The sequence below is a fragment of the Ignatzschineria sp. LJL83 genome (assembly GCF_054871845.1).
This window is the reverse complement of record NZ_JBTXLY010000009.1, coordinates 1-57,671: the sequence shown is the minus strand read 5'-3', so window position 1 is coordinate 57,671 and position 57,671 is coordinate 1. Positions and strand designations below refer to the sequence as shown.

The window sequence follows — 57,671 nt, the reverse complement described above, 5'->3', positions numbered from 1 at the left end:
AATGGGCATATGCCCTCTATCTTTCGTTTCCACATCAATCACGCTATTGCCTTTTTCATTCACAACAATAGATACAATACGTCCTTGTCCTGAATAACTTCCTTTATTATCTTCTAATCCCGCTGCGCATCCTGCAATGATTAAGAGTGAAGCAGCGATTAAACCTAACTTTTTCATGTTATTCCTCTACTTAAGATGTTCCCGAGATTCTAAAACAACCTCTCTTATCAATCTATTTCATATCAACAAGAGAGATTTCAATTTAGGATTATTATTTCATCATACAAAATATATTCAAAACAGACTGATACCAAACTATATAGCAAGATTACTCTTTTGAAGCTTCTTGCGCTGGTGCTTCCTGATTTTGATTTCTATTTTGGTTACGATTATGATTTGGACGACGATTACGACGAACCCCACGACGTTGTTGTGGACGGCGTTGCTGATCGCCTTCTTGTGCCGGCGTATTATCTCCTTGCGCAGGCTGTGTAGCTGGATCTACCGCAACTGAACTTTCTTGATTTTGCGGTGATTGCGTTCCATCAGTTTGACGGCGACGAGGGAAACGGCGATTACCACGTTGCTGATTGCCACCTTCTTGTGAACGGCGTTGATTATTTCTCGGCGTTCTAGGACCACGTTGATCACGATAAGTCGATTTTGGCGCTTCCACTTCTGGCGTAATTAACAGCTCTTCCGTGATAGATTCCACAGGAATCTCTTCCTTGATGTAATCCTGAATATCCATGAGCGAATACACGTACTCTTCACAGGCAAATGTAATTGCAGTACCTTCAGCACCGGCACGAGCGGTACGACCGATACGATGAACGTAATCTTCCACATCTTGCGGTAAATCATAGTTAAAGACATGTGTCACATCAGGAATATGCAATCCACGCGCCGCAACATCCGTTGCCACCATGATGGAAAGCTCACCATTTTTAAACTCTTCTAAGAGTTTTTCACGGCGATTTTGCGGAATATCTCCGGAAAGAACTGCCGCTTTATAGCCATTGGCATTTAACGTATTGAAAATCTCATCCGCTACACGTTTGGTATTGACGAAAATAATCGAACGTTCTGCTTCTTCTTTCTTCAAAAGACCAAAGAGTAATTTCAATTTTTCATCAGAAGAAACGTGATATAGACGTTGCGTGATTCTTGATCCTGTCACTTGCTCTGCTTCAACTTTGATGAGTTCCGCATCATTCATATGCTCATATGCAAGCTCTAAAATACGTTGTGAGAACGTTGCTGAAAAGAGCATGTTTTGACGCTTTTCAACTTTCGGCATTTGTCTGAGTAAGAAACGAATATCACTGATAAACCCTAAATCGAACATTCTATCTGCTTCATCTAACACGAATACTTCAACATTACGAAGATTTAACTTCTTCTGCTTAAAGTAGTCTAAGATTCGGCCAACGGTTCCAATCACGACATCAGGATTTGCTTCTAACGCTTCGTTTTGTGCACCATACGCCGCACCGCCGTAAAGAAGTGCATATTTCAAACCCGTATAACGACCGAGCATTTTTGCATCTTCATGAATTTGCACTGCAAGCTCACGAGTGGGCGCCATAATAATTGCAAAGGGTCCTTTCTTATCTTCCGCAACAGGCACCGTCATTAAATGATTCAATGTCGCCAATAAGAAGGTGGCAGTTTTTCCTGTTCCTGTTTGAGCTTGTCCTGTAACATCTTGCCCTTTCAGGAGATCTGGCAAAGCTTTTTCTTGTATTTCTGTACAGAAAACGTAGCCATTGTCCGCTAAACTCTCTTTTAGTGAATCATGTAAATCTAAATCTTCAAACTTCATCGAAGTTAAATGTGGTTTTCCCATAGATGATGACCTAAACCCTCAATTATTGTGCGCTGTAATAAATTTTTTTAATAACAACGTTTGAAAAAATTATGCAGATCAAACCTTGTCATTTACCCTGTTTTCAGTTGTAATATCTCGGGTATTATCATATTTTATATAGAAAAAACCAAATCTAATTTTGATATCTTGATCAAATTCTTGAAGGAGAGAGTGCAATGAGTAATTTAATCAACGCAACCGATACTACTTTTGAAGTAGAAGTTTTAAATGCAGAACTTCCTGTGTTAGTGGATTTCTGGGCAGATTGGTGTGCACCTTGCCGTATGATCACCCCTATTGTTGAAGCTGCTTCTGAAGATTACGCAGGCAAATTAAAAGTTGTAAAATTAGACGTACAAAACAACCAAGATACTGCTGTAAAATTCCAAATTCGTGGTATTCCAGCACTTATGATCTTCAAAAATGGAGAGATCGTTGCTCAGCACGTAGGCGCACTTAATAAAGCTCAATTAACACAATTTATTGATAACAATCTTTAATTTGTATCGCTTCAAAATCCTCTTAAAGAACGGATCTCTTTAAGATTTGATCTATCAAAAGAAGATTTATGAACAAGCATAAAAAACCGATCGTTCAGTAGCGATCGGTTTTTTGTTGCGTATCATTAATCCATCAATGCAGTGATTAAAACAATTAATATGGTTAGTAGAAAAACTCCTTTAATCATCTTTTTAAATTCAATATCTTGATACTCTTTATCCCCTATCCAAGAGGCTACAAGTACAACTACACCTAACGATAAAATAATCAGTAGATAATAGATGCTGCGATATGAAAATACGGATGATGAAACTTTTCCATCTCCATACCCCATTTTCAATAGAAAATAGGAGATCGTTACGGCAAAAAGATAATTTGGCACATAGTTCGCAATTCGCAAATATCGCACTTCCTTAAAAGGAACACTCGAAAATTGATCCAGCCCTTTCTGTAAAACAAGACAACTCAAAAAAATGACCACGGCATACATCGGAAAAACAAGGACATATCCTACAATATATAGATCCAGTGGAATTCTCTGAAATGAATATACCCAATCTAAATCTCCTTTAAATAAAGACCACAGTGATATAAATAGCAGTGTAATCAATGAAAAACACAGATAGTTTCTCAAAGTAAAAACCGACAATCTAAATCTGTAAAGAATTAAACTTAATATCGTTGCAAATGACAGGTATTGAATGATATCTAATAAAAATATGATCAGAAAGTCTACCACTCCACCTCTTCCATTTAACTCATCTATTGCTATTTCAAGTCGAAGATCCACGAACATCATTACCAATACCGCCGGTAAAATCACTAAGATCGGGAATAAAAACAGTGAAAACTGCTGACTATAATCTTGTGAGGGATTCACTCTTTGATTATTTCGTCTTTTACTAGATTTCTTCCTACCTCTTTTTTTAACCATAATCATTGCCTCTTGAAAATCCTGTTTGAAAAGCATGTATGCTCATTCATCCCAAAGCTATATCAAAAAGTCATTACATTCGATGAACGGACATATGCTTTGTGATTTATATGAATACATTTGAATATATTTTGCGAGCGTATTAGTAAATATTAATACCTATTGACACTTTAATTACCGCATGATGAAACCACTATCTAACACATTGAAACAAAACAAATCAATCTTTAAAAATAATTTTCAATAAAAAAATAATTATAAAATAGGACAAATATCAATAAAACCCCAAAACCATAAATTCATATCATAAATATTTGTAAATAATGGTATTTTAATATAAATTTATAATTACATTTTAAAGATGAATATGATATTTAAAATGTATACCTTTGCTTAGCACTAGATATCTTGATGACCCTGGGAGATTCTTAAAATGACAACCTCTAATACATCTGTCAAAAGCGCCCCTTCAAAAGGCGCTATGACAATCATGACTTTAGCCGTAATGAATATTACCGCTGTAGTAAGTCTTCGTTTTTTACCCTCTGAAGCAGTATATGGCCTCAGTTCTATCTTTTATTTTGCCTTTGCGGCGATTGTTTTTTTAATACCTATGTCTTTGGTCGCGGCAGAACTTGCAACGACTTACCCGCAACAAGGCGGGGTTTTCCGCTGGGTGAGTGAGGCTTTTGGTCCTAGAATCGGGTTCTTAGCGATGGCAATGGTTTGGATTGAAGTGATTCCTTACTTCCCGACCGTTCTCACATTTGGCGCCGTTTCCGTGGCCTTTATGGACCCCAATATGACCATGGCCGAAAGTATTGCTAATAACAAATTCTATATTATGAGTTTTGTCTTAATCGTTTATTGGGGATCGGTCTTCATTGCATTAAGAGGCGTAGGAATTTTTGCAAGGGTATCAAAATGGTGCGGTATTATTGGCACCATCATTCCGGCAATTATTATTACGATTCTCGGATTTGCGTATCTATTCTTTAGCGATACAAAGCCTATTATTGATCTCTCTTGGTCCGCTGTAATTCCTGACTTCTCCCATTTTAGTAATATCGTATTAGCCGCAAGCGTGTTTTTAGCTTACGCAGGTATGGAAATGAATGCGGTACATATCAATGAGATGAAAAATCCGACAAAACAATATCCTATTGCCATTACCATTGCTTCCATTGGAACCGTTGCGATCTTCGTGCTCAGTACTTTAGGAATTGCCTTTATTATTCCCGAACAAGATATTAGCCTGACTCAAAGCTTATTATTAGCTTATGACCTTCTCTTTAAATGGATTCATGCAGAATGGCTAGGTTCTGTGGTTGCCTTTATGCTTGCACTGGGTGTTCTCGGTGGGGTTGTCACATGGATTGCTGGACCAAATACAGGGGTTCTTGCAATTGCGAAAGCGGGATACCTTCCAAGATGGTTCCAAAAAACCAATAAATATGGCATGGGATCACACTTGATGCTGACACAAGCAGTCATCGTTACTATCTTATCCATCACATTTGTTGTGATGCCATCTGTTCAATCTACCTTCCAGATCCTGTCACAACTCACAGTATTGCTCTACCTCATCATGTATTTATTGATGTTTGCAGGCTCGATATATCTCAGAAAATCGCAACCAAATATCACGCGTCCTTATAAAGTGAAAGGCCTACATTTTTGGGCATCGCTTGGCTTACTGGGGTCATTAACCGCTTTTATATTCAGCCTCATTCCTCCTGCACAAATTACGGTGGGAAGTCCTACCACGTATGTTCTCTATCTTGTAGTACTGGTTGCGATCTTTGTGACAATTCCTTTGATTATCTACGCTTGTAGAAAACCTGAGTGGAAAGATCCGGAATCAAACTTCGAACCTTTCACATGGGAAGTTAAAGCAGCTGAAGCGGCTAAAGCAGCATCGTCAAGTACAGCTTCTCCAGCACCCGCAAAATCATAAGATTGATAAGATTATAGTTATTCATAACTCATTCATAAATCGTTATGACAACCTAGGGAAAACCATGTGTTTTCCCTAAATTATCACAAGATTATCGAGGAATCATCCATGGTAAATACTCAAAATTTTCAAGAGATTGTGCAACAAGCATTTAATGCTGCTAAAAATAATCCAGCCGGAAACAATGCCGACTACATTCCTTTTTTAAAAAATATCCCGAGTGATTTAGGCGCTGTAGCGATTGTGACCGCTTCTGGAGAGGTATTTTCAGCGGGAGATGACGATTATCGTTTTGCCATTGAATCGATCTCAAAATTCTGTACCTTAGCGCTTGCATTAGAAGAACAAGGTCCGGAAGTCGTTAAAGATAAAATCGGTGCAAGCCCTACAGGATTACCTTTTAATTCTGTTACGGCCCTAGAACTTCATGGTGGAAAACCTCTCTCTCCATTAGTGAATGCTGGTGCCATGTCTACGGTAAGCTTACTGAATGCCAAAACTCCCGATGATAAATGGCAATCTATTTTAACAATGCAGCAACAATTGGGATCTAGCAAAATCGCTATCTCTCCTGAGTTAAATCAATCAGAGCAAGATACGAATTTCCATAATCGTGCAATCGCGTGGTTACTCTATTCTGCGGGTTACTTATATTCAGATCCCATGGAAGCTTGTGATGTATATACGCGCCAATGCTCTACACTATTAACCGTGGTAGAGCTTGCGACAATGGGCGCTACCATTGCCAATAAAGGTACCAATCCGATTACGAAACAAGCAGTTTTAAAGCCCGATAATGTGTCGTACATTTTAGCGGAAATGATGATGGAAGGAATGTATGACAGCTCAGGCGAGTGGGCATATACCGTGGGTCTTCCTTCAAAAAGTGGTGTCGGCGGTGGTGTTTTATCCATCGTTCCCGGTGTGATGGGAATCGCTGCATTCTCGCCAAAGTTAGATCCTGTAGGAAACAGCGTTCGTGGGCAGCAGATGATTCAATATATTGCCGATCAATTAAACTTAAGTCTGTTCAAAAAATAATTATTTCTAGAAAAAAACCTTCAACAAAAAAGCGCTATCCACAAATTGAATAGCGCTTTTTATTTAACCTTTTATCTATTGTAATATTCCGTATTGAGTCTTTTAATCGTTTTGTGGTTTTTGGGGAAATACCGCTTCGCCAAGATTGAGCATTAAACGATTTGCCCAGCCAAAAATAGACACGGAATGAATTAAGTCTAAAATCTCAATATCATTTAAACCTGCATCTTTGAGCGCTTGGATATATTTTGGATCCAAATCTCCTGGCGTTTCTGTGAGCGCAATCGCTAATGCAATCACTGCCTTGTCTTTTTCCGTTTCATGTGCCGTTAAAGGATCTTCAAAAATAGGCGCTACAAGCGCTTTTCGCTTTGAAGCCATGGTAAAACGCTGTGCATGCACGGAGGCGCAATATACACATCCATTGACCTGAGAAACCGTTAAAGCCCCTAATTCCCGCTCTGCCCGATCTAAGCCGCCCGGCGCATACATAATGGCGTTATAGGTGCTCGAACGATGCTGTAAAATCTCTGGCTGATGCGCCAACAAAAGATAATAGTCCATGGTTTTCGCTTGGGGATGACTCTCTTCCAAAACGGTAATTTGCTCATCCGTTGCGTCTTCGATATTAAGCACATCTAACCATGCTTTCCAGCCCAATACTTCATTGGTAAAGCCATTGACTCTAATATATTGACTCATGCTGATTTCTCCAATGTTTGCATCGCTCTTAAACCGGAAACTAAACGTATTTGATACGATAAAAAGGCGATTAACTGCGCCAGCGCAATACAATCTGCCACTGAAACACCGGAGGCTTCTAATGCTAATAAAGCATTTTTATCACTCGCAAGCGGATTTAAGATCAGCGTTCTGGTAAACGCCAAAATTGCTTGCACGGTGGGATCTTCAATTAGCGTTAAATCATCAATTAATACGCCATTAATCTCTTCTTCTAATGCATCTCTTGTGACGCTAATATCTCGTAGCGCCGCTTCATAATGAGCCGTCAATTCTTTCGCCTGAGAAAGTTTACTCGCATAGAGCGCGACTAAAAACCTTACATTTAACGGTAGAGAAAGTTCCTCACTAAAGAGCGCATCATAGCTCTCTTGCGTTCCCACTAGCACTTCATCTCGAAAATGACGTGCCGCATATATCGTACTATTGTCATCTATATCTAATAACGTATCGATCAAGTCCACATCTTGTTCTGATCTACTCATATTTTGTCCTCATTATGATTGTAAAATCAGTTTGAAAAGTGCTTATTCCGGTAATCATGCCGGCAATATTGATCCTTTCAAACCGATTTTTTCCTATTTCTCTTTTCCTACTTTTCTTTTCAGATGTATTTTTCTGATGGATCTTTTCGGCGATCCATTCTTAGATTCATTTTCCTTGAACCACGGCAGTTTTAAGAAAATCCTTAATCTCACGCCAGCTTCGCTCATTCGAAAGTGCATTCGCATCCGGTTTTCCACCATTAGTACTCACTTTTCCAGAAACGGGATGTGTATAGATAATCTGCGTTGTAGGAATAAAGGGAAACACAATGCCGTGTCCGCCATCTATGGTATCTACCCAGCGCACATCGTAAGGAAACTGAATCTCTTCTAGGAAATCCACCACCATTTTGCTATAACGACTCGATGGCCAAGCGCCATCATCTGTTGCGGATAACAAAATAATCGGCGCCTGAATATTTTCCACCGGAATTCTCGCTCTCTTCACGGCATCTGAATCTTCTAATGCCGTTAAAATCGCTTTTTCATGGCGGTGTGGCGAAGGTCCTTCATCAAAAGGTTTCCATGTTGCTGTTCGGTTATTCTCCCAAATATGAGGAAGGGGTTTTCCACCCAATAACCACGCTGGCCCTTCTCTTCCCACCTTGGGATCAGCGGCATTTTGCCCCGAATGCACAACCGCTCCCGGCACATAAGCCACAACTGCCGACACATCTTCCGGAAATAAGCTTGCAAGCAATAACACTAATTCTCCGCCTCGAGATTGCCCATTGATCGCTACGAAGTTATTAAGCGGTTGATACGTTTCCCGAAGCCAATCAAGCCCTTTTTTGAAATATTCTAGCGGCGTATTGGAAATATAATCCGATAATCCCGGCGCTTTAAAATAAGCTAACGCAAACGCAATGTAGCCGTGAGAAGCATAAAGTGCCGCTCTCGGTTCATTCATACCACCACCTGAACCATTCAAAATCATGACCGCAGGATGTGGCCCTTCAGTTGCCGGCAGATAGATCGTGCCCACTAACCCATTTTCACGAACGTCAATGCGCTTTACACCTTCTACGGCAATCTCTTGAATCAAGGTTCCTTCTAAAATCGGTTCCAAAGCGTGAGCTTTTGAAGATCCTGATTCTGAAGACAGAGATTCTGAAGATACCGATTCTGAAAACAAAGACTCTGAAGATTCGTCATCATCCAAACGTTTCACCGTAATCTTCGTTACAAGGGTTTGCAGTAAATCTTCTAGAAATACTTCTCGGCTGACGCTTGATTCCGGTTTTTGTGACCAAATTAAACCCATCGCATCAATGCCGGAATAATCGCCAGAAATCGGTGTCTTGGTTCCTACATCGATATTACCATTGCTATCTGCTTCAAATACCGCAGCACTTCGCCACGTAACGTTATTCGCGCGCACGGTTGATGTTTCAATCAAAACCTTCTGCGCCGGCAATAATCCCGTAATTCTGATCTCTCGAGCCACATCTATCAGCCCAACTTCCGGCGAAATATGTAACTTCGCCGAACGTTGTTCTTCTGATGCTTGAGATGATTGCGATAATTGCGATGGTTTTTGCAATTTCTGCACCATTCATTATTCCTCGCGTTTGTTGATCATCATTGGCACTGTGCGATCAGAGCTCAGAGGTTTTACTTCTAAGCCTTTTTTCGCAGCCCAAATATTTTTGTAGTGGAAAAGTGGAATTACGCCGACTTCATCCATCACAATCGTTGCCGCTTCTCGCATTAATGCTTCACGTTTTTCCGCATCAAATTCCGTAGTGACTGCTTCTAAACTCTGATCTAACGCTGCATTACTATAACGACCCCAGTTTGATGCACCTAAACCCGCTTCCGGATCCACCGTTGCTAAGATATTGACCATGGCATAAGAGGCTTCCCCTGTGCCATTGCCCCAAGCAATCACTGACATCGCATAATCATTTTGACGCGTAGAACCTGAATATACCGCCCAAGGCACCACTTCCACATTCGTTTTCACGCCAATTCTTGTCCAGAATTGTGCTACCGCCTGCACTGTTTCCGGCGCTAAAGGATAACGATCTGTCGGCACATGCACGGTTAATTGGAAACCCTCAGGATATCCCGCTTCTGCCAATAATTCTTTCGCTTTTGCGGCATCAAATTCAATATCGGCAATTTCAGGATTATGACCAATTGATCCTTCCGGCATCCACTGATTCGCAACCGTTACAGAATCTTGCAAAATACGATTTGCAATCGCTTCACGATTAATCGCAATCGAAAGCGCTTCTCTCACTTTTGGATTTAAGAGCGGATTCTCTTCTAACACATTGCCGTTATTATCTTTAATAAATTGGTTTGGATTCGGGTTAAAGCTTGGTTGCAACAAGAAAACACGTAAACCATCATATGCAAAAACATCGACTTTTGGATCTTGTTTTAAGCGCTCTAAATCTGATACCGATACTTTATCAATCACATCCACACCGCCTGAAAGCAGTGATGCTGTACGAGATGCCGCATTTGGTGTATAGAGATATTCCACGTTGTCCCACGTCGGCGTTTCTCCCCAATAATTCTCATTTTTTTCCGCAACAATTTTCTCGCCCGGCGTATAGCTCACAAGCTTATAAGGACCTGTTCCCACCAATGCTTTACCGGTATTGAAATCTCCACTTGTGGCATTTTCTGAAGCATTTTTATTCACTAAATGCACAGATGCTAAGTTCAATGGTAAATCAGGATTGGGCGCGTGCGTTGTAATCACTAATGTTTGCGGATCTTTCACGCTCACATCTGCAATTGTACGAACATATCCTGTAAAGGGTGCAACAGCGCCGGGAACGCTCTTAATGCGATCTAAAGAGTACACCACATCATCAATCGTAAACGCTTCGCCATTGCTCCATTTCACATCCGGTCTCAACGTAAATTCCCACGTCATAGGATCGACATTTTTCCACTCAGTTGCTAATGCCGGCAATAGTTGATTATTGTAGTTTGCCACCAACATTTCAAAGAAGAAAAGCCCCGCTGAGCGGTCTCCGGCAAAGTTATTTAATTGTGGATCTAAAGAGGACAAGTTATCTGAAAAGGCGATTTTCAAGTTGTTATCTTGCGCAAATGCCGCTCCAGAGAGTAATCCTGTTAAAAGTGATGCGATTAATAGTTTTTTCATAATGTAATTTCCTTCCAATCCTCGTTTAAGTAGGGTTAATTAATTCGTTCGATATTGTTTTTTGTTACTTGTTTTTATGGCTTTTTTTTCGTTTCTTTCATTCTAAAAAGAGCTGATTTATGGCGGGAGGGAATGTTTGCATGCTTTTCACAATCTTGCGCCCGCACTGTAAATCCTTATTTTGTGTTTATAATTTTGCTTTCGTCTTTATTCATTTTCTTGCGTCTTATTTCGTTTTCTTTTGTCCTAAACAGAGCTGATTTGTGGCGGGGGAGAATGCTTGCATGCTTTTCGCTATCCTGCGCCCGCGCGGTAAATCCTTATTTTTTGTCTTCTTTCCTTCTAAAAAGAGCTGACTTGTGGCGGGAGAGAATGTTTGCATGCGTGTCACAATCCTGCGCCCACATTGAAAAATTCTGCTTTTGTTCTGTATTCTTTTACATCCTTTGCTGTCTGTATTCTGTGACGTCTTTTGCTGATTAAATGCTGATACTGTCATTTAAATGACACGCACTTTGATGTTGCGGGCTGACTTCTTTGAGTTCTGGTGCTTCTTGCCGGCATATTTCTGTTGCTTTTGGGCATCTTGGATGGAAATAGCAACCTGTTGGCAAATTGATTGGGCTTGGAATCTCGCCTTTGATTGCCACAAATTGTTTCTTCCGATCACTGATTTTCGGAATTTCTGCCAATAACGCTTGCGTATAGGGATGATTGGGATGTGCGAAAATCTCTTCCGTTGTGGCGATTTCTACAATTTTCCCTAAATACATAATGGCAACACGATCTGAAAAGTGCTCCACAACGCCAAGATCATGACTGATGAAGAGATACGTTAAGTCGAGTTCATCTCGTAAATCCATAAAAAGATTCACAATTTGCGCCTGAATCGACACATCTAATGCCGCAACCGCTTCATCACATACAAGCATATCCGGCTGAACCGCAAGTGCTCTCGCAATTCCGATTCTTTGACGCTGGCCTCCACTAAATTGATGCGGAAAACGGTGGCGATAACTCGCACTTAACCCCGCCCTTTCAAGTTGCTCACTCACATAATGATCGATCTCTTTTTTAGACACTAAACCATGCATTTTCGCCGCTTCACCAATACTGCTACTCACGCGCAATCTTGGATTTAAGCTCGCAAATGGATCTTGGAAAATCATCTGAATCCGCAATTGGCTCTTGCGCCAAGCATCTTTATTCATCGACTGAACATTCACGCCATCAATCAACATTTCGCCGCTACTTTGTGGCAAAATGCCGGCTACTACTCGCCCTAAAGTGGATTTTCCACAACCTGATTCGCCCACAAGTCCAACGACTTCCCCTTTAAAGATGGAAAGATCCACGTGGTTCACAGCAGAAACAATCTTTGTAGGTTTCTTCAAACCATATTGAATCATCCGATTGCCGAGCCAATTAGATTTCTTTGCGCCAAAGTTTTTAGAGATATGTTGAAGCTCCACTAATGGCGCAGATGTTGCAGATGTTGCAAATTCCGTAAATGTCTTTAACTCCACTTGATGGATATCATTTTGTTGTCTATTCAATAAGTCGCTCATATTCTCGCCTCCGCATTTCCCGCTTCGCTTGGGAAGAAACAACGAACTTCATGAGAGTTATTTCCGGCATTTTTTCTGATGTCCGAAATATCCGCAATATTCGTAACAGCTTCCGAAATGACTGCTAATGCCGGCGCTTGTCCGCAAGCCGGCTGTACTCTTTCACAACGAGTGCTAAAGGCGCAACCTTCCGGTAAATCCATGAGATTTGGCGTAATGCCGTCGATCTGTTTTAAACGCTCTCCTCGCTGATTTCGGCTCGGTAAACTTTCGATTAATCCTTTGGTATAGGGATGTTTCGGTGCGCTTAAGACATCATCAATCGAACCTGTTTCTACAATTTTTCCGGCATACATTACGGCAATGCGATCTGCCAAGCCGGCAACGACGGAAAGATCATGCGTAATCCAAATAAGTGCCGTTCCAAAATCATGGGCAAGCTTTTGCACTTCCGATAAAATTTGCGCCTGAATCGTTACATCTAGCGCTGTTGTCGGTTCATCGGCAATAATCAGATCAGGTTGAAGCAAAAGCGAAATAGCAATCGCAACTCGTTGGCGCATACCGCCGGAAAGCTGATGAGGATACGCTTTCAAACGCTCTTCAGGGCTTGGAACACCCATCAATTCCAATGTATGAAGCGCCTTTTCACGTGCCTCTTGATAGCTGACTTTTTCATGCGCCTGAATCGTTTCGATCATCTGCGTTTCAATTTTCAGCACCGGATTTAACGTCATCATCGGATCTTGGAAGATCATCGCAATGCGATTTCCCCGTAAATGGCGCATCTCTTTTTCAGAGATATTGCGAAGATCTTGCCCTTTAAAGAGAATCTCGCCTTCCACAATCTTTCCCGGTTTATCAATTAACTGCATGAGCGAAAAACCTGTAACAGATTTCCCCGAGCCAGATTCTCCGACTAATCCTAAGATTTCCCCTTTTTTGAGCGATAAACTGACATCATTGACCGCAATAAACGTGCCTTCTTTGGTCGTAAATGCTGTCTTTAAATGATTCACTTCTAATAATGCTTGTTCCATAATCTGTTCCATTATTTACGCAACCTCGGATTAAAGAGATCACGGAAACGATCGCCGATAAGATTGAGCGAAATGATCGTCAATAACAGCGCAATGCCGGGAAATAAGCTGATCCAATATTGCCCTGACAGCATATATTGATAGCCATTGGAGATGAGTAATCCTAACGAAGGTTCCGTGACCGGCACACCTAAACCTAAAAAGCTCATAGTAGATTCAAGCGTAATCGCTCTTGCCACTTGTAATGCCGCAATTACGATTAATGCCGGCAAACAGTTCACTAAGATGTGCTTTAACATAATCAAATACTTAGGAATCACGAGATTATGTGCCGCTTCCACATACTCTTTTTGTCGCTCAATGAGCGCTTGTCCACGCGCCGTTCTTGCATAATATGCCCATTCCAAAATCACTAATGTGAGAATCACATTGCCAATCCCTTTGCCGAGATATGCCAAGATCATCATAGCAATTAAGATGGAAGGAAATGAGAGAATCAGATCCACCAAGCGCATGAAGATCGTATCAACTTTTCCGCCGAAATACGCCGACATTACGCCGATCATCGTGCCTAATACGCTGGCAATCAGCGCTGAACCTAAGCCGACAATCAAGCTAATTCGAAGTCCATAAATAATCGCCGAATAGAGATCTCGCCCTTGCCCATCCGTTCCGAGCCAATAACGAAACGTTCCCATACCATTTTCTGATCCCGGCGGTAATCTCGAATCAAGAATATCGAGTTGTAACAAATCATAAGGATTTTGCGGTGTAATCCACGGTGCAAAGATTGCCGCTAAGATTAATAACAAGCCAACGACAGCACCGACCATTGCCACTTTCGATTCAAAAAAGTTCGAGATACTTTCTCGCCATAAAGAACTTTTTTTCGAGGTAGAAGCGGAAGTCGCGCTAGAAGGGGATGTAGAAGTAGAAGTAGAAGTAGAGGAAATAGCTTTTACTGTCATATTAATGTCTCCTTTCCAACTCTTGGATCGACAATGCGATAGGTGACATCCACCAAGAAGTTAATCGTGACAAATACACACACAATCACGATTAAATACGCCAAAATCACAGGGCGATCTAAGTGATTAATACTATCCAAAATTAGCTTTCCTGCGCCCGGCCAAGAGAAGATACTCTCTGTCACAACAGCGCCGGCAATAGTTGCACCTAATTCTAATCCCACAACGGTCACGAGCGGAATGAGTAGATTTCGAAGCACATGCACCCGAATAATCCGAGAAGGTTTCAGCCCTTTGGCACGCGCAAATTTAATATAATCTTGCGGTAACACTTCTCGAACGCCGGCATAGGTTAAACGAATCACGAGCGCCATTTTAAATAATGCTAAGTTAAATGCCGGCAATACTAAATGATATAAACCATTGCCGGTTAAAAACGACCATTGCATTCCTAAGAAGGTGACAGTTTCGCCTCGTCCACTTGAAGGAAGCCAACCTAATGACACGCTAAAAGCCATAATAATCATAATCCCGATCCAAAAGGTCGGTAATGAAAAGCCTAAGATACTGCCGGTCATAATGATTTTTGAGCCTAAACTATCAGGATATAATCCGGCAATGAGCCCAAGCGGAATTCCCACTGCTAACGCGATAATTAACGCAAAAAAGGCAAGCTCTAACGTTGCCGGCAATCTCTGTAAAACAAGCTCTAATGCCGGTTGATTATAGACAAAGCTATTGCCTAAATCGCCGTGAAGCGCACTTACTAAAAACTTAAAGTATTGCTTCCAAAGCGGTAAATCCAATCCTAATTGTGTAATTAATAGCGCACGATCTCGCTGATCGGCATCAGGACCAATTAAAATATCTGCCGGATTGCCAATAAAATGCAATCCAACAAAGACAATTACGGTCATTAACCACACAATAAAGGCCGCTTGCAGTAAGCGCCTAAATATCCATCCAATCATAAAATCCTCAGTGAAAATGTAACTAAAACTGTCACTAAAACATTCGAATACTCTTTTGGTATTTCATTAAATACATGTTTTGTATGTTTTAGGAATACATATATTACATATAACTTCGGAAACTGCACGATATTTTTAGCTTTATCTGCTCTATCCTTCTCGGTAAATGCGTAAAACCCTCTAAAAAATCCTTCTAAAAATAAGTGCAAGAATATTGATTCAATGATTTACTATTTTTTGATGATTATTCCCATCGCAATAAATAATTTCGTAATAATCCCGTAATTAATCCAATCACAATTCAATAGTTATTCAGTAGTGATTCAATAGTTATTCAGTCACAATCTAATAAGAACACCTTAAAATGTAAGATAAATACGGCAGAAATGCCTATTTTCAATCTCTCTCGAAACTTGCTCATAAAATCCTTACTCAAACCCAGAAATTCGCCAATATCCTTTTCACTACTCCTTTCAATATCTCTTTCAAAATTCTCGTCAGAAGGATTTCTTCATCGCTTTCTAAAAAAAATAGAGACGCAAAACAAGATTTTATTTACCTACAACTTCCCGTATAATATGCCGTTTCCGAGCGGTAACAGTTGCCGCTAACATATCAACGCATCAACACTAAATATGAGGGTGATCCATGGAATTAATTAACACACTCAACCATACCATCGACGATCTCGCTGAAAGAGCCACGGATCTTCGGAGGTATCTTTGACTTCGATCTTAAACAGGAACGTTTAACCGAAGTTTTAATGGAACTTGAAGATCCCAATATCTGGAGCGCAAATCCCGATAAAGCCCAAAAATTAGGGCAAGAACGCGCCACATTAGATGAGTTCGTCAATGGCATGATTCGCCTTGATTCAAGCCTGATCGATGCAAAGGATCTTGTAGAGCTTGCAAAGCTTGAGAACGATGAAGATACGTTAGAAATGGTGCAAGAAGATCTTGCCGGATTATCTAAAATCATCGAAGATTTTGAATTCAAGCGCATGTTCAGCGGCGAAATGGATAGCAGTAATGCCTATGTCGATATTCAATCCGGCGCCGGCGGTACAGAAGCGCAAGATTGGGCTTCAATGGTGCTTCGCATGTATTTACGTTGGGGCGAATCTCACGGCTTTAAAACAGAGCTGATGGAAGCATCTCCCGGCGATGTTGCCGGCATTAAGTCTGCAAGTATTCGTTTTGAAGGCGATCATGCCTACGGTTGGCTTCGTACAGAAACCGGCGTCCATCGTTTAGTTCGTAAATCGCCTTTCGATTCCAATAATAAACGTCATACCTCTTTCTGCTCGGTATTTGTATCGCCGGAAATTGATGAGAATATCGAGATTGAGATCGATCCTTCAGATCTTCGAATTGACGTTTACCGCGCATCCGGCGCCGGCGGTCAACACGTTAACGTGACTGAATCAGCGGTTCGTGTGACGCATATTCCTACGGGAACAGTTGCACAGTGTCAAAATGAGCGCTCACAACATCGAAACAAAGATATGGCAATGGCACAGCTTCGCTCAAAACTCTATGAATTAGAGCTTCAAAAGCAACGTGATGCCGCAGAAGCCCTACAAGATTCTAAATCCGATGTGGGCTGGGGAAGCCAAATCCGCTCATACGTTTTAGACCAAGCCCGTATCCGCGATATCCGCACAGGACACGAAGTCGGAAACCCACAACCTGTGTTAGACGGCGATTTAGATGACTTCATCGAAGCCAGTTTGAAAATGGGATTGTAGGTTTTAGCAAGAACTATAAAGCTTCAATGAATTTTCAATACATAAAAAAGAAAAGAGCAGACTTTTTTCTGCTCTTTTTTTTAAGAAAATTGTAATGATTCGATTCCCGAACAGAGTTCACAAAATAAAATCGCTAGCTCCAACGAGCCTTTATTTATTTGTTTATTTAACAACAATTTACCAATCTCTTATTATTCAAGGTCTGCCCTAAGACATCCACTAAATATATAGTGAATATAGAGATTTTTAATCATCGCTATAATAAAAGAACAAGAATATAGCAATGAACCAAATCGCTAATAAGATAAATCCGATATATGCGAATATACTTAACATCCCAAACTGCAATATTGTACCGATAATGCCGTATATCCAATTTGTTTCCCTAAAATTACAAATTGCCACGACAAGATAGATCAAGATACCAAGAGTCATCAGTATCAAGCCATTTAGAGTATCGCCATTTAATACTATGGTGAATAATGTTCTTCCTACATTATTTTCTTCCAAAGCAGAAGAATACCAACTACTACCAAATAAACATAATCCACCCGCTATCCCCAAGACAACTAACATCGGCATTGTAAAAAATTCATGACCAAATTTTTCATCACAATGTTCATTGAACCATTTGATAGCAAACCATAAAAGTGCAATTGCAAGCACTCCACATACGATATACAACATGATCATTTGAAACCTCCGGCATTAACCCTGTATATCATCTAGCAGAATAACTACTCGGTACTGATCGACATGATTCACACCAGTCAAAAGGCGCCTTACCACTGCGAAATACCTTAATCATCTTCCCATTTTCACACTTCGAACATGATCCTTGTTCACTCAAATCTTGATAATATAAATAATTACTTACCGTACTTGGGAAGTAATTCGTTAATATTTCCAATAGATATCTACGATCTATTAAAATTAAATTTTCATCCGCAGCTTCAAGTGCAAAATCATCAAAATAATGGGTCGTTACAAACAAGCCTTTTTGGACATATTTGCTCGAAAGAGATCCTCGAAAAGCCTGTACATCTTTACTCGTAATTCGACTATTACAACCTTTAGGATTCCAAGCTTTGCACTGCACACCTATTTCTAAGACACTCCCTTTATATCCAACTACATCAATACCGCCATCCTTCATGCCATCCGTAATTTCTACTCGATATCCCATCTTTTCTAGAATTAACTTAACAAGTATATTTAATGCATCAGATTTTTGAGCTTTTTGAGAATTTTGGGCATTTTGAGAGCTCTGAGTATTGTGGGTAGATTCATTCAGAGTTTTAAGTAATGTTAAAACCTTCTCATCCTCATTTTTAAAAGTTAATAACTCTATTAAGGATGTTTCTACTATCGGATCCGGTAATTTTACTGATTCTACAACGCTAGACTGCGATACTCTTTTTTTCAAAAATCCAAACATCTACCTTATTTCCTTCCATTGACTAGGAGCTCTTTAATATTAGAGCTTAAAATAAACATACCGAGCAGTAGAATATTATTACCTGACATAATCTGCAACTCTCCATGCCTCGAGCCCTGTTTACTGACTAATCATCATGCAAATGAAAAGCATATTTTTTTAGACTGAAATATCAGTAATAAATCCTATTAAAAGTATGCTCTTATAAGTTTTTTGAATCTCATTCTATCGCTCTTGTTTAAGTTCAATACCGCCATCTCTTTTTAAAAGATCATTTTCACTTCGGATGCCAATCCTCAAAATCCGTTATGATATGCCTTTAGAAAAGAGCTTCATTTTCTCTTTTCATCATCTTCATTTCCTAACTCAACAACGATAAAGCACTCTTTATGAAACAACCTTCAAACAATTCCTCTTCGTGGTACTACGGCTGGACGATTGTCTTTGCGACCGCGCTTTTGACGATGATTACTGTGGGAATGCGCATGAGCATTGGTCCTTTTGTGATTCCGATGAGTGAAGGCTTGGGGATTTCGAGAAGCGCCCTTTCTGGCGTTATTGCGTTTGGCATGCTGATTTATGGCTTGGGAATGCCGGTTGCCGGCTTTGCGGTGAATCGCTTTGGCACTCGAAATACCTTAATCATTGGCGCAATTCTTGTGGCGATCTCGTTATTTCTGACGATTTACAGCCCCAATCAATGGGTTTTTGCGTTGAGTTACGGCGGATTGCTCTCGTTTGGCTTAGCATTTACAAGCCCTGTGGCATTTACACAGCTCATTAGTAGTTGGTTTATTCAAAAAAGAACCATGGCGCTACTCTTTCTTTCAACAGGTTCCATGGCGGGAATTGCCATTATGACGCCGATTTTCAACTTACTGATTCAAACTTATAGCTGGGAAACTACACTTCTAATCTATGCCGGCATTTTTACCTTTCTCACTCTGTTAGTCGCTTTTGCCATCATTCGAGGAACAGCGCCGGAATTTGGCGATCTCACGACAGAAGCAGAGATCGAAGCGCACAAAGCGTTACTGCTTCGCAGACAAGCCAAAATGAAAGGCAAACAATATACACTGAAAGCCGTCTTTTCAACGCGCCCTTTCTGGCTCCTTTGTATTGGGATTTTCGCTTGTGGATTCAGCATGAATCTCCTTGGAACCCATGCCGTTCCCATGTTAGTCGATCACGGATTTCCGAAAAATATTAGCGCTTTTGGCGTGAGTTTAATTGGTTTAACGGCGGTGTTTAGCACTATTATCCTCGGTCGATTAAGCAGAAAAGTATCGCATCGCTCCCTTCTCATGAGCATTTACTTTGTGCGTGGCATTGCGTTCTTTTTCTTAGTGATCGTGATGTCGCCATGGCAACTCTATTTAGTTGCCGTTATCGGAGGTTTAGTTTGGGCGGGAAATATGGGCGTTTCTTCCGGCATGCTTGCGGATATTTACGGCGTTAAATTAGTGGGAATGCTCTACGGCTTTGCCTTTGTCGGACATCAAATTGGTGGCATGCTCAGCACTTGGCTCGGCGGTTGGGCGTATGAAGTATATGGCACGCATTTAATCTCATTCTGGCTCTCCGGCATTTTACTGCTCATTGCCGGCATTGCCTCCATGATGCTTCCACATAAATCCCAATATGAAGCATCCATTGCTAAAATTCAGCAATAGCAGAAATAGCAGAATCATTGCCGGCGCTATTTCGACAATTTTTCTAAAAAAGTTTCCGAAATAATGACCGGCAATCATCAATCGTAATATCAATTAGTTATTGTTATTTCTATTGATTATTCTCAAAAAGATACATAGTGCTGGCACGGGCTTTCTAGAGGAATGCAAACATTCGAACCAGCCACTAATCAGCTTCTATTTTACGATTGAACTTTCTTGGACTGATTTCATCATAAAACTCCCTTTGAAAATTCTCATTGAGAATTCCCAATTATTGATTGTAAAAGGGTAAACTAGCTACTTTTAGCGATATACAAAAATATCAACATCATCATTCTTCTATCCATCATTTCGAAAGGAAAAGATCATTATGAGTAAAGAGAAAAAACAATTTGTCTGCCGTGATTGCGGTGCCGTTGCGCAAAAATGGGCGGGACAATGTTTGGATTGTAAAGCTTGGAACTCGATTGAAGAGATGATTGTGGAGAAAGCACCTACGCGCCTTTCGGGGTATTCTGGAACTGCCGGCACCGATGGCGTTCAGATTTTAACGGATGTGCAAAAAGAAGAGCTTTCCCGCTTTTCTACGGGACTCAATGAACTGGATCGTGTTTTAGGCGGCGGCTTAGTATTTGGCTCTGTGGTGCTCATCGGCGGAGATCCCGGCATTGGTAAATCGACGATTTTGCTTCAAACGCTTATTAACCTCAGCCATTCCGGCAAAAATGTACTCTATGTCACAGGGGAAGAATCCCCAAGCCAAGTGGCCCTTCGTGCGGAAAGATTACAGCTCGATGGCTCAAAACTGCAGCTTCTTTCAGAAACGAATGTCGAGAAAATCCTCCGTGTTGCAGAACCAATGAAGCTGGATGTGATGGTCATTGACTCAATTCAAACCATCTTCACAGAGCTTCTTAATTCTGCGCCCGGTAATGTGGCACAAGTACGAGAAAGCACAGCGCTTCTAACCCGTTTTGCGAAACGTACCGGCACTTCTATCTTTCTCGCAGGTCATGTGACGAAAGAAGGTGCAATTGCCGGCCCACGAGTGTTGGAACATATGGTGGATTGCGTGCTCTACTTTGAAGGCGAAGTGGATTCCCGTTTTAGAATTATGCGCTCTTATAAAAACCGCTTCGGGCCGCTCCATGAGATCGGCGTATTTGCCATGACCGGCACAGGCTTAAAACCCATTAGTAACCCTTCTGCCATCTTCCTCTCTCGCCAGCCGGAAAAGAGCTCCGGCAGCGTGATTATGGTGACACGAGAAGGTACAAGACCGCTTCTGATTGAGATTCAATCGTTAGTAGATGATTCCTTGGGCGGACAACCTCGCCGTGTCACATTGGGATTAGAACAGAACCGCTTAACAATGCTTCTTGCCGTACTGCACCGTCATGCCGGCATTGCGATGATGGATCAGGACGTTTACGTCAATGCCGTGGGCGGTGTGAAAGTCACGGAAACAGCTTCGGATTTGGCCGTGATTGCCGCGGCATATTCAAGCTTTAAAGATATGATTCTGCCGGCAGATTTAGTGATCTTTGGGGAAATTGGACTTGCTGGCGAAGTTCGCCCTGTGCCGCACGGCGAAGAGCGCCTAAAGGAAGCGGCGAAACATGGTTTTACTCGTGCAATTATTCCCATTGCCAATAAACCTAAAAATGAGATCGCCGGCATGGAAGTGATCGGCGTGAGTAAAATTGGCGAATTGATGGATCATCTGTAATAGAGGATCTTTAAGGAATGATCTTTAAGACATGATCATTCATAGTTAGCTATTAATAAATGCGCTCTCATAAATCAGCGCAAATATCGTGATTTCGGTTTAAAATCGGCTTAAAATCAGCTTAAAAATTCACATGAATCATTTCATAAGGATAAGCAATAGAATCATTAGAATAATCTTGAAAGGATGATCATTGCTGGCACGCGATATGGATAAGCATGCAAGCATTCGAACCAGCTACAAATCAGCCGTAAATCAACTTTGATTATTCAGTTTTTATTGTGCAATAAGACCTTCTTAAACCCATTTCATTTACACCAATTTCACGATATATCCATTACAAAACACCTAAAACTATTGGACTGCAAATATGCAAGAATCTCTCAACAATCAGCAATTTAATCTCGCTTGGATGCGGGTAATTGCCCTCGCGATTGCCGCTTTCGTCTTTAATACGACAGAATTTGTGCCCATTGCCCTTTTAACAGATATTGGTGCAAGCTTTCATTTGCCGGCGGAAAAAGTTGGTGTGATGATTACCATTTATGCGTGGGTTGTGGCGCTTGCTTCTCTGCCTTTAATGCTGTTAGTGAGTAATTTCGAGCGAAAACGTCTGCTTACGATTATTTTTATTCTCTTTATTATTAGCCATATTGCGACATTTTTTGCGAGTAGCTTTCCCATGCTCATCGTTGGCAGAATCGGCGTTGCGCTTTCTCACGCCGTGTTTTGGTCTATTACGGCAGCGTTAGCGATTCGAGTAGCTCCCGTTGGCAAGAAATCCCAAGCACTCGGAATTTTAGCTACCGGAAGCGCGCTCGCAACGGTATTAGGGATTCCACTTGGCAGAATCATCGGGCAGATGATTGGCTGGCGCTATACCTTTTTACTGATCGGGATTGCAGCGCTGATTACTTTAATTGTGCTCTATTTCCTTCTCCCTCGGTTACCTAGCCAAAATGCCGGAAGTGCGAAGAGTTTGCCGATTATCTTAAAGCGCCCTGCACTCATGGGGATTTTCTTTATTACGATGATTATGGTCACGGCGCACTTTACGGCATATAGCTATATCGAGCCTTTTAGTGAAATGATTGCAAAGATTTCGCCCAATAAAACAACGATTCTTCTGCTTCTATTTGGTGGTGCCGGCATTATTGGGAGCATTATTTTCAGTAAGTTTAATCATCACTTTCCGCTCGCCTTTTTACCGGTAGCACTTGCGGCACTTAGTGTTTCGCTATTATTGCTATTACCAAGCACCTATATTACCAATGGTATTCTTGTTCTTTCTCTTCTTTGGGGAATGGCGATGACGGCGGTGGTGCTGACGTTACAACTTAAAGTATTAGAATTAGCGCCCGATGCCACTGATATTGCCATGGCGATTTTTTCCGGCATTTTTAATGTGGGCATTGGAGGCGGAGCGCTTGTGGGAACAATAGTGATTACAGAATCAGGCCTCAAAAATATTGCGCCGGTATCCTTTGGCATTAGTCTGATTGCCCTTGCGCTGACTATTTTCTGCTTTATGCGTTATAAAAACACCTTCTTAAAAGGTGCAACACAAACGCATGTTGTGATTCATGAATAATCATTCTCAGCGTCTTATAAATGATTATTCATTAAATATTATCTATAATAGCCACAATTACTTTTACCCTTAGAAAAGATCGAACAACTATGAAACCATCTAAAAACTGGGCTTTTATTCCGCTAGCAATCATTGTGATTATCTTTGGTTTTGTCACGATGGGATATTACAACTCCATTCAAACCCTCGATGAACACCAAGAAGCTGCTGCTGCCGAAGTGATTAATCAATATCAGCGCAGAGCGGATCTCATTACTAACCTTGCCAATAGCGTGAAAGGATATGCAAAACATGAGCAATCAATCTTTACGGAAATCGCTACTTCTCGTGCACAGTTAAATGCGATGCATGTGAATCCTCAGGATTTTAAAGATCCAGCAAAACTCGAAGCATTTGAGAAGGCGCAAACCACGCTTAACAGCCAATTATCTCGTCTTTTAGTGGTTGTGGAAAATTATCCTGATCTGAAAGCAAGCTCGCTCTATCAAAATCTCATGGTGCAATTAGAAGGCACGGAAAATCGTATTTCAGTAGCAAGAAAGCGCTATATCGAAGCGATTCGTGAATATAATACGTTGATTCGAAAAGTGCCTTATATCTTTATCGCAAAAGTGTTTAGCTATGAGCCTTTAGAACAATTTAGCGTCGAAGATCCTTCGATTTACCGAGCGCCGGAACTCTCTTTTTAGGATATTGCGATGCTGAAATATCTATGGAATCCTTTACATTTTCTACAAGCTTTCAACACCTTGAAAGCCTTGAAAATGTTGAAAGCCCTGAAAGTCTGGGTAACACCTAAAATAGCTAAAACAAGCAACAAACGAACATCAGGTAATCTCGGTTTTCTCGCTTTTTGCGTACTATTTTTCAGCATCCAATTGAGCATCGCTCAAACGCCCATTCCGAACCTCAATGCCGGTGTGATGGATTCTGTCGGTATTTTATCTGCCCATGAATCGAAGATGATTAATCAAAAAATCATGCAATTAGAAGCAGAATATGGCTCTCAAGTTGCAGTGTTAATCATTCCAGAACTGGAAGATGATGAAGATATTCTCGATTATAGTGTTCGAGTGATGGAAGAGTGGAAACTCGGCAGATTAGGCATTGATGATGGATTATTACTCGTCGTTGCACTGAATGATCGGAAGATGCGGATTGAGGTTGGCTACGATTTAGAAGGCGCAATTCCCGATATTACGGCGTATCGAATTATCGAACAACATCTGCAACCAGCATTTCGCGCAGAACAATATGCGCTTGGCATCAATAACGCACTTAACGAACTTATTCCACTGATTCAAGCTGAGCAAGCTAGTAAAACAACTGTTTCAACGACTGCTTCAACATCTAAAGGCTTTGGCATTTTAGATCTGCTTTTTATCTATCTGATTGCCGGCTCGATATTGCTTTGGGGATGGATGATTTATCGGGGCACACAGCGACATCCATTTATCACTATTCCGATTTTAGTTCTCATCATTGGCTCAGTGATCTACTTTGATGGATTTAAAATCAGCTCAAGCAGTATGATTTTTCTGAGCGAATCGCTCCTCAAAGAACATCTTCCTATATGGGTGCAACAACTCTTAACCTTGTATCTGCCTTCGTTGTGGGCGATGATTCTTCTATTTTCGATGGTTGCTGTATCTATCGTTACAGTCATTAAAGCTTTCTCATGGCTGATATCACTCTTCACACCCCCAAAACCTTCTAATCACGATATTTTCATCGACGTAAGCCCTTTAGAACCCCAAATTTCTGATACAAAACCTTCAAAATATAGTAGTTGGGAAGCTCATAAAGCAAGTCGCCGGCAACAGATGAATCCCTATCAAGAACATCCTGAACGATTGACTAAAAAGAGCTCTGTAAATACGGAAAATACGGCATTTGTGGATCATTCAGTATCTTCTTCATACCACGCCGATGCTCTTCAGAACAACAGTGAACTATCTAAAGCTGAATATCACGAAACTGAGGGCAAGAAAACTCAATACGATGAAAACAAAGCTAATAGCGAAGTCATCGTTGAAAACTCAACGTCACTGACAACTTCTCATAAAAAAGCGCCTGAAATCATTGATACGGGAATTTCCCCCTCACATGAAACATTCAAACGTTATGCCGAAGCATTAAATAGCCCGGAAGCAAGTCCAAAGAAACTCCGAGCAGGATTTTTCCTGGCGCTCGGTCTTGGCACACTCATCGCCTTATTTTCCTACGCTTATTTTGAAAATGTCCTTGTCTCTGTTTTATTTGGAATCTCGGTATTGATCTATCAAGTGCTCTATCGTGGCACGAATCTTACCCAAAACCGAGGATTCAAAGCTTTATTTCAAGCGATTCCCTCATCAGCAAGTTATGGCATTGCCGCTTTTTTCATCACCGATCTGACCATCGCGATTTTAGTGACGATTGGCTTTACTCTTTTACAAACATTGTTACTTGTGAGCGGTGCGATTAAAAAGCCCTTCGGAGTCATCATCATTTCTCGCGGTTCGTCTTCAAGCTCTTCTAGAAGTTCCGGCTCAAGCTCAAGGGGTTCAAGTAGTTCAAGAAGCTCTAGTTCCGGCTCCCGTAGCTCTAGCTCTGGCAGAAGCGGTGGTGGCGGAAGAAGTGGCGGTGGCGGTGCTTCGGGAAGTTGGTAGTGATTCCAAAAAAAACCATTCGCTTTACTAAACGAATGGTTTTTTGTATCTACTCTCGAGAAACTCAATAGAGAGAATTATGGCTCTTCCGGTAAACTCACAAAACCAATATTGGCGAGCCCTACTTTACTCAAGATTGTCACGACTTTTGCAACATCTTGGTAAGGAACTGCGGCATCAATATGAAGCTGAATCATTGGCTGTTTTTCGCCGGCTTCTAATTTGATCTCGGTTAAAGCTGTGAGCGCGGTTTCATGATCGACTTTTTCTTCATTAATAAAGATTTCTGAATCTTCATTAATGGCAATCATCACCGGCTTTTCCACCTCTTGCTGCACTTGTACTTCTTTCAGATCCACCGCTTCCGGCAATTTTAATTTCACGGATTGCGTGACAAGCGGTGCTGTTAGGATAAAAATCACTAACAATACGAGCATGATATCAATCAGCGGAATCATATTGATTTCCGCTCTCGATTCACTATTTTGGCGTAAACGTCCAAATGACATCATTCCTCCTAAGCGTTTTGATCGCTAGATTGTGATGGCGCTTTTGCCGGCGCACGATCTAAAACCGCTAATAACTCAAAGGCAAAAGAATCTAAATTCCCCATTTGTAAACGATTACGGCGAACAAGCCAGCTATGCGCCATTACTGCCGGAATCGCAACCGCAAGTCCAAGTCCTGTCATAATCAGCGCTTCACCTACAGGTCCTGCCACTTTATCAATGGTGCCGGCACCTGTTGAACCAATCTCCACGAGCGCATGGTAAATTCCCCAAACGGTTCCAAACAATCCTACAAATGGCGCTGTTGCGGCGATGGTTGCCAATATGGTGACGCCATTTTCAATGGTGAGTTGAAGTTTATCCAAAGCCACTCTTAAAACGCTTGTCAGATATTCTGATCTTGAAGCATTTCCTTGAATATTCATCAGTCCTGATTGATATTTATGAAGCGCTTCAAACCCTGTTTTTGCGAGAGTTTCTTGAGCGGTTTGCGGTTGCTTTGAGATGAGTTTTGCAGCATCACTTAATGTCTTTGCAGACCAGAAATCAGCAATAAATTTCTTCCCTTGAATGCGATCAACAATGCCTTGGAAGAACTTCAGAAAGATCACTAACCACGATAATATCGACATTAAAATGAGAATGACAAAGAGCGTTTTTGTCACAAAATCTCCTTGTGCAATAAAGCTCATAAACCCTATATTTTCAACAACCGGTTCCATTCACTGTTCCTTTCTATTTGTCTTTTGTAATGTGTTTTTTGTAATGTATTTAGTTTGTAAGCTTGTTTCAGCTTTTACGACTTTTTTACGATTTATTTGAATAATCACTGCTAAATAAGCTGACATATTACGTTGATTAAATCCCTCATTCAACAATGAATGTCATTCCTATCTTATTCCCATTCATTTCTGAGAATGGAAGTAATTAAAGCTTGAATTGATACTGAATTTTCACTTGAATCGGTATCGCTACACCATTTACTTTGAAAGGCTTCAAGCGAATTCCATAAGCGGTTTTAACCGCTGTTTTATCGAGCAGATTATGCCCTGAAGATCTGGCAACTTTTACAGCCGTTGCTGCCCCACTTTCATTCACGCCCACTAAAAGCTCAACTGTTCCCTGCATTCTGCGCTGCATAGCCGCGCGAGGATACGATGGCATTGGCTTATTTAAAACGCTCACTTCACTCTCGCTATAGACCAATTTTGCAGTTTGCACAACTCTTGTCGTGGATTCCGTCTTGGGCTGTTGTCTTTGTGGTGTTCGCTCTGTTTTAGGCGCTACTTGCGCTTGTGGCTTTTCAACTACTTTTGGCGGCTCAACTTTCGTTTCAGAAGGCGCTTTTGTTGCAACGACTTCTGGCTGTGGTTCTTTATTAGGCTCTGGCGCTTCTTCCGGCACTTTTTCAGGCTCTGGTTTAGATTCAGGTTCAAGCTCAGGAATTATCTCAGGTTCTACAATGGGCTCAGGCTGAGTAACAACTTCTTCCGACAGTTCCTCGATGATCTCTTCCTTAGATTCTGCAATGGATTTTTCACTTTCCATCGCAGAATCTTCGGCATTCCCATCCGTTTCTTCAACGGTTCCTGAAAGCTGAAATTGATGCATCATTAAGTGACTCGCATCTCCTTCTTGCATCATGACCATTTCTGAATCATCTGCCGAAGATAATCCTATAAAAGCGCCTGCGTGAACTAAGCTCACGCAGAGAATTGCCATTATTGCCGTAATTTTATTGCCGTTATTCATTATGATCCACTTCTATTTAGCGCCTTTGATTAGAACTCGATTAGAACTCGATTAAAATTCGTAATTCAGTTTTAACCAAAGTCTGCGACCTTCTTCAATTCGGGCAAAACCATTCTCATAAGCTGAATTGATATTGGGCGCTGAAGCACCGACTTCCGGCATTTTGAAATCTTCAAAGTTTTTATCAAAGAGATTATCAATGCCAAAGTTAATGCTCATTTCACGAGATGGTTTATAACTTGCGCCGATATTCACTAATGCATAATTACGATAGAAAACTTTCTCTTTGTTCCAATTTAAATCGTTGTACTCTTTCGCACGATATTCCCCTTCCGCCCAGAGATTCCACTGATGTGCCACTTGCCAATCCGCTTTCAAGTTCACCATATGTTGTGGCGTTTTACTAAACGGAATTTTTTGGCCATTCGCATTTTTATAACTGCTGTGCGTGTAGGTATAGTTTGCCGTTAAACCAATATCTTCTCGAATCTGATATCGACTTCCGACTTCAAGACCATAGAGTTTTGCATCATCTACGTTAAATTGTTTACTGAATGTTTTAGAGCCTCTATCGTCGCCGGAAATCGTGATACAACCTGCGGAGTTTCCTGTTAAACGACAATTATCAACGGATACGGATTCGATTTTATCTTTAAAGCTTGTGTAGAAACCTGTGGCATTAAATTTAAAATCCGACAAGTTATCATACGAAAAGCCGAGTTCTGCGGAAGTGGCGGTTTCTGGTTTTAAATTAGGATTGCCAAGTAACGGTAATCGTCCTTGACGACCGAGCCCAATCACGCCATCTGTCATTTTTTGAAGATCGGGCGCTTTAAAGGCACGGCTGACGCCCCCTTTCACTTGCCAGTTATCATCAATATTCCACACTAAATAGGCTCTTGGGCTAAAGTGGCTTCCAAAATCCTCATTCTTATCGTAACGAAGCCCGAAAGTTGCGATTAAATCATCATTAATCATCCACTCATCTTCTGCAAATAACGCCCATTGCCACTGCTTAATATCCAGCGTTGCGCCTTCTAAGGTATCTTTGAATTTTTGATCTTTATATTGAAAACCGGCGCTGACAAAGTGATCGCCTAAGCTGAACATCCATTTATTATCAAAAATGATATTGCTATATTTAATGTCCCGATGCGCACCTTGCAACGGAGTTGGCGTACTATTAACAGGATTTAAACGTCCAATTGTCTTCGTTTGATCCCAAAGAAGTGCACTTTCAACCGTTGCAAAATCTAAGTCTAAGCGATGACTTAATCCCACTCTTTCACGAGTGAAACGAAGATGATCTGAATAACCGCCACCTGTTTTTCCATTTTCAATCGTACTGTTTTGTGTACCAAGCTGATTATCACTATTGTCATAACGCTGAACACCACGATCGTAGCTTAAAACGAATTCTTGATTTTCCGGCGTAAAAGTTAATCTTGCGCCGTAGTTAAAGTTTTTACGTTCGCCTAAACCACTAAAGTTTGCGATTTTCCCTGTATAATCGCCGGAAATTTTTTCTGCGTAATTTGCCGCATATTTACCTTTTGCATTCCGCTTTGTTTGGAAACTACCCATTAATGCTAAACCGATGAGGTCATTTTTAATCGGTCCACCAAGATAGAGAGAAGTAGTGTTGCCACCTGAATATTTACTATTTGTCGGCTCTTCAATCGAAAAGGAAATTTGTCCGCCCCATTCATCCGGCACTTTTTTAGTAATGACGTTAATCACACCGCCCAAAGCATCTGAACCATAGAGCGTTGACATCGGCCCACGAACTACTTCAATTCTTTCAATGGCAGAACTTGGCGGAATAAAACTCGAATCTACATCGCCAAAACCATTCGGACGCGCGCCGGAGCTATTTTGACTTACTCGTTGACCATCCACCATTAAGAGCGTGTAATCAGAACTCATTCCGCGGATGCCAATATTTGCACTGCCCGATTTTCCACCACGGCTAACATTCACGCCTTCTACTTCTTTTAAGACATCGCCGATATCGTTAAAAGGCTTTTCACTAATCGCCTCTTGTCCAATGACTGAGATGGATGCCGGTGCATCTTTGACTTCTTGCGCAAAGCCAGAGGCTGTCACAACCATCGTTCCTAAGTTTACGGCAGATGCATTATTCGCCTCTTCCTTCCCTAACAAAAGATCATCTGACAATCCCACAGTAAATGCGGAGGTAACAGATAAGAGTAAAACAGCCTTCAATTGTTGTGATAAAACATTACGTCGCATGAAATCTAGTCCTTAAGCAAATTTTTGGATATGAGATATTGTTTCTCTTATGACTCTTTGGCAAGTGTTAACACTTAACTAATAGGAATTATTATCATTAATGAACTCAAAGTCAATGCTAATGATAACTATTTTCAAATGAGCTTAAGGTACATTACGGGTTTACAAGAAAAGAGAATATTAAATAACCTTTTACTTTTTATCTTCTGAGAACTTTGAGATATCATATCTTTCAGAAAGTTCTAGCAACCTGTTCATTCACTTTAATTAATTATTATTCCCATATGCGCACAATTACCACATTCTCCTCTCTCTACCTTGCAACACTCTTCATGCTCTTTGCCAATGGGTTATTAACCACATTTGTCGCACTAGAACTCGAAAGCCAAGGTGTAAGCGATCTACTCATTAGTAGCTTAACGTCAGCGTATTACGCTGGCCTTGTCATTGGTGCAAAACTTGGGCATAAACTCATCGCCCGTGTAGGACATATCCGAAGTTATGTTGCCGGCGCTGGAATCACCGCGGCAACCGTGATTTTAATGGGTCTGATTGATGTTTTAGAGTTTTGGGTTGTCGCACGTTTCATCATGGGATTAATGATGATGTGTCAATATATGGTCATCGAAAGCTGGCTAAATGACCAAGCTGAACCTTCTCAGCGCGGTGTGATTTTTGGTATTTATATTGCGGTGAGTTCATTGGGGGTTTTACTTGGGCAATTGGCATTAACCGTGATTGATCCCATAGACATTCGCGTCTTAATGATCGTTTCCATGTTCTTCTCTCTCTGTTTAGTGCCTTTAGCCGTGACGCGTGCCATTCACCCGATTCCCCTCAAAGCGGCGCCTTTAAACATTGGTTACTTTATTAAGGCGCTACCCCAAGTACTCCTTATCACGCTTTTTTCAGGCATGATGATCGGTTCTTTTTATGGTCTTGGTCCTATTTTTGCAACCCGATTAGGATTAGATACTCATGAGGCAGGTTTATACATGGCAATTGCCGTTGCCTGCTCGCTTGTCATTCAGTGGCCTCTTGGCATGTTATCGGATCGCATGAATCGTCTTCTACTGATTAGTTTAGTGGCACTTGTCTTAATGGTACTTTCTATTTTCATTAGCCTTCCAATGATGACGACCTTCTATGTCGTTATGGCGAGTTTCTGTGCGATTGCTCTACAATTTACCCTTTACCCCCTCTCGGTTGCCATTGCTAATGACAATATTGAGGAAGATAAACGCGTTTCTCTAAGCGCTATTTTACTAATGCTGTTTGGCGTAGGCGCTGCAATCGGCCCGCTCATTTCCGGATATTTTATGGAATATTTTGGTGCAAAGGGACTCTATATCTTCACAATTATTACGGCTGGATCTATTATTGCGATTAATCTATCGAAAGGTAGTAAACGACTGCAAACAGATGTGGAAGATGCACTCCCGCACGTCATTATGCCAGATGCTCACGTATCCCCAATTGCCGCGGCAACTTTAGACCCACGAATTGATGAAGATGCCGTGATTGATGCCATGAGAAATGAGGAAGCCGATGAGATTAAAGAAGCGCTCAGAGAAGAGATTGAAGCGGGAGAAATTGAAAAAGCGAAATCTAAAATTGAACGTAATACGCTCATACCTTACGGCGAATATAGCTATGCTTCTTTTGTACAAAAGCATGGGAAACCCACTGAGTTTTCGGAAGAATCCATTTTGTAAGTATTAAGATATAAATACAAATACAAATACAAAATAAAAAGCTATCAGATAACAGCTGTGACATGCTGCTTCTGATAGCTTTTTAGTTAATGCCGTGCTGTCTTAGTCCATCTTGTGTCTTGTTATTTTCTGATCCTATTCTTTATCTCAAACCTTAAGAAATAAAAGAGATGTCATATCTATAGAATAATCTTAGAGAATACTCTTAAAGAACTCTTTTAGAGAGCTCTCTTAGAAAAATCAGCTAATCCACTTCATGAGCCAGTGAATGCCAAATGCGCCCGGTGAAAGTACAAGTAACGTCCAAAGAATTGATGAAATCGCACTCACACATTGATAACGCACCTTAGAAACTGCAAACATGCCGGAAACCATCGGAATCGTCGCTCTAAAAGGTGCTAAAAATCGGCAAAAGAACACAGCCCACAATCCCCATTTATGAAAGAATTTCTGCACTTTGGGGAGTAACATCGGTTTTCGAGAAAATGGCCAGATATGAGAGATCTCATTTTTATGCCGATAGCCAAATTCATAAGAGCACCATGTTCCTAAAAAAGCACCAATACTTCCAGATACCCAAAGTGACCAGAAGGGATAATCAATTTCGCCGACAATCACACTCAAAGCCACAATAAGAATGGTTCCTGGAAATAGAAACGCGATAATCGATAAGGATTCTAAAAACGTTAAAATAAAGATGAGTAGAAACAACCACTCTTCATGATCATGTGCAAACTGCAGCACCTGAGCGATAAAATCATGTAATGACATCCATGCCTCTTTTCTCTATTATTTTATGAACGAATATCTGCTAGACACAGATATTCGCTTTTTGAAGGCATACAATCCTTTGTACGCCTTTTTCAACGATTAAAAGCGATTTAAAAATGGCATATGAATTGCAAACATTCATCACTATCTTCTCTTCTATCGCTCTCTGTTACTTTTTCTTCCATTTTTTCTTCTACTCTCTTTCTACGGTTCTTTATAGAAGTTATCACGCGCATGTTTCGCTCTTGCAAATACGGTGCGAAGCTCTTCCCTTTCGCCATCTTCTAATGCATGACGTAAACGGTCGATATTTTTCTGATAAGCCACTAATACTTCTAAGATGGATTCACGATTTTGCAAACAGATATCCGCCCAAAGATCAGGATCAGATGCAGAAATTCGGGTGAAATCTCTAAATCCACCGGCAGCAAAACGGAAAATTTCCGCACGATCATCTAAATTCGCTAACGTATCTACCGTTGCATAGGCTAAAAGATGAGGAATATGCGAAGTTGCAGCTAACACTTGGTCATGATGCTTCACGCCCATCTCTTCTGTTTCAGAACCGGCAGCTTTCCACATTTCATGGATTGTTCTTACAGCATCATGGCTGTTTTCCAAATGCGGAATCACAAGTGTTCGGCGATTATCAAATAACGACTCAAAAGAGTTCTCAACGCCGTGTTTCTCCGTTCCGGCAATAGGATGCGCCGGCACAAAACGCTCCGGCAAATAGCCGAGTTCTGCTTTAATACTTTCAAGCACGGAACCTTTCGTAGAACCTACATCGCTCATCACCGCATTTTCTTTCAAATGAGGAATAATCTCTTTAACGATCTTGCCCATTGCCGTAATCGGCGTTGCGAGAATAATGATATCGGCATTTTCCGCAGCTTTAATAGGATCAGTATAGATTTCATCAGCAACTCCCAACTCATATGCTTTCTGCAGAGCTTCTTCATTACGATCATAAGCAATGATCTTTCCTACAGAATTATGACGTTTTAGTGCACGAGCCAATGAGCCGCCGATCAGCCCGATTCCCATAATGGCAATGCGCTCTTTAAAAAATGGTTGAGAGAGTTCTATCTTCATCTTCGCCTACTTTAATTCAATCCTATTTTATGGTTGTATGTGATTTCTAGATTCCCGATCTGTTTTACGAAAAATTTTACAAAAGAAATATTTTTACAAAATCTGATCTAGAAATATCTTGCATGATTATTTCATCTTTTCGTCTATATATTGATGACAAAAGCACTCACTAACATACTATATATTTCCCAAATTTCCTAAAGAGGATGCGCATCTTCTTCGATTTATCTAAATTGAGAGGATTTAAGGAAATATCTCGCAAAAAATAACTATCAAAAATAAGTATCTGAAAGTTTTGTCGCACAAAAAAAGCAGATGCAAAGCTGGTTCGAATGCTTGCATTCCTGTTAGTATCCCGTGCCAGCAGAATCAATTCTCTTTCATCTTTCCAACCAAAATAACAGTATAAAAAAACATAAGAATTTTCAGAAAAATATATAATTTTCCAAGACATGAATGACTATTTAACCAATCAGTTCACAATACATAGGCAATAAAAAAACCTGATTTCACAATAAAATCAGGTTTTCTAGAAGAGTAATAAAAGATTCTCTAACACGTGTCTCTAATACTTCTCTCTCTCTTCAATATTGAATATTCACAGTAATAGGAATACTACAATCTTGCATTTTCAATCGTTGTGAGAAGAGAATCAAATGCCGCAACAAATTGCTCAACGCCTGCTTTCTCTAACTCTGCACAGATCTCATTTAAATTAATGCCGAGCTCTTTCAATTCCGCTAAACGATCTTGCGCTAAATCCATGCCTGATAAAATTTGATCATACGGCGATAGCTGATCTTCCAAGAATGCTTGATACGTTTTTGGTGGAATCGTATCAACCGTATCTTTCCCCATCAATTTATGCACGTAATAGGTTTCAGGATAGACAGGATCTTTCACGCCGGTTGATGCCCACAGTAATCTTTGTGGTTGCATTTTCTCTTTAAAGAGCGCTTTGGCACGTGGACTTTCCATCACTTCCAAATAATGCGCATATGCCATTTTCGCATTATCAATGGCAATATGACCTTTCAAATGTGGCGCCGTTGCACGCACTTTTGCATCGATAACACTATCAATTCTAGAGATAAAGAAACTTGCAACAGACGCAATTTGGAAGATCGGTAATGTGACTTTTACGCGCGCTTCTAAGCCTTTTAAGAATGCTTCAAGCACTTCTTCATAACGAGCTACTGAAAAGATCAACGTCACATTCACGTTAATGCCTTCGGCAATCAATGCTTCAATGGCAATTAATCCTGCTTTTGTTGCCGGCACTTTAATCATTAAGTTCGGACGATTCACTTCTTCCCAAAGTGCTTTCGCTTCCATAATCGTACCGTTAGCATCATGTGCTAAATCAGGCGATACTTCTAAACTCACATAACCATCACGATAACGGGTTTTCTCATAAGTTTCTGCAAAGAGATCACAAGCACCTTGAATATCTTCTATCGCAAGTTTAAAAAAGAGTTCTCTTGCTGATAAATCCTGATTTGCAGCATCTTTCATTACCGAAAGATATTCTTCACCATCAGCGATCGCTTTTTCAAATATTGCCGGATTAGAAGTGATTCCTAAAAGACCTTCTTTTTTAATCATCTGCTCAAGCTGACCATCTTTGCCAAGCATATGACGTCCAATATTATCAAACCAAATACTTTGGCCAACCTCTGCTGCTTTACGAACATTTCCCATAATTTACCCTTCAATTTTAATAGAAAGTGGCATGATGATATTCACAATAATGCTTTGAATCATCCTCATGATCTACTCTTCCTTGAATAGAATTTACTGTATATCTTTGTCTAATATATTTTGCCGGACTATTTTAGCAAAAAAACATTTCCTTCACTGACAACCTTAACGAATTTTTTAGTCAATTTCTTAAAAAAAATTGAATTCCTTAATGCTGTTATTTTATGGCTGAATGAAACTAGGACGGAAAAACCCGCGATACTCCAAGTTTCTCATCGTCCCTTTTGGCAACCATACATCATAATTACTTGGAATATCTGCACGATTAGTACTGATATTACGAAGCCATGAAGGATTTAACTCTAATAGTACACTCGATGGAATGCCTGTTTCTGCTGATAGATCTCGAAGACTCATCGGTACAATTAATTGAATTCCCTCAATCTCACTAGGAACTACTTGATACTGGAATCCCGGGAAATACTTATCAGGATCTTTTGCGATCGTCATTGCTGCCACAAATTCAGCATAGAAATTTCGAGATGCAAATTTAAAAGCACCTTCACTATAATTAAACACAATCACACCCATTTTCTTGCCATAGGTTTCTTTCGCACGAATCGAATGCCCAACGCCGGCATTATAGGCTGTAACCGTTAAAGGCCAATAACTCACTAACTTATGATTATAAGCCATTAATTTTGCGGCACCTTGTGCGGAATGATAAGGGTCAAAACGAGCATCAATCACATTTGTGCGCATTGGCATAAAACTTCTTGCGGTTGCCGGCATAAATTGCCACATGCCAGAAGCACCGACTTTTGATCGAGCTCCTTTATTAAAGGAGGATTCTACATGAGGCACATATGCCAATTCTTCCGGTAATCCTGCGGCTTTAAAAGTCTTTTTAAAATAAGGAATATACACTTGGCTACGCTCAAGCCCTCTTTTGAATTCTGATTTTAAGCCACGTTGCCCACGTAGTCTTTCTGAAGCACCAATTAAGGCTTCCGGTCCGCCTGCTTTTAAAAGCATGCGTTTAAATCGTTCTTGTTGTTGCGTCAAAGGTCTTGGATTTAAAATCGCATCCTCGATAATGACTAAGTCTTGAGAAATCTGTTCTGAAATCGTATCCCATGTCATACGATCGCCCTGTTTTACGGCAGATAATTCATAAATCACTTCTAAATAACGATTATCATGGAATGCCACAATATTCAGATCCCATTTCGAGTAAACATTGATCCAAAAATCGATCATGGTTGCCATCTCTCTAGGCTTCTCAAAATGCGATCGATGAGATGTTTTGGGGCCACTCGCACAGCCGGCGATGATCAATACAAGCAACATCATTCCTAATAACCGATGACATTGTCTGACTTTTTTCAAAATTCCCATAAACATCTCAATTTTGCCTCTATTTGATAATCGTTACAGATAAAATGAAGGGATAGTTGACCTATCCCTTTTGATATTTCTCTCTTAATCAGCACTCTCAACGATACTTCATCTCAATGAGATTACAATACGATGATAGAAACTTAAATATTTTAAATGCTTCAGATGCTTCATTAAGAGATTTATTTTAGATAATTGCTTTTGCTCTAGAAATCGCTGCTAATACTTGCGCAGGAGCTGTTCCACCATGATGATTTCTTGCCGCAACAGATCCTTCAAGCGTTAAGTATTCAAAGACATCATCGCCGATTAAGTCAGAGAATTGTTGTAATTCTGCTAATTCCATATCTGCTAAATCACGATCTGTTTCAACACCTAAACGTACGGCATTTCCAACTACTTCATGCGCATTTCTAAATGGCATGCCTTTACGCACTAAGTAATCTGCTAAATCCGTTGCCGTTGCAAATCCAAGTTTTGTACGTTCATACATTTGTGCTTTCTTGCTGGAGATTGCCGGAATCATATCTGCAAACGCACGCACACAACCCAGCACTGTATCCACTGTATCGAAAAGTGGTTCTTTATCTTCTTGGTTATCTTTGTTGTATGCAAGCGGTTGGCTTTTCATGAGCGTTAAGAGCGAGAAAAGATGCCCATAAACACGTCCTGTTTTACCACGAACGAGCTCTGGAACATCTGGATTTTTCTTCTGCGGCATGATGGATGAACCTGTGCAGAAACGATCTGGCAAGTTAATGAAATCAAATGCCGGCGTTGCCCAAAGTACGAGCTCTTCAGAAAAACGGGATAAATGCATTGCTAAAATTGCCGCATCTGCCGTAAATTCAATGGCAAAATCACGATCTGATACTGAATCTAATGAGTTTTCAGAAGGTGCATCAAATCCTAATAATTTAGCAGAAAGATGACGATCAATCGGATACGTTGTTCCCGCAAGTGCAGCTGCGCCTAATGGAGAAATATTGAGACGTTTACGGCAATCTTGGAAACGTGAACGGTCACGTTTGATCATCTCAAACCATGCCATTAAATGATGACCAAAAGTGATAGGCTGCGCCACTTGAAGATGCGTAAAGCCCGGCATAATCGTATCATGCTCTTTCTCTGCAACTTCTAAGATGCCTTCTTGTAAACGTTTCAACTCTGCATCAATAAGATCGAGTTGATTACGAAGCCAGAGACGGATATCCGTTGCCACTTGGTCGTTTCTAGAACGTCCTGTATGTAATCTTTTGCCGGCAATGCCGATTTTTTCAGTTAAGCTTGATTCGATGTTCATATGCACATCTTCAAGCTCGATAGACCAAGGGAATTCCCCTGCTTCAATCTCAGCTTTAACTGCTGCTAAACCCTCTTTAATGAGCTTAAAATCATCTTCTGACAAAATGCCTTGTGTAAAGAGCATTTCAGCATGAGCAAGCGAACCAGCGATATCTTCTGCGTACATGCGCTGATCAAAATCTACCGATCCTGTAAATGCTTGAACAAATGCATCGGTACTTTCTGAAAAACGTCCGCCCCACTGTTTATTGACTTTATTCGCCATTCTCAATTCCCTCTTCTATTTCCTGATAAATAGGTAACAATACTTCAACTTGAGTTCCGACTCTATCCTTCCCAGAATAGATCGCAATTCGACCACTATGTTCTTCTACAATTTTTTTCACAACGGATAATCCAAGCCCTGTTCCCTTCGCTTTTGTGGAAACATAAGGCTCAAACATCTTTTTCACAAGAGATTCATCAATCCCAGCGCCATTATCGATGACCTGTAATAAAAATGTTTTATCATCCTTAATGCAGAGCTCAACATTCACTTTGCCACTAGAATTCTCTCTATTTTCTTCACAAGCTTCAATCGCATTTTTAATGAGATTATGTAATAGCTGGCGAAGACGAATTTCATCGCCATTCACGCATAAGCTCTTTTTAGGATGATTCAGAGTAACCTCAACCCCTCGAGCATAATCACTGTAAAGGAAAGTAACCTCTTCTGCCAACTTTGTAATATCAATTTTCTTCAAATTCAACTTCGGCGCTCTCGCATATTGACTAAATGCATTGACCATTGTTTTCATCGCATTCACTTGCGTAATAATCGTTTGTGTCGATTTTTCTAATAACAGCTGATCTTCCAATTCTAATTTAGCTTTAAGCTTAAATGCCATTCGCTCAGCTGAGAGCTGAATTGGTGTAAGCGGATTTTTAATCTCATGGGCTAAACGGCGTGCAACTTCGCCCCAAGCCGCTTCTCGCTCGGAGTTAATCAATTGTGTAATATCATCAAAAACAATGGCATAACCACTTGGTAAACTGCGGTTTTCTAACGGCTCAGAAATTCGTACCGATAAAATTTGGGTAATCCCTTTTTCTACACGAATCACTTCAAAGCGATCCCCTTCATCTCCTTGAGATTTTTTCTGAAGATAGTTTGAAAGAGGGGTGAAAAAGAAGTGCAATGATTCATCAATTGTATCTGAATCATCTAATTCAATATGCTGTAACAATGCTCGATCTGTATCTAAAATAGAGATCGACGCTTCATTAAATGTTCTAATCTTTCCATGATTATCGAGTACCAAAACGCCAGAAGAGAGATTGGCTAATACCGCTTCTAAATAGGATCTTTGCGCAACTAATAATCTTTGAGAGGCTTTTTCCGCTTCGTTTACTTGGCGCAGTTTCATGACCATTTCATTAAAAGATTCTGTTAAGAATCCGATTTCATCATTGGATTTGACCGTAATTTCCCGATCAAAATTTCCTTCAGAAACCGCTTTTGAAGCAATGGATAATCGGCGAATCGGATTCACTAAACGGCGAGTGGCAAAGTAAGAACCGCCGAGTGCTAATAAAATCGCTAAAAGAGACACAAGCGTTAAAATAGCAATGAGCTGTCCTTTCAGAGATTCTTGCAACGTTTTATATTGCTTATAACTCTCTACAGAACGTTGCGTAGATAAGCCAAGCTCCGTATAACGAGGCGGAATTTCGTAAATGGCTTGTATGACTCTCGGCGTATCTGCATCTACTCGAATAATCACGCGCACTTGGAGTTCATCATCGCCCACAGGTTCCAGCCAGACATAATCCATATCGTTAAATACGCTCATTAGCACAATATCATTCGGTAATTCCGGCAAGTTAATGGTGGTATTACTGGAGCTTGTCGCTAATATTCTGCCTCGATGATCAAATACCGTTAAATCTAACGCATTGGCATCAAAGCGTAAATTTTCGAGCTCATAGGCTAAATCTAAAGAGTTTAACGTGCCCACTCTTTCGCCAATGGATTGGGTAATTTCTAGCGCATCTAATCGTCTTGTTTCCAGTGCCGATTGCGCCAATGTCAGCGCATCATCAAAACCTTGGTCTAAGGATTCATCAAACCAGCTGTCAATTCCCCGCTGAATCATAATGCCGGAAAACAGAAATAGAATAATAATAGGAATGACTGAAAGTCCTGAGAAGAACATCATCATTCGTGCATTTAATCGTGCGCCCAAACGTTTTTTCCGAACGCCTTGAAAGAGCTGAATGAGGAAGTAGGTCACAAGGGACATTAACGACAGATAACAGATCGCACCGGCAAGGATAATCCATGTGTAATACCGAGAATAGAGCACTGCCGATTCAATGGAGCGAACCATCACGCCTAAAATAATCGTGAGTAAGACAGAGAGTAGTAGAAAGAGCAAAAATGCATGTTTACGAATATATGCCATCATAATTTAAGCTCCCACTTAAACCAGTTTGAGTTCAACCACCAATTCGAAGAGAGATATGCCGGAATTCGAAGTGGCGTTGGAAGCGCTTCAATATCTAACCACAGTTTTGCTTTTCCGTGATAGCGATCTAACTGAAATCCTTCTTGATCTACAATTTTGAATTCAATATCGTTTAAATTTGAAATGGATAATAACGCTAAACTTAAAATCGGATAACTATGTTGTTTTTGCGTATTTAAATCCCGCACCACAAATTGCTTCGATAAGCCGTGATAAAAGAGGAGATAGCGAATCTCTTTCTCATAATTATTCCCTCGCCAAAAGCCATATTGCCCTTTCTCTTCAATACGAATATCGTAGACAAACGTCAAAGGAATGCCATTTAGTAACATTTGTGATTGCTCATTACTCATCACAATTTTGCTCTTAATGGCGAGCTGAATATCCACATAATGCAATGAGCCATTAGTTAAAAGTTCAACATCACGAATCCGTTTTAAGGTTGAATCTTCTTCATAAAACTCACTTCTTACGCTCTCAATTTCAAGCGTCGATTGCTTTGCAACCGCAGCAAAGCTCAATGAAAAACAGCTGAATAAAATCCCTAAAATGCCGGCAAGATAGAGAAAAAAGTAGAAGAAAAAGGATCGTCTTGAAGTAACTGCAGACGATAGAATCTCTTGAGAAAGCGCTGTTGTAGCGTTTCCTTCAAAAATGATCTCTATGGTGTGCGAATATTGCTTCAATCTATGGTCCTTTTTTCTTCCTATTTTTTATTTCTGTTTTCTGTTTCTCGATCGTTATTTCATCATGTAAGAATAGCTGATTCACTGCGGGAGGGAATGTTTGCACTCATTTTACGATTACTCGCCCGCAGTAAAATCTCTTCTTTCTTCCCGTTCCAACTTCATCCGCTTTATCCAATAAGAATAGCTGATTTACGGCGGGAGGGAATATTTGCATTTCTATAACAACCTCTCGCCCGCAGTAAAATCTCTTCTTTCTTCCCGTTCCAACTTCATCCGCTTTATCCAATAAGAATAGCTGATTTACGGCGGGAGGGAATATTTGCATTTCTATAACAACCTCTCGCCCGCAGTGAAACTTCTACTCTTCTTGTCTTTCTTTCTATGTCCTTATCATTCCATTCTTGAAGATTATGTCATCAAGAATAAGCATCTATAAACTTAAGCGGTTTTTTCTAATAAAGCATAATAGAAACCATCGATGCTCTGTTCTGATTCAAAATATCTTGGCAAAATTTGCACGCCAACATCACGCTGTGCGCCAAATGGAATATCGAGCTTGATCTCTTTTGCCGTGGGTTCTGATTTTAAGAATTGACGAATCTGCTGCTCATTCTCATCTTTTAAGATCGAGCAAGTCGCATATAGAAGTTTTCCGCCTACTTTCAATTGCGTCCAAGCGTGCATTAAAATTTCTGCTTGAATATTGCGAAGATTATTAATATCAGACGCTTGGCGTAAACGCTTAATATCAGGATGACGATGCATAATGCCGGTCGCTGAACATGGTACATCTAACAAAATACGATCAAATGGCGCTTTCGCTTCATATTCTTCACAAGGAATCGCTTCGATTTCTACAAATGCCGGCACTTCTCCGCATACTCGTGTGATATTTTCTGTCACACGTTCTAAACGCGTTTCAGAGCTATCTAATGCCACAAGCTTCGTGAGATTTGGTGCTTGTTCCAAAATTGCCGTGGTTTTTCCGCCCGGCGCTGAACAGGCATCAAGCACTGCCATTTCATTTTTCACATCTAATAATTGCGCTGCTAATTGTGCGGATGCATCTTGTACACTCACGCAACCTTCAAAGAATCCCGGCAAAAGATCAACACTTACAGGCGAATCTAACACAATTGCCGTATCCACAAATTCATGGGCTGTTGCGGCGATATCTGCTTGTTTTAATAATTCTAAATATTCATCACGGCTATTTTTTTGAAGATTCACGCGCAAAATCATTTCAGGATGAAGCTGATAGAATGTGCCGATCTCTTCTAGCGCTTTTTCGCCCCATTGATTTTCAATACGTTTTGCAAACCATGCCGGCAAATTACTCTTTCCTGCTAAAAACTGCGCTGGCGGTAATTTTCCACGCTGAATATTTCTCAAAATGGCGTTGGTTAATCCCGCAGCCCAGAGTTTATCCATCTCTTTAATGAGGTTTACCCAGTTATTGAGAATCGCATATTCTGCCGTTGCCATTTCCGTGAGCTCATATGCCGCTAAAATCTGCGCTAATTTCACTTCGATTTCCGCAGGTTTAATAGGCTTTGAGAGCATTTGTGATACACGATCATCGAGCGCATCATATTGGCGTAATGTGCCAAACAAGAGATGCTGCACATAACGTTTATCATTGTCGTTAAGCCCTGTGGATAAACGTGGCAGAGCTTCTGTTAATGATTCTCCCATCAAAACGCTATTTAAAATTTCAATAGCGACAAATCGGGGATTTTTCATGAGTTTTGGATATAGCGCTTCTTTAATAGCCATTTATTGACATACCTTTTGATTAATTTCGTTACCTTTAATAAAGAGCGCACTCTCCATTCTTCGCTTACCGGCAGCTTGAAGCTCTAAAATCTCAAGCTCAATACCATTGCCGGCAACGATATATATTTGTTCATTCTCAATACGAATCGTGCCCGGCGTTTCATTCGAGGTTTGATCCGTCATTTTCACTCTAAAAAGCTTTAAGAGTTCTCCATCAACCGTTGTGGAAGCACCGGGAAATGGGTTAAACGCATGAATTTTTCGCATGAGCGTTTCAGCATCTTCTGCCCAATTTAATCTCGCTTCTTCTTTCGTGATTTTCTCGGCATACGTAATGCCATCAAGCGGTTGCTTTGTCGGCGCTTCATTGCCGGCAATCACTTTTGGAATCGTTTTCAATAAGAGATCAGCGCCGAGATTTTTAAGCGTATCGTGCAGTTCAATCATGGTCGTTTCCGGTGTAATCGCAACAGAGCTTTCCGCCCAAACATCGCCGGTATCTAAGCCTTTATCCATCTGCATAATGCCAACGCCAGTGGTTTGATCGCCCGCTTCAATGGCACGATGAATGGGCGCTGCGCCTCTCCAACGTGGAAGAAGGGATGCATGAATATTTAAGCAGCCATATTTAGGCGCATTCAATACCGCTTCCGGCAAGATTAATCCGTAAGCCACCACAATCATTAAGTCAGCATTAAGGGATTTCAACGTTTCTTGCGCTTCCGCATCACGAAGAGAAAGTGGCTGATAAACAGGAATATCGTGCTGTACAGCAACTTCTTTAATGGGCGTAAACTGCATTTTTTTACCACGACCACGCGGACGATCTGGCTGCGTATAAACCGCAACAACTTCATGCTCGCTTCCAATCAATGCTTCCAATGTTGGTACGGAAAACTCCGGCGTTCCGGCAAAAATAATTCGTAATCCCATAACTTTCCTCTTTTCTTCTCTTTCTCAACCAATGAATTCATACATTCGTCAATATACCGTAAATCCATGAATCCACATTCAAAGCAATGCCACTCAAACAGTGTTGAAATCTCGTTTAAACTAGCCTTCTTGAGCTTCCTGCGCTTGCTCTTTCAATACTTTTTCAAGTTTTTTCAAGATGCGTTGTTGCTTCATTCGTGAGAGATAATCAATAAATAACACGCCATTTAAATGATCTAATTCATGCTGAATACAGCGGCCTAACAGCTCATTCGCCTCTACTTCGAAAAACTCGCCATTCACATCTTGCGCTCTCACCGTCACTTGTTCAGGTCGAAGGACAGGACCGCCATACAATGTGGGAAGCGATAAACAGCCCTCTTCCGCAGCTTCAATTTCTTCTGATTCTGCAATGATTTCTGGGTTAATAAACACCATTGGTTCGTTGCGCTCTTCTGAGCAATCTGTAACGAAAATGCGTTGTAACACATTTACCTGATTTGCCGCTAAACCCACGCCTTTTTCGGCATACATGGTTTCTAACATATTTTCTGCTAACGCTTTTACTGCGTCATTAAACTCTGTAATGGGTTCTGCTTTAGCCCTTAATGTGGGATGCGGAACGGTAATCACTTTTAGGATCGCCATATTTAGTAAATCTCTTCCTATCTTTTACGTTCTATTTTTATGCTCTATCTAAATCGATCTTCTACTTCCCTATTCTGAAAATGCATAGAGCCGATAGAATTCAAATTATCTTAAATAGAACTGTTACAAAACGAAATATTTTACACTACTTAGCGCCTTCTCGGTAGCTTTCAAAAAAACTTTCTGCCTGCTATTTCTTCATCGCTAAAAAACAGTTTTGAACGGTTTTAGAAAAGATCCAAAAAAGTCTTAAAAGCACCTTTCAGATAAAACCCTTCACTCTATTTAGAAGTTCTCATTTCTCAATCAAGTTCTCTCAAAATGCCGATGAATAACAGAGATCGTAGAGATCACCAGAGATATTACTACTGATAAGCCATTTAAAATTCTCCTCATAAATCTCCTCAGAAAATCTCGCTCAGTAATCTCTCCTTATCACCAATAAGAGTAATTATTTGTAAATTTAAGTAATAATGATTATATTCATAATATATTCTTAGAGTGCTAAAACAATCCTCAACAATCAAATCTTATCAATGAGTGTAGAAAATGAGCTTATGAAATGAACTCATGAAAACTCAACGCATAATGTTTGATTCTGATCTTGTTTTAGTTCGCTTTATCTGATTTTACCTGATTCAAAACAGCCAGTTTTACGGCTGATCTCTTGTACTTATAGTAGTTTCTCTAACGGTTCTAGCTGTTCTATGAACCATTTATTATAAATTTCGATTATGAAGTATTGATTTAAAAGTGAGTTGATAACCATGCCTAACATCAAAACCACCATCGCCTTACTCATTGGTCTAATTGGATTACTCATTGGGGTCATATTCTTCATCTCTTATCACAAGCCGGAACTTGTTATTCAAGGCGAAGTTGCGGCGAATCGAGTGGACATTTCCGTCAGAGTACAAGGTCATGTCAAAAACTTAACGGCAGATATTGGCGATGTAGTTAAAGAAGGCGATCTGCTATTAGAACTAGAAAGCTCCGCGCTTACCACACAATTAGCAACCGCAAAAGCGCAACATAAAGTGTCCGTTGCCAATCGTGATGTGGTTTACAGCACAAGACCTGAAACCATTGAAGCGATGAAAGCGCAACATGAAAAGGCTCAAGCTGATCTTCTACTCGCAACCAGTAACTTAAACCGAATGGAAGAATCGGCGCCTCGTGGCGGCGTTTCGCAGCAAAACTTAGATGTTGCGAGAAATGCCTTTAGTGCGGCAATGGATGCCACCGCTGCGGCAAAAGCGAATTATGAGCTTGCCGTCAATGGCAGTAGCCACGAACAGAAAGCGCTAGCAGATACGCAAGTAGAACAAGCCTTAGCGGCACTAAATCAAGTGCAATCTGATTTCGATACGCTCACAGTTTTGGCGCCTTCCAATGGGCAAGTCACCGTTCGTATTGCAGAAATTGGGCAGCTTTATAGCCCAGGAACGCCGCTCTATTCCATCATTAATATGGATGATTTATGGCTCACATTTAATATTCGAGAAGATTATCTCAATCACGCAAAAGTCGGCGATCATTTCTCGGTATTTGTGCCGGCGCTGAAAAAAGATGTCGAAGTTTACATTCAAGCGATCAATCCTTTAGGGCAATTTGCCAACTGGCAAGCAACGAAAGCCACGGGAGATTTTGATCTTCGCACCTTTGAAGTACGCGCAAAACCTACCAAACAAGATGAAGGATTATTGCCGGGAATGAGCGTCATTGCGGACTGGAAATCTCGTCGCCCTGCGCATCAGTAGGATATGAATATGAAGCCATCCGTGACTCCATCGAGCGTAAAACAGCACTATTTCTCTCTATTTTTTAGAGAGATAAAATTTATCGCCAGCTCAAAAGTTCTCAGCTTCTGCCTTCTTTTCTATCCCATTATTATCATCATCTTTTTCACGCACCTTTTTCATCAGGGAATTTTACAGCAGATTCCTGTGTCCGTTGTCGATTTAGATCGCACAACGGCATCAAGAGCGCTCATTCAAAAGATTGCCGCAGCGCCTCAAATTGCCGTATCCGAAAGAAATTCATCGCTTTATGATGCCAAGCAATCGTTAATGGCGAAGAATATTTACGGCATTATTGTGATTCCTGTGAATTATGAAAAGCAATTGCTCTCAAAAGAATCTCCGGAAGTGACGGCATTTTATAACGATCAATTTATGTCGCTCGGTATTTCTCTGCAAAATGGCTATGTTGCTTCGCTGAAATCCATTGCATCGAACTATCAAGTTCAAACCATGACGACGCAAGGGATATCGAGAAAAGTTGCCGAAGCGCAGCTTTCCCCCATTAAACTGGAAACGCATCCGCTCTTTAATCCCTCTTTGAGCTATATCCCAACCCTTGTGAATGGCGCCGTTCCCGTCATTATCCAAATCCTGATCATGCTCACAATGGTCTATACGCTCTGCCGAGATAAGGAATCTGCCGGCGGCGTTTCCGTGCCGATGGCGATGGCAAATGGAAGCTATTTGCGATATTTCGTCAATAAGATGTTGCCGTACTTATTATGGTTCTTTATGACATCCTTGCTCCTTGATATTATTTTGATCTTTGTGTTTGAAGTTCCCATTCGCGGTTCCTTAACCGTTCTCTATCTCGGCACGATTCTCTTTATTATTGCCGCGCAACTTTGGGCAGCGATTTTTACCTTTTGGCTTCCCGGCAAAGATCTCAATTTTGGCGGCGCAAGTGTTTTCGCTTCGCCGGCATTTGGATTTGTTGGACTCTTCTTTCCACGAATCGCCATGAGCTGGTATGCGCTTGCTTGGGGCGCCGTGATTCCAGCAACATGGTTTGTGGAAATTCGTTTAGATCAAACCATTCGCGGCCATGATTTTCCTTACAATTTAATGCCACTTCTATGGCTTTCGCTCATTATTATTGTGGCTTACCTTCTTTCTGTGATCCGAATCCGTCAACTAATGAAGAAAGGAGCGAAACATGTTTAAAACTACCTTTACAACGTTCCTTTATGAACTATTGAACATGTTCCGCAAAGAAGCATTGATCACAATTATCGTGGTGGCTTCTGTGGGATACTTTTTCTACTATCCGCTTCCCTACAATCATGAAACGGTTCGAAATACGCCCACCGTTGTTGTAGATCATGATCTCTCCACCATGAGTAAAGAGCTCATTCGAAAACTCAATGCCACAGATAGCATCGAAGTAGTGGATTATGTGGATACCATGCCGGAAGCGGAGCATCTTTTACGCAATCGAGAGGTTTACGGCATCTTTTGGATTCCTTCCGATTTTGAACAAAATATCTTAAGTGGTCGTTCCGGAGAAATCTCCTATTATGGCGATGCGAGCTATATGATTATCTACAGTAAAATCACAGCATCGCTTCAAGGCGCCATTCAAAATATGAGCCAAGAAATTAGCGCTAAAAGACAGGTACAACAAGGTGTTGATCCTTCAATTGCTTATGGCAATAGTGCGCCGATAACGCCGGTCGTTGTGCCCATTTATAACCCGCAAGATGGCTATGAAACCTATGTCATTCCACCGGTATATGTCTTGATTGTGTATCAATTTCTCTTTATCGGCGTGATGATCTCCATCGTCATTAATAAAGGCACTAAAGAAGAAAAAGCACTCATTCAAGCACCTAATCATTCATTGCTAATGGTATCGCTCTGCACATTTCTCGCGAAATGGTTTAGTTATGTATTTATTGGCTTTATTATGTTTTTCGTCTACACAGGACTTGCGCCGATATTTTACCAGCTCCCCTTTTTAGGAAATATTACCAATCTTTGGATTTTGGGATTCTTGTTCTTATCAAGCACCGTATTTTTAGGCATGATTTTGGGACAATTTTTCAAGAAATTTGAAGATATCTTTATGATTGTGATGCCATCAAGTATGCTCTTTTTCTTTACCGCCGGTATGACGTGGCCTTCAGAAATGATCTCAGCGCCCACTTCTTGGCTCACTTACATCTTTCCCATATTCCCCGGCATTACAAGCGCCGTAACTCTCAATCAAATGGGCGGATCTTTAGAAAGCATTAAAGGCGAACTGATTAACCTTCTCGTTTTAACCATTCTCTACGGCATTTTAGCGTTTGCCTCTTTTTATCGTTATTACAAAAGCTGTTATCAAGCGCAACTTTCTCCAAAACCTACATCCGACTCTCCCGAAGTAGCGATTAAAAATTTTGATGTTGCACAACAAAATCAACATCAGGAAAAAGATTCTTCAAAATTACTCTCAAATGATTCCTAAGGGATAAGAAAATATCCGCACAAAATAACACCGATTACCATTAAATATATTTAATTCACAAAAAACTAATCTCATCCTTAATAAGTAGTATCGTTTTTTCGATAAAACTGACGACTTCTCATCCTTAAACATCAATAAAGCAGCGTTAAAACACGCCAATAACGACAATTGTCAAAGATTAATACATCCTTAAATTGATAAGTATTTCAATTAGTTTTATCTATTTTTAATTTGAAAAAATATTATATAAGTCAAACTCTATCAAAGTTCTCTCCACCTTCAATTAAAAGGGTGCTATAACAGATAAGTAAAATAATTTTTGCATCTTTCAGCTTTTTTAGAATGTGATAAAAATTATTAAAATTGTGAGATATGAAAATAGCTAGAGCTTTCTTAAATGGAGATGGGAAAGATACAAACTCTACCTAACCTTTCAGTCGAAACTATAAATAATAAATAAAAATGTCTCAGAGATAGACAGTTATAGGAGTTAAACAAGTATGTATGCTTTAGTCATCAATTGCGGAAGTTCCTCTCTTAAGTTTGCACTCATGAATGTTAAAGAGCGTAAAACGATTGTGAGTGGCAATGCTGAGCAGCTTGATTCACCGGCAGCTACCCTTACGATTAAACAGGGAGATTCAAAAACTACAGAAGCGCTTGAAGATGGAACTCATCTTGGAGCTTTTAAAGAGATTTTCGCGTATCTCACCAAAAAAGGATATTCTGATAAAATCATTGCCGTAGGGCATCGTGTTGTCCATGGTGGGGAATACTTCCAAGAATCCGTAGAAATTACGCCTGAAGTGATCGAAATCATCAAAAAATGTTCTCCTTTAGCGCCGATTCATAATCCGGCAAATCTCACCGGCATTTTAGCAGCGCAAGAAGTTCTCGGAGATCTTCCTCACGTTGCCGTATTTGATACCGCATTCCATCAAACAATGCCAGAAGAAGCCTATCTTTACGGTTTACCTTTAGAACTATATGAAAAATATAATATTCGCCGTTACGGTTTCCACGGAAGTAGCCACCGCTATATCACGGAAAGAACTTCAAAAATTTTAGGAATTCCCCTCAATAAGCTCAATATCATCAGCTGTCATTTAGGCAATGGTGCCTCGATTACTGCCGTTAAAAATGGTAAATCGATAGATACAAGTATGGGATTAACACCGCTTGAAGGCTTAATGATGGGCACTCGCTCAGGCTCACTTGATCCTGGTTTAATTCCATATCTTGTCGATTGCTTAGATTACAATATTCATGAGCTCGATAATCTTCTCAACTTCAAGAGCGGATTACTGGGAATCTCCGGTGTTTCCAACGATTGCCGAACCCTTGAGATTAAAGCAAAAGAAGGCGATCTTCGTTGCCGCTTAGCATTAGATATGTTTGGTTATCGCGTAGCAAAATTTATCGCTTCTTATTTGCCGGCATTGCAACGATTAGATGCGATCGTGTTCACCGGCGGCATTGGCGAAAACTCCGCTTATGTTCGTGAACTGATCATGCGCCAACTCGCTTTTTTAGGATATACCTTCAGTAATCCTTCCAATGAATTCTGTACAGGTGGAAAAGAAGGCGTCATTGCAACAAGCAACAGCTTCGGAAAAGCATTGGTGGTTTGCACCGATGAAGAAGGCATGATTGTTCAAGATACCCTTGAAATTGTTGCTAAAAAAGAAAAAGTCGCTTAATGTGTCAAAGATATGCATTATTCAATAAGATAGTAATTACACTGACTTATCCGTTAATTACTTAGATGAATAATATTCTTTACTCAATCACATTGAGATAACCTATATTGAAAAAAGATCTAATTGCTTCTGACAGAGAATTCTCTAACTCATTAAGCCTTAGATCTTTTTTATATTCATTCAACAGATATTCACCATTTTATAAATTTACTATTTTATGAAGAGTATCTAACTAGATTTCCCGATACTTTTCACTCATTAAGGAGTTTTACTTCATGAAAACATTATTTGTTGCACCTACTGGAGATATTCAAAGCTTAAGCTCAATCTCTCTTGCGCTCGTGGAAGCACTCAATGCCGCAGGAATTAAAACCGGATTCGTTCGCCCTATCGGCAAAGATAATAATCGCTCTGAACAGCTCTATCGTGAACTCTTTAATGATGAAACCCCTTCTCCCATTTTAGAAGGTTCTGTAAATCAAGCCATTCGAAGCAATCAATATGATGAGCTTCTCGAAGATATCGTTGGCAAAGTGAATGAAGCTTCCAAAAATTATGATGTCGTTGTGGTGGAAGGTTTAACCTACGACAGCAGCCGCCCTTTTACCCATGATTTAAATGCCGATATCGCAAGATCCCTCTGCGCTGGCGTTGTATTTGCCGGCAATTCCCTTGCGAATACGCCGGAAGAAGTTGCGGCACATTTTGATCTCAATGCTTATGTCTATAGCGAAGCGCATATCTGGCTTGCCGGTTACATTATCAATCATGTGGAACATCCTGAAGCCATTGCGAAAACCATCACATTCTGCCAAACAGATTTCTGCAAATCGCTAGAAGTAATTGGCGTCATTCCTGAGAATAAACATATTCACGATGATTTAGAAGCGATTCGCTTTATCGCAAAACATTTAGACGTCAAACGTTTAGTTGCGGAATTAAAACAGCCGGCATCGAATAGAATGCCACCTTCTGCTTTCCGCTATAAACTCATCAAAAGCGCACAAGCTGCCGATCGTAGAATCGTGTTGCCAGAAGGTGAAGAGCCAAGAACCTTACGAGCAGCGACGATTTGTGCAGAGCGTGGTATTGCACGTTGCGTGCTTCTTGGAAATCCCGACACCATTCAAAAAGTAGCCGCAGAAAACAACATTATTATTCCTGATCACGGCATTGAGATTATTAATCCTGTAGATATTGCCGAGCAATATGTGGCGCCATTTCTAGAGCGCAGACAACATCGCGGCGCAACGGAAGAATCCGCTCGTGAAGCGCTTAAAGATAGCGTCGTTGTAGGAACTATGATGCTTGCCGTTGGCGATGTCGATGGTTTAGTTTCAGGCGCCGTTCATACAACTGCCGATACGATTCGCCCGGCATTTCAGCTCATTGGCACCGATAAAAACTCCAAATTAGTATCGAGTATCTTCTTTATGCTCATGAAAGATCAGGTGCATATTTACGGAGATTGCGCTGTAAATCCAACACCAACACCGGAACAGCTGGCAGATATTGCCATTCAATCGGCAGAATCTGCAAAAACCTTCGGCATTGAGCCAAGAGTGGCAATGCTCTCATATTCCACAGGCACTTCCGGCGCCGGCGAAGAAGTGGAAAAAGTAGCCAAAGCAACCGAGATTGCAAGAGAGAAAGATCCCACTCTTCTCATTGATGGCCCGCTTCAATTTGATGCGGCAAGCGTGCTGAGCGTTGGAAAGCAAAAAGCACCAAATAGCCCTGTTGCAGGACGTGCAACAGTCTTTATCTTCCCTGACTTAAACACCGGAAACATAACCTACAAAGCCGTTCAACGTAGCGCAAATGTGGTCTGTATTGGGCCGATGCTGCAAGGTTTAGCAAAACCTGTGAACGATCTTTCTCGTGGTGCTTTAGTTGATGATATCGTCTATACCATCGCCATTACCGCACTGCAAGGTACAACTCAATCTTAGTTCTAAAAATACTAAAACGTAATCTATAGATTTCATCAATCATAGAACTCCGTTATACCGTTAATTAATCCCAGCATATCTTAATCAGTATCGACATATGCTGGGATTTTTTATGCTTAACAAAAACCCCAAAGTAATCCAAATCATAAAACCTTCAAGTAACACATCAAAATCAGTAGATATAACTTCATATTAATTATAATATTATCTATTAATATATGATAATGTTTTTATTTATAAATATTGATGAATAGCGGAAGGGATATATGACTAACTCTATTGGTATTGGGAATGAATTATTAAAAGCTGTAGAAATAGAAGTATTACCGGCTTTAGGTTGCACTGAACCTATCTCTCTAGCATTGGCCTCTGCCATCGCTGCATCTTATACGACCAATGATATTCAGCGCATTAAAGCTAGGGTTTCCCCCAACCTCATGAAAAATGGCATGGGAGTTACTGTACCCGGAACAGGAATGATTGGACTTCCCATCGCCGCAGCCGTGGGGGCACTTGGGGGAGATCCAGAAGGAGGCCTTCAAGTCTTATCTTCATTAACACCAGAAGCGGTATCTCTAGCAAAACAATTTCTAGAAGAAGATAAAGTTTCTGTCACTATGGCCGCTGTCCCTAACATTTTATACGCCGAAAGTACTGTCTTTGCAGGTGAAGATCAGATTCAAGTTAAAATCGCTGATGGTCATACTAACGTGATTTCAATTAAAAAAAATGATGAAATTATTTTTGAATCAAAGGATAACGATCATAAAAAATCAAAAAAACAATACTCTTTAAAAGATATTACAGCGAAAGATATTTATGAATTTGCGACTCATATTCCTTTTAAGGATATTCAATTTATCTTAGCAGCAGACACGATTAATACAGCCTTATCCGAAGAAGGTCTTAAAAATAATTATGGGCACCACATTGGTGCAACTCTTCAGAAGCAGGTTGATAAAGGCTTTTTAAGCAATGATCTCTTAACTCAAATCCTCATAAGATCAACAGCAGCATCTGATGCCAGAATGGGAGGCGCCACTCTTCCGGCAATGAGTAATTCCGGATCTGGAAATCAAGGGATTACAGCAACTATGCCTGTAGTGGTCGTCGCAGATTTTATGAATGCAAGTGATGAAGAGAGAGCTAGAGCCCTTATTTTATCTCACGCAATGGCGATCTATATTCACAATAAACTACCCAGACTTTCTGCTCTATGCGCTGTCACGACAGCAGCGATGGGAGCGGCGGCGGGAATGGCGTGGCTACTAGGAGATAAAAAATACGAACCTATAAGCATGGCAATGTCCAACATGGTTGGAGATTTAGCGGGGATTATCTGTGATGGCGCTGCGAATAGTTGCGCAATGAAAGTATCCACTTCTGTAGGATCTGCCTTTAAATCTGTCCTTATGGCGCTCGATAATGTGCAAGTTACCGGCAGTGAAGGCATTGTTTGCGATGATGTTGATCAATCAATCGATAATCTATGCGCATTAGCTAATGACAGCATGAAGGGAGTAGATGATCAAATCATTAACCTCATGATCAATAAAAAGTAAATAGATGTATATGGTGGTATATGGCGATATTAGCGAACAACTAATATTAATAGTAAATAACTTTGGAGTATAACTATGGAAAATGCGAGTTCAGGACAAATATTTTCTGGTATATTTTTTGAGAAATTCATTTCAATTACCCATTATCAAACACTCATTGCAATTTTTGCCTTAATTGTCTGCTTTTTTATTCTAAAAAAAATACAAAATAAAAAAGTAAGCTTTTCTATGCGCATGCTTGTAGGTTTGATTCTTGGTGCGCTATTAGGTCTTGGAATACAATTAATTGCAGGATTCCCTGATTCTTCTAATCTCTGGATGCAAGAAACATCCGTATGGTTCGGCTTATTTGGTCGGGCATTTATCTCTTTCATTCGTATGCTAGTTATACCTTTAATATTCGTATCAATTGTTAAAGTTATTTTAGATTTTGCCGGCAAAGAAGATCTTCCAAAGATTGCGGTTAGAGGGATCTTTTGGTTACTTTTTACAACGGGAATCGCTTGTGTCTTAGGAATCATTCTCGCGAACCTTTTTGGATTAGGCGCTAAAGAAATTGATGTTGCTATTACAGCCGATGTCAAACAGTATCGAAACTTAGTAGACACCCTTGTGAATTTAATACCGAGCAATATCATTACTTCCATGATGCATGAAAATATCGTGGGATTAGTCATTTTCTCAGCCTTATTAGGGATTGCAGCTAATCGCATGGAAAAAAGACATCCTGAAGTGATTGGCTCATTCAAATCACTCATCCAAGGCTTGTATCAAATCGTCATGTCTATCGCAATGACAATCATTAAATATATGCCCTATGCCGTTGTCGCACTTCTTGCTAGAACTATTGTGTCTAATGGAATACCGGCGATACTAGAAGCTTCTAGTTTTGTAGCTGCAATTTATGTGGCAGCTGCTTTAATGATGATTATCCATATCATTATTGTTATGGTTCACGGCGTATCGCCAAAGATGTATATCTCTAAATCTTTAGGCGTTTGGTTGATGGCTTTCACAAGCCGTTCATCTGTAGGGACGTTACCAATGACTATTTCAACATTAACAACCCGCATGGGAGTCAATAATGGAACCGCCAATCTTATCGGTTCTTTAGGAAGCACAATAGGAATGAATGGTTGTGCCGGATTCTTCCCCGCTCTTCTCGCTGTTATGGTTGCAAATATGGTGGGTATCGAAACAGATTTAAGTTTTTATATCATGCTAGTCATCGTAGTTATCATTGGATCCATCGGTATTGCCGGCATTCCTGGAACAGCAACAGTTGCCGCAACCATTGTTTTATCCGGAATGGGAATGGCTGAATTTTTCCCGCTAATTGGAATGGTATTAGCAATTGATCCGATCATCGATATGGCTCGTACACTTGCGAATGTTTCTGGAACCATGGCTTCAGCAGTTGCTACTGATAGAGAAATGGGAACGATGGATATGAAAGTCTTTAATGACCCAAATGCAACGTTAGATGACAGCTCTGTGGATGTATAACTTTCAGTAAGTTAAATAGCCTATTTATTTTTAATATAGGCTATTTTTTTGATAAAAAAAGGATAGATCATGCATTATTTAATTTTAGGGGCAAATGCCGCTGGCTTATCAGCAGCTGTCAGAATTCTAAAGTCAGACCCCGATGCATCCATTACGATTTTAGAAAAAAATGATGTCGTATCATTTGGAGCTTGTGGCATTCCTTACTATATTTCTGGTGAGTTTACGGAAATAGAACGAATGACAGCTAGACCTTTTGAAGATTTTATTCAAATGGGAATAGATATTAAACTATTTCACGAAGCAATTGATTTAGACGAGAATCTTAAAAAAGTAACGGCGAAAAATATTAAAAACCAGACGGAAACCCCTTTTTTCTATGATAAATTATTAATTACCACAGGTGCATCTCCCATTATTCCTCCGATAAAGGGCATTCATTCAAACAATGTTTATACGATGCATTCAAAATACGATGCGATAACTATTGCAAAAGAAATGGAAACGGCTGAAAACATCATTGTGATTGGTGGAGGTTTTATTGGGGTTGAAGCCGCTGAAGCATTCAAAGAGAAGAAAAAAAATGTCACCTTAATTGAATACTCTAAAAGAATATTAGAAAAAATATTTGATGAGGAAATTACCACTCTACTTGAAGAAGAACTTTACCGTAATGGCGTCAATCTCAATGTCAATGAGCGCGTTTCTGAAATAATAGACAACGATGATAATACAAGCACGGTGATTACAGATCACGGAGAATACTCTGCGGACTTGATCCTTCTTGCGACAGGATTCAAACCTAATACCGATTTTTTAAAAAATAGCGCCATCCAACTTTCACCCCAAAATGCCATTATTATTGATGAGTTATGTCAAACTAACGTTGCTGATATTTATGCTGCCGGCGATTGCGCAACAGTAAAGCATAGAATCTCAGGAGATCAATATCTGCCACTTGCAACAACCGCTAATAAGCTAGGAAGATTAGTCGGAAGCACAATAACGGGAGATTCTAAGGAGTTTATTGGAACATTGGGATCAAGCGGTATTCGTGTATTCAACTTAGAGGCAGGTCGTACCGGCATCAGTGAGAAAGATGCTCAAGAACTAGGTATTCACTATAATACCGTTTTTATCAAAGATAAAAACCATTCCGATTATGTTCCATCCCAATCAGATATGTGGGTAAAGTTAATATACAATCAAGACAATAAAGTTCTCTTAGGCGCTCAAGTATGTGGTTCATACTTAGGAGGAGCTGTTCATCGAGTGGATGCTTTAGCCGTTGCAATATATAGCCAGCTTACTGTTGAAGAGCTAGGATTCATGGACTTTATATATGCGCCTCCTTTTGCAAGAACTTGGAATATTTTAAATATTGCCGGAAATGTTGCAAAATAATTTACCAGAACTGTATTTATCTGGCAGATTCAAATACGAAGTGCGACAAGTACGTTTTTGACCAAATACTCATAAGGTGTTAAATATCCTAACACCTTTCTAGGTCTATTATTTAGTAGATCTTCCACATATTGAACTGCTTGCGTATC

46 protein-coding genes (1 of these 46 running past the window's edge) are annotated in these 57,671 nt (G+C 40.5%); 18 read left to right on the top strand and 28 right to left on the bottom strand.

The features are described from left to right. Positions 1-177: the 5' portion of a hypothetical protein gene (locus ACYSN2_RS07105; protein ID WP_461749563.1), read on the bottom strand. It extends 90 nt beyond the left edge of the window; 177 of the gene's 267 nt are visible here — the first part of the coding sequence; its start codon is at positions 175-177; its stop codon lies beyond the left edge, outside the window. A gap of 151 nt (positions 178-328) precedes the next feature. Beyond that, positions 329-1,849 carry a DEAD/DEAH box helicase gene (locus ACYSN2_RS07100; RefSeq protein WP_461749562.1) on the bottom strand — a complete coding sequence of 507 codons (1,521 nt, stop codon included), beginning with the start codon at positions 1,847-1,849 and terminating at the stop codon, positions 329-331. Between the two features lie 197 nt (positions 1,850-2,046). Here ACYSN2_RS07100 and trxA point away from each other — a divergent pair, with 197 nt between their 5' ends. Further along, the gene (gene trxA / locus ACYSN2_RS07095; RefSeq protein ID WP_461749561.1) at positions 2,047-2,370 is read left to right on the top strand and encodes a thioredoxin; all 324 of its coding nucleotides are present in this window, start codon (positions 2,047-2,049) and stop codon (positions 2,368-2,370) included. Between the two features lie 125 nt (positions 2,371-2,495). Here trxA and ACYSN2_RS07090 read toward each other — a convergent pair whose 3' ends face one another. After that, positions 2,496-3,305 carry a hypothetical protein gene (locus ACYSN2_RS07090; protein ID WP_461749560.1) on the bottom strand — a complete coding sequence of 270 codons (810 nt, stop codon included), beginning with the start codon at positions 3,303-3,305 and terminating at the stop codon, positions 2,496-2,498. Positions 3,306-3,738: 433 nt separating this feature from the next. On the opposite strand from ACYSN2_RS07090, the gene gadC reads away from it, so the two are divergent. Beyond that, on the top strand, positions 3,739-5,262 hold the full coding sequence (gadC, locus tag ACYSN2_RS07085) for a putative glutamine/gamma-aminobutyrate antiporter GadC (RefSeq protein ID WP_461749559.1): 1,524 nt from the start codon (positions 3,739-3,741) through the stop codon (positions 5,260-5,262). A 108-nt stretch (positions 5,263-5,370) separates the two neighbouring features. Then, entirely contained in the window at positions 5,371-6,303 is a 933-nt protein-coding gene (gene glsA, locus ACYSN2_RS07080) for a glutaminase A (RefSeq protein WP_461749558.1), read from the top strand. A gap of 102 nt (positions 6,304-6,405) precedes the next feature. On the opposite strand, the gene ACYSN2_RS07075 is transcribed toward glsA, so the two are convergent. From ACYSN2_RS07075 to ACYSN2_RS07035, 9 genes are all read right to left on the bottom strand, one after another. Then, positions 6,406-7,005 carry a peroxidase-related enzyme gene (locus ACYSN2_RS07075; RefSeq protein WP_461749557.1) on the bottom strand — a complete coding sequence of 200 codons (600 nt, stop codon included), beginning with the start codon at positions 7,003-7,005 and terminating at the stop codon, positions 6,406-6,408. Continuing rightward, a complete protein-coding gene (locus tag ACYSN2_RS07070) occupies positions 7,002-7,529 on the bottom strand; it encodes a CMD domain-containing protein (RefSeq protein ID WP_461749556.1) in 528 nt (175 codons plus the stop codon). The genes ACYSN2_RS07075 and ACYSN2_RS07070 overlap by 4 nt, the downstream gene beginning before the upstream one ends. Positions 7,530-7,695: 166 nt before the next feature. After that, on the bottom strand, positions 7,696-9,144 hold the full coding sequence (locus ACYSN2_RS07065; protein WP_461749555.1) for an acyl-CoA thioesterase/bile acid-CoA:amino acid N-acyltransferase family protein: 1,449 nt from the start codon (positions 9,142-9,144) through the stop codon (positions 7,696-7,698). A gap of 3 nt (positions 9,145-9,147) precedes the next feature. Beyond that, positions 9,148-10,716: an ABC transporter substrate-binding protein gene (locus ACYSN2_RS07060; RefSeq protein WP_461749554.1), complete on the bottom strand. Its 1,569-nt coding sequence runs from the start codon at positions 10,714-10,716 to the stop codon at positions 9,148-9,150. A 226-nt stretch (positions 10,717-10,942) separates the two neighbouring features. Then, complete coding sequence (locus ACYSN2_RS07055; RefSeq protein ID WP_461749553.1) at positions 10,943-11,107, bottom strand: hypothetical protein; 165 nt, start codon at positions 11,105-11,107, stop codon at positions 10,943-10,945. An 88-nt stretch (positions 11,108-11,195) separates the two neighbouring features. Then, positions 11,196-12,284 carry an ABC transporter ATP-binding protein gene (locus tag ACYSN2_RS07050; protein WP_461749552.1) on the bottom strand — a complete coding sequence of 363 codons (1,089 nt, stop codon included), beginning with the start codon at positions 12,282-12,284 and terminating at the stop codon, positions 11,196-11,198. Beyond that, positions 12,281-13,336, bottom strand: coding sequence for an ABC transporter ATP-binding protein (locus tag ACYSN2_RS07045; protein WP_461749551.1), 1,056 nt, complete (start codon positions 13,334-13,336; stop codon positions 12,281-12,283). Before ACYSN2_RS07045 ends, ACYSN2_RS07050 begins: the two co-directional genes overlap by 4 nt. Next, positions 13,336-14,292 (bottom strand): ABC transporter permease, encoded by a 957-nt coding sequence (locus tag ACYSN2_RS07040; RefSeq protein WP_461749550.1) that lies wholly within the window; start codon positions 14,290-14,292, stop codon positions 13,336-13,338. The genes ACYSN2_RS07045 and ACYSN2_RS07040 overlap by 1 nt, the downstream gene beginning before the upstream one ends. Further along, complete coding sequence (locus ACYSN2_RS07035; protein ID WP_461749549.1) at positions 14,289-15,263, bottom strand: ABC transporter permease; 975 nt, start codon at positions 15,261-15,263, stop codon at positions 14,289-14,291. The genes ACYSN2_RS07040 and ACYSN2_RS07035 overlap by 4 nt, the downstream gene beginning before the upstream one ends. A 648-nt stretch (positions 15,264-15,911) precedes the next feature. Here ACYSN2_RS07035 and prfB point away from each other — a divergent pair. Further along, positions 15,912-17,013, top strand: a protein-coding gene (prfB, locus tag ACYSN2_RS07030; RefSeq protein ID WP_461749548.1) for a peptide chain release factor 2 whose coding sequence is annotated in 2 segments (ribosomal slippage) — positions 15,912-15,986 and positions 15,988-17,013 — 1,101 coding nt in all. Because the reading frame shifts where the segments join, the coding sequence is not laid out codon by codon here. A 246-nt stretch (positions 17,014-17,259) separates the two neighbouring features. Here the strand turns inward: prfB and ACYSN2_RS07025 are convergent. After that, positions 17,260-17,700 (bottom strand): hypothetical protein, encoded by a 441-nt coding sequence (locus ACYSN2_RS07025; RefSeq protein WP_461749547.1) that lies wholly within the window; start codon positions 17,698-17,700, stop codon positions 17,260-17,262. A 34-nt stretch (positions 17,701-17,734) separates the two neighbouring features. Further along, positions 17,735-18,451 (bottom strand): restriction endonuclease, encoded by a 717-nt coding sequence (locus ACYSN2_RS07020; RefSeq protein WP_461749546.1) that lies wholly within the window; start codon positions 18,449-18,451, stop codon positions 17,735-17,737. Positions 18,452-18,840: 389 nt separating this feature from the next. Here ACYSN2_RS07020 and ACYSN2_RS07015 point away from each other — a divergent pair, with 389 nt between their 5' ends. From ACYSN2_RS07015 to ACYSN2_RS06995, 5 genes are all read left to right on the top strand, one after another. Further along, positions 18,841-20,124 (top strand): MFS transporter, encoded by a 1,284-nt coding sequence (locus tag ACYSN2_RS07015; RefSeq protein WP_461749545.1) that lies wholly within the window; start codon positions 18,841-18,843, stop codon positions 20,122-20,124. A 370-nt stretch (positions 20,125-20,494) separates the two neighbouring features. Then, complete coding sequence (gene radA / locus ACYSN2_RS07010; protein ID WP_461749544.1) at positions 20,495-21,853, top strand: DNA repair protein RadA; 1,359 nt, start codon at positions 20,495-20,497, stop codon at positions 21,851-21,853. A gap of 370 nt (positions 21,854-22,223) precedes the next feature. Beyond that, a complete protein-coding gene (locus tag ACYSN2_RS07005) occupies positions 22,224-23,444 on the top strand; it encodes a sugar transporter (RefSeq protein ID WP_461749543.1) in 1,221 nt (406 codons plus the stop codon). Positions 23,445-23,533: 89 nt separating this feature from the next. Further along, positions 23,534-24,133 (top strand): LemA family protein, encoded by a 600-nt coding sequence (locus ACYSN2_RS07000; RefSeq protein WP_461749542.1) that lies wholly within the window; start codon positions 23,534-23,536, stop codon positions 24,131-24,133. A gap of 9 nt (positions 24,134-24,142) precedes the next feature. After that, positions 24,143-26,095 (top strand): TPM domain-containing protein, encoded by a 1,953-nt coding sequence (locus ACYSN2_RS06995; RefSeq protein ID WP_461749541.1) that lies wholly within the window; start codon positions 24,143-24,145, stop codon positions 26,093-26,095. A 77-nt stretch (positions 26,096-26,172) separates the two neighbouring features. Here the strand turns inward: ACYSN2_RS06995 and ACYSN2_RS06990 are convergent, their stop codons facing one another. From ACYSN2_RS06990 to ACYSN2_RS06975, 4 genes are all read right to left on the bottom strand, one after another. Then, a complete protein-coding gene (locus ACYSN2_RS06990; RefSeq protein ID WP_461749540.1) occupies positions 26,173-26,604 on the bottom strand; it encodes an ExbD/TolR family protein in 432 nt (143 codons plus the stop codon). An 8-nt stretch (positions 26,605-26,612) separates the two neighbouring features. Further along, on the bottom strand, positions 26,613-27,326 hold the full coding sequence (locus tag ACYSN2_RS06985) for a MotA/TolQ/ExbB proton channel family protein (RefSeq protein WP_461749539.1): 714 nt from the start codon (positions 27,324-27,326) through the stop codon (positions 26,613-26,615). 205 nt (positions 27,327-27,531) lie between these two features. Continuing rightward, positions 27,532-28,356, bottom strand: a complete 825-nt coding sequence (locus ACYSN2_RS06980) for an energy transducer TonB (RefSeq protein ID WP_461749538.1) — start codon at positions 28,354-28,356, stop codon at positions 27,532-27,534. A 51-nt stretch (positions 28,357-28,407) separates the two neighbouring features. Beyond that, the gene (locus tag ACYSN2_RS06975; protein WP_461749537.1) at positions 28,408-30,609 is read right to left on the bottom strand and encodes a TonB-dependent receptor domain-containing protein; all 2,202 of its coding nucleotides are present in this window, start codon (positions 30,607-30,609) and stop codon (positions 28,408-28,410) included. 284 nt (positions 30,610-30,893) lie between these two features. Here ACYSN2_RS06975 and ACYSN2_RS06970 point away from each other — a divergent pair, with 284 nt between their 5' ends. Then, complete coding sequence (locus tag ACYSN2_RS06970; protein ID WP_461749536.1) at positions 30,894-32,324, top strand: MFS transporter; 1,431 nt, start codon at positions 30,894-30,896, stop codon at positions 32,322-32,324. A 240-nt stretch (positions 32,325-32,564) separates the two neighbouring features. Here the strand turns inward: ACYSN2_RS06970 and ACYSN2_RS06965 are convergent, their stop codons facing one another. From ACYSN2_RS06965 to def, 10 genes are all read right to left on the bottom strand, one after another. Next, entirely contained in the window at positions 32,565-33,095 is a 531-nt protein-coding gene (locus tag ACYSN2_RS06965) for a DedA family protein (protein ID WP_461749535.1), read from the bottom strand. A 204-nt stretch (positions 33,096-33,299) separates the two neighbouring features. Next, positions 33,300-34,190 carry a prephenate dehydrogenase gene (locus ACYSN2_RS06960; protein WP_461749534.1) on the bottom strand — a complete coding sequence of 297 codons (891 nt, stop codon included), beginning with the start codon at positions 34,188-34,190 and terminating at the stop codon, positions 33,300-33,302. Between the two features lie 615 nt (positions 34,191-34,805). Beyond that, positions 34,806-35,891, bottom strand: a complete 1,086-nt coding sequence (gene tal, locus ACYSN2_RS06955) for a transaldolase (RefSeq protein ID WP_461749533.1) — start codon at positions 35,889-35,891, stop codon at positions 34,806-34,808. A gap of 222 nt (positions 35,892-36,113) precedes the next feature. Further along, complete coding sequence (locus ACYSN2_RS06950) at positions 36,114-37,289, bottom strand: lytic transglycosylase domain-containing protein (RefSeq protein WP_461749532.1); 1,176 nt, start codon at positions 37,287-37,289, stop codon at positions 36,114-36,116. A 187-nt stretch (positions 37,290-37,476) separates the two neighbouring features. Further along, positions 37,477-38,859 (bottom strand): argininosuccinate lyase, encoded by a 1,383-nt coding sequence (argH, locus tag ACYSN2_RS06945; protein WP_461749531.1) that lies wholly within the window; start codon positions 38,857-38,859, stop codon positions 37,477-37,479. Beyond that, positions 38,849-41,041, bottom strand: coding sequence for a sensor histidine kinase (locus ACYSN2_RS06940; protein WP_461749530.1), 2,193 nt, complete (start codon positions 41,039-41,041; stop codon positions 38,849-38,851). Before ACYSN2_RS06940 ends, argH begins: the two co-directional genes overlap by 11 nt. Further along, positions 41,038-41,787 (bottom strand): DUF4390 domain-containing protein, encoded by a 750-nt coding sequence (locus ACYSN2_RS06935; RefSeq protein ID WP_461749529.1) that lies wholly within the window; start codon positions 41,785-41,787, stop codon positions 41,038-41,040. The genes ACYSN2_RS06940 and ACYSN2_RS06935 overlap by 4 nt, the downstream gene beginning before the upstream one ends. A gap of 441 nt (positions 41,788-42,228) precedes the next feature. After that, positions 42,229-43,566, bottom strand: a complete 1,338-nt coding sequence (rsmB, locus tag ACYSN2_RS06930; protein WP_461749528.1) for a 16S rRNA (cytosine(967)-C(5))-methyltransferase RsmB — start codon at positions 43,564-43,566, stop codon at positions 42,229-42,231. Continuing rightward, complete coding sequence (gene fmt / locus ACYSN2_RS06925; RefSeq protein ID WP_461749527.1) at positions 43,567-44,499, bottom strand: methionyl-tRNA formyltransferase; 933 nt, start codon at positions 44,497-44,499, stop codon at positions 43,567-43,569. It abuts the gene before it with no gap. A 120-nt stretch (positions 44,500-44,619) separates the two neighbouring features. Next, positions 44,620-45,147, bottom strand: coding sequence for a peptide deformylase (gene def, locus ACYSN2_RS06920; protein WP_461749526.1), 528 nt, complete (start codon positions 45,145-45,147; stop codon positions 44,620-44,622). A 767-nt stretch (positions 45,148-45,914) separates the two neighbouring features. Here def and ACYSN2_RS06915 point away from each other — a divergent pair. The 8 genes from ACYSN2_RS06915 to ACYSN2_RS06880 all read left to right on the top strand — a co-directional run bounded on the left by ACYSN2_RS06915 (position 45,915) and on the right by ACYSN2_RS06880 (position 57,522). Beyond that, positions 45,915-46,907, top strand: a complete 993-nt coding sequence (locus ACYSN2_RS06915; protein WP_461749525.1) for an HlyD family secretion protein — start codon at positions 45,915-45,917, stop codon at positions 46,905-46,907. Positions 46,908-46,916: 9 nt separating this feature from the next. Next, entirely contained in the window at positions 46,917-48,113 is a 1,197-nt protein-coding gene (locus ACYSN2_RS06910; RefSeq protein WP_461749524.1) for an ABC transporter permease, read from the top strand. Then, positions 48,106-49,398: an ABC transporter permease gene (locus ACYSN2_RS06905; protein WP_461749523.1), complete on the top strand. Its 1,293-nt coding sequence runs from the start codon at positions 48,106-48,108 to the stop codon at positions 49,396-49,398. The genes ACYSN2_RS06910 and ACYSN2_RS06905 overlap by 8 nt, the downstream gene beginning before the upstream one ends. Positions 49,399-49,898: 500 nt before the next feature. Continuing rightward, entirely contained in the window at positions 49,899-51,098 is a 1,200-nt protein-coding gene (locus ACYSN2_RS06900) for an acetate/propionate family kinase (RefSeq protein WP_461749522.1), read from the top strand. A gap of 275 nt (positions 51,099-51,373) precedes the next feature. Then, positions 51,374-53,050 (top strand): phosphate acetyltransferase, encoded by a 1,677-nt coding sequence (pta, locus tag ACYSN2_RS06895; protein WP_461749521.1) that lies wholly within the window; start codon positions 51,374-51,376, stop codon positions 53,048-53,050. A 266-nt stretch (positions 53,051-53,316) separates the two neighbouring features. Next, positions 53,317-54,612 carry an L-cysteine desulfidase family protein gene (locus tag ACYSN2_RS06890; protein WP_461749520.1) on the top strand — a complete coding sequence of 432 codons (1,296 nt, stop codon included), beginning with the start codon at positions 53,317-53,319 and terminating at the stop codon, positions 54,610-54,612. 75 nt (positions 54,613-54,687) lie between these two features. Beyond that, positions 54,688-56,118: a cation:dicarboxylate symporter family transporter gene (locus ACYSN2_RS06885; protein ID WP_461749519.1), complete on the top strand. Its 1,431-nt coding sequence runs from the start codon at positions 54,688-54,690 to the stop codon at positions 56,116-56,118. 69 nt (positions 56,119-56,187) lie between these two features. Beyond that, positions 56,188-57,522, top strand: a complete 1,335-nt coding sequence (locus ACYSN2_RS06880) for a CoA-disulfide reductase (RefSeq protein WP_461749518.1) — start codon at positions 56,188-56,190, stop codon at positions 57,520-57,522. Positions 57,523-57,671 lie beyond the last annotated feature (149 nt).

Bases quoted from the DNA above. Each gene is read 5' to 3' on its own strand.
- ACYSN2_RS07035 (WP_461749549.1), bottom strand. From the start codon at position 15,263: ATGATTGGATGGATATTTAGGCGCTTACTGCAAGCGGCCTTTATTGTG.
- ACYSN2_RS07065 (WP_461749555.1), bottom strand. From the start codon at position 9,144: ATGGTGCAGAAATTGCAAAAACCATCGCAATTATCGCAATCATCTCAA.
- ACYSN2_RS06890 (WP_461749520.1), top strand. From the start codon at position 53,317: ATGACTAACTCTATTGGTATTGGGAATGAATTATTAAAAGCTGTAGAA.
- ACYSN2_RS07090 (WP_461749560.1), bottom strand. From the start codon at position 3,305: ATGGTTAAAAAAAGAGGTAGGAAGAAATCTAGTAAAAGACGAAATAAT.
- fmt (WP_461749527.1), bottom strand. From the start codon at position 44,499: ATGGGATTACGAATTATTTTTGCCGGAACGCCGGAGTTTTCCGTACCA.
- ACYSN2_RS07070 (WP_461749556.1), bottom strand. From the start codon at position 7,529: ATGAGTAGATCAGAACAAGATGTGGACTTGATCGATACGTTATTAGAT.
- ACYSN2_RS07050 (WP_461749552.1), bottom strand. From the start codon at position 12,284: ATGAGCGACTTATTGAATAGACAACAAAATGATATCCATCAAGTGGAG.
- ACYSN2_RS06970 (WP_461749536.1), top strand. From the start codon at position 30,894: ATGCGCACAATTACCACATTCTCCTCTCTCTACCTTGCAACACTCTTC.
- trxA (WP_461749561.1), top strand. From the start codon at position 2,047: ATGAGTAATTTAATCAACGCAACCGATACTACTTTTGAAGTAGAAGTT.
- ACYSN2_RS06900 (WP_461749522.1), top strand. From the start codon at position 49,899: ATGTATGCTTTAGTCATCAATTGCGGAAGTTCCTCTCTTAAGTTTGCA.
- ACYSN2_RS06980 (WP_461749538.1), bottom strand. From the start codon at position 28,356: ATGAATAACGGCAATAAAATTACGGCAATAATGGCAATTCTCTGCGTG.
- glsA (WP_461749558.1), top strand. From the start codon at position 5,371: ATGGTAAATACTCAAAATTTTCAAGAGATTGTGCAACAAGCATTTAAT.
- ACYSN2_RS06965 (WP_461749535.1), bottom strand. From the start codon at position 33,095: ATGTCATTACATGATTTTATCGCTCAGGTGCTGCAGTTTGCACATGAT.
- ACYSN2_RS06915 (WP_461749525.1), top strand. From the start codon at position 45,915: ATGCCTAACATCAAAACCACCATCGCCTTACTCATTGGTCTAATTGGA.
- ACYSN2_RS07000 (WP_461749542.1), top strand. From the start codon at position 23,534: ATGAAACCATCTAAAAACTGGGCTTTTATTCCGCTAGCAATCATTGTG.
- pta (WP_461749521.1), top strand. From the start codon at position 51,374: ATGAAAACATTATTTGTTGCACCTACTGGAGATATTCAAAGCTTAAGC.
- ACYSN2_RS06880 (WP_461749518.1), top strand. From the start codon at position 56,188: ATGCATTATTTAATTTTAGGGGCAAATGCCGCTGGCTTATCAGCAGCT.
- ACYSN2_RS07020 (WP_461749546.1), bottom strand. From the start codon at position 18,451: ATGTTTGGATTTTTGAAAAAAAGAGTATCGCAGTCTAGCGTTGTAGAA.
- def (WP_461749526.1), bottom strand. From the start codon at position 45,147: ATGGCGATCCTAAAAGTGATTACCGTTCCGCATCCCACATTAAGGGCT.
- radA (WP_461749544.1), top strand. From the start codon at position 20,495: ATGAGTAAAGAGAAAAAACAATTTGTCTGCCGTGATTGCGGTGCCGTT.
- ACYSN2_RS06905 (WP_461749523.1), top strand. From the start codon at position 48,106: ATGTTTAAAACTACCTTTACAACGTTCCTTTATGAACTATTGAACATG.
- ACYSN2_RS07075 (WP_461749557.1), bottom strand. From the start codon at position 7,005: ATGAGTCAATATATTAGAGTCAATGGCTTTACCAATGAAGTATTGGGC.
- ACYSN2_RS06950 (WP_461749532.1), bottom strand. From the start codon at position 37,289: ATGGGAATTTTGAAAAAAGTCAGACAATGTCATCGGTTATTAGGAATG.
- ACYSN2_RS07045 (WP_461749551.1), bottom strand. From the start codon at position 13,336: ATGGAACAGATTATGGAACAAGCATTATTAGAAGTGAATCATTTAAAG.
- ACYSN2_RS06910 (WP_461749524.1), top strand. From the start codon at position 46,917: ATGAAGCCATCCGTGACTCCATCGAGCGTAAAACAGCACTATTTCTCT.
- gadC (WP_461749559.1), top strand. From the start codon at position 3,739: ATGACAACCTCTAATACATCTGTCAAAAGCGCCCCTTCAAAAGGCGCT.
- ACYSN2_RS06940 (WP_461749530.1), bottom strand. From the start codon at position 41,041: ATGATGGCATATATTCGTAAACATGCATTTTTGCTCTTTCTACTACTC.
- ACYSN2_RS06995 (WP_461749541.1), top strand. From the start codon at position 24,143: ATGCTGAAATATCTATGGAATCCTTTACATTTTCTACAAGCTTTCAAC.
- ACYSN2_RS07025 (WP_461749547.1), bottom strand. From the start codon at position 17,700: ATGTTGTATATCGTATGTGGAGTGCTTGCAATTGCACTTTTATGGTTT.
- ACYSN2_RS07040 (WP_461749550.1), bottom strand. From the start codon at position 14,292: ATGACAGTAAAAGCTATTTCCTCTACTTCTACTTCTACTTCTACATCC.
- rsmB (WP_461749528.1), bottom strand. From the start codon at position 43,566: ATGGCTATTAAAGAAGCGCTATATCCAAAACTCATGAAAAATCCCCGA.
- ACYSN2_RS07015 (WP_461749545.1), top strand. From the start codon at position 18,841: ATGAAACAACCTTCAAACAATTCCTCTTCGTGGTACTACGGCTGGACG.
- ACYSN2_RS07005 (WP_461749543.1), top strand. From the start codon at position 22,224: ATGCAAGAATCTCTCAACAATCAGCAATTTAATCTCGCTTGGATGCGG.
- tal (WP_461749533.1), bottom strand. From the start codon at position 35,891: ATGGGAAATGTTCGTAAAGCAGCAGAGGTTGGCCAAAGTATTTGGTTT.
- ACYSN2_RS06990 (WP_461749540.1), bottom strand. From the start codon at position 26,604: ATGTCATTTGGACGTTTACGCCAAAATAGTGAATCGAGAGCGGAAATC.
- ACYSN2_RS06960 (WP_461749534.1), bottom strand. From the start codon at position 34,190: ATGAAGATAGAACTCTCTCAACCATTTTTTAAAGAGCGCATTGCCATT.
- argH (WP_461749531.1), bottom strand. From the start codon at position 38,859: ATGGCGAATAAAGTCAATAAACAGTGGGGCGGACGTTTTTCAGAAAGT.
- ACYSN2_RS06985 (WP_461749539.1), bottom strand. From the start codon at position 27,326: ATGGAACCGGTTGTTGAAAATATAGGGTTTATGAGCTTTATTGCACAA.
- ACYSN2_RS06975 (WP_461749537.1), bottom strand. From the start codon at position 30,609: ATGCGACGTAATGTTTTATCACAACAATTGAAGGCTGTTTTACTCTTA.
- ACYSN2_RS06885 (WP_461749519.1), top strand. From the start codon at position 54,688: ATGGAAAATGCGAGTTCAGGACAAATATTTTCTGGTATATTTTTTGAG.
- ACYSN2_RS07060 (WP_461749554.1), bottom strand. From the start codon at position 10,716: ATGAAAAAACTATTAATCGCATCACTTTTAACAGGATTACTCTCTGGA.
- ACYSN2_RS07100 (WP_461749562.1), bottom strand. From the start codon at position 1,849: ATGGGAAAACCACATTTAACTTCGATGAAGTTTGAAGATTTAGATTTA.